Here is a 51,419-nt window from a genome sequence, read left to right on the forward strand (position 1 = left end):
CGCTGATCGAAGTGGCGCGCGGCCAAAACCCGGCGGCGCACTACCATTGGGACGCGCTGGCCGGCCTGATGCCCTGGATGTTCGCCTATTGGCGGGCCTCGGCGCCCGCCCGCATCCTCGATTATGCCCGCACCATGTCGACGCTGCTGGCCTTCAGCCTCTCCGAGCATGAGCGGCTCGCCGCGCTCGCTGGCGCGCAGCATTATTTCCGCGAGGGCGGCTGGCTGAAGCTCTACCGCACCGAGGCCGGCATCGCGCAGGAGCGCAAGGAATTCCCGCTGGCGCAGCATTACGGCCTCACCGCCCGTGAGATCGGGCTCGACGAGGCGCTGGCGCTGGAGCCGCATCTGCGCCCGGTGTTCCGCCATGCGGTGCTGTGGTCGGACCCGCATTCGGTGTCGAGCCCCGGCGGGGTGACGCAGGCCTATGCCGCGAATCTCACCGCGCTGGGCGGGCAGGTGCTGCGCGGCGACGCGGCGACGCTGACCCGCCTCGGCTCCGGCTGGTGGGTCATGACCGAGCAGGGGCCCGTCGAGGCGCCCGAAGTCGTCGTCGCGCTCGGGCCCTGGGCGCGCGACATTCTCGGCCCGTTCGGGGTGCAGGTGCCACTGGCGGTGAAGCGCGGCTATCACATGCAGTACCGCACGGAGGGCAATGCCGGCCTCTCGCGCCCGGTACTGGACGAGGAGGGCGGCTATGTCATCACGCCCATGGTCGGCGGCATCCGCCTGACCACCGGCGTGGAATTCGCCCGCCGCGACGCGCCAAAGACACCGGTGCAGCTTGAGAAGACCGAGCCGCTGGCGCGCGGGCTGTTCCCGCTCGGCGAGCGGGCGGAGGCCGAGCCATGGCTGGGCTGCCGCCCGGCCTTCCCGGACATGCTGCCGGCCATCGGGCCGATTCCGGCGCAGAAGGGCATGTGGGTGGCGATCGGCCACCAGCATCTCGGCTTCACGCTCGGCCCGGTCACCGGGCGGCTGGTCGCGGAGATGATGGGCGGCGAACCGACCTGCGTCGATCCCGCGCCGTTCTCGCCCGAGCGATTTTGAGCCGGTATCAGGGAGCGATCTCGACGCACCACCAGCGCGGGCGCCCGCCTCGGTAGGAATGGGCGAGCGGTTTCAGCGCCGCCGCGCCGGGTCGGTCGAAGGTGCCGAGCACCAGCGCCACGATCGGCGCGTCATCGATCGCGCCGAGCGTGCTGCCGCAGCGCGGACAGAACGCTCGGCTTGAGGCCGCCGAGGAGCGGTAGGTCGCGGGGGCGCCACCCGGACCGGTCCAGCAGACAGCAGCAGCGGGAAACTCGACCCAGCAAACGGTGAGCGCGCCGGAATGGCGCTGGCACATCGCGCAGGAACAGGTGTGAGGCCGTGCCGCCGGGCCGGTGGCTTCGAAGCGGATGTCGCCGCACAGGCACCCGCCGCTATGCGTCGTCGACCGAGCCATTGCCTGCGCGCCGGAGCCTCGCGCCTGTTTACATCGTCGGGTTGAAGCTGGTGGCGTTGAAGAGCTGGCCGAGCATGGACAGCTCGCTGCCGCCGGTCGGCGTCGAGCGGCTGACGAAGTCAAACACCTTGCCGTCCTTGAGGCCGTAATCGGCGATGCGCGTGACGCGCTTGTCCTTGCGGTCGAAATACACCGCCATCACGCGCTGCTCGGTGATTTCCGGCCGCAGGAACATGACCTTCTTGGTCTTCTGCGAGATGTAATAGAACACCTCGCCATCCACGGTCGCGACCGTCGAGGGCGTGCCGAGCACGAGCAGAACCTGCTCCTGGCTCGACCCGATCGGTACCTGCTCCAGCGCGCCGGGATTGGGCACATAGCCGCGCTGCTGCTCGCTGACGAAGCCGGTCGGCGTGCGCGCCAGGCCGGCCGAGGAGGCGGGCATGGACAGGTCGCCGCTGGCGCATCCCCCCAGCCCGAGCGCCGCGAGTGCGGCGAGCAGGGGGCCATGCCGGTACACGGGCCCGCGAACAGGCCGGCGGGCCGAAACAGCCGGGGACGAAACGCGCGTCACTGCCATCAACTCAACTCCATCAGCCGTGGGGCCGCAGATCCGTGTGCGCACAAAGCACAGCCAGCCGCCGTGAGGCAACCATCTGGCGCACCCCGCGGGGGTTGCCAGCGCCATTGCTGCGCGCTACCCCCCAGAACGACCAGCCACCGCGCGCCGCCCGAGCGGGGCGCCGACGAGACGGAGCCGGCCATGATTCTGCGCTTCTTCCGCCGGAACGACGGACGCGAGACCATTCAGCGGCTCTATGGCGCGATCGTGGCGCAGTCGCGTGAACCCGCGTTCTACACCGAATATGGCGTGCCAGACAGCATTGCCGGGCGGTTCGAGATGATCCTGCTGCACTGCTTCCTGCTGTTCCACCGGCTGAAGGGGGAGAGCGAGGAGCGCCGCGCGCTGGGCCAGCGCGTCTTCGATGCCTTCTGCATCGACATGGACGCCAATCTCCGCGAGATGGGCGTCGGCGACCTCACCGTGCCGAAGAAGATGAAAAAAGTGGCCGAGGCATTTTATGGCCGCGTTGCCGCGTATGATGGTGCGCTGGGTGAGGCCGGGCCGGGCGCGCTGGAGGAAGCGGTGCTGCGCAACGTCTATCAATCCGACGCCGCCTTTGCGCCACAGGCCGCCCGCCTTGCCGACTTCATCCGCCGCGCGGTCGCCGCGCTGGCGACCCTTCCCTTCGAGACCTTCGCCGGCGGCGACTTTCCGCTCCCGCCGGCCGTGGATCCGCAATCCAAGGAGCTTGCGACCCCATGACGGACAAGCTGCCGCTTAGCCGCCCCGTGCTCGTGGCGAGCCTTCCCGACACCGGCACCACCGTGAAATTCGCCCCGGACGCCGATGTGCGCGCCGCGCTGGCTGAGACCTTCGGCATTCCCGGCATTCCCAAGCTCACGGCGCAGGTCACCCTCGTGCCGCGCAGCAAGGGCCGGGTGCTCGTCACCGGCCATGTCGATGCCGTGGTGACCCAGACCTGCGTGGTGACGCTGGAGGATTTCGACGGCCCGGTGTCGGAGGACATCGAGGTCGAGTTCGCTCCGCCGGAGCAGCTTCCCGAAATCCGGCCGGGCGCGGAGATCGACGTGACCGAGCTCGACCTGCCCGATCCGCTGATCGACGGCACGGTGGATGCCGGCGCCGTGGTCGCCGAGTTCCTCGCTCTGGGCCTCGATCCCTATCCGCGCAAGCCCGGCGTCGCCTTCAAGGGCGTCGAGGAGATGACCGACGCGGAGGCCTCGCCCTTCGCCGGCCTCGCCAAGCTGCGCGGCGGCGAGGAGAAATAGCCCTCAATGTGGGATGGGACCGCACGACGCGCTTGTCATGGCCGCGCTTCTGGGGCATCCCGTGGGCGCCCTCGCGGTTCCCTCCGGGCCGCTTCCCGACCAGAGAGACCGCATAAGTAGATGTCGTCGACCGTCCGCATAGCCCTCGACGTCATGGGCGGCGACCATGGTCCGGACGTCGTCCTGCCCGGCGCCGAGATCGCTCTCATCCGTCACCCGGATATCAGCTTCCTGCTGTTCGGCGACGAGGCGCGTCTCAACGCGGTGCTGGCCCGGCTGCCCCGCCTCAAGGCGGCGAGCCGGGTGATCCACACCGATGTCGTGGTGCGGATGGACGACAAGCCGAGCCAGGCGCTGCGCCAGGGCCGCAAGGTCTCGTCCATGTGGCGGGCGATCGACGCCGTGCGCCTCGGCGAGGCCGATTGCGCCGTCTCCGCCGGCAATACCGGCGCGCTGATGGCGATGGCCAAGGTCAACCTCAAGACCATGGCCGGCATTTCCCGCCCCGCCATTGCCTGTCTCTGGCCCACCACCAAGGGCGAGAGCGTGGTGCTCGATGTCGGCGCGTCCATCGGCGCGACCGCTCAGCACCTCGTCGACATGGCGGTTATGGGCGCGGCGATGGCCCGTATCGTCTTCGACATCGAGCGCCCGACCGTCGGCCTGCTCAATGTCGGCGTCGAGGAGATCAAGGGCGTCGAAGAGGTGAAGGACGCCGCCGCGGCGCTGCGCGAGGCGAATCACGCCGGGTTCACCTATCACGGCTTCGTCGAGGGCGACGACATCGGCAAGGGAACGGTGGATGTGGTGGTGACGGAGGGCTTCTCCGGCAACATCGCGCTGAAGACCGCCGAGGGCACCGCCAAGCAGGTCGCCGACTATCTGCGCGCCGCCATCAACCGCAGCCTCATGGCGAAGATCGGCTATGTGCTGGCGCGCGGCGCCTTCAACGCCCTGCGCGAGAAGCTCGATCCCCGCAAATCCAATGGCGGCGTATTCCTCGGCCTGAACGGCATTGTCATCAAGAGCCATGGCGGCACCGACGCGGAAGGCTTCGCCTCCGCCGTCGATATCGGCTACGACATGGTCCGCAACAAGCTTCTCTCCCGCATCGAGGCGGGCATGAATGACCGCCCGAAGGTCGGCGCTGCCGCCCCGGAATCCGCCGCCCAGGACGACATACAGGTTTCATCGTGAGTGCAATTCGTTCCGTGGTGCGCGGCGTCGGCGCGTTCCTGCCCAGCCGCACACTGACCAATGCCGACCTCGCGCAGATGGTCGACACCTCGGACGAGTGGATCGTCCAGCGCACCGGCATCCGCGAGCGCCACATCGCCGCCGACCATGAGCTGACCTCCGATCTCGCCCTGCACGCCGCCCGCGCCGCGCTGACGGATGCCGGGCTCGACGCGCAGGACATCGACCTCATCGTGCTGGCGACCTCGACGCCGGACAACACCTTCCCGGCGACGGCAGTGAGCGTGCAGGCCGGGCTCGGCATCACCCATGGCGCGGCGTTCGATCTGCAGGCGGTGTGCTCGGGCTTCGTCTTCGCGCTGGCGACCGCCGACAATTTCCTGAAGTCCGGCAGCTACAGGCGCGCGCTGGTGATCGGCGCCGAGACCTTCTCGCGCATCCTCGACTGGTCGGACCGCACCACCTGCGTGCTGTTTGGCGACGGCGCCGGCGCGCTGGTGCTGGAAGGCGTCCGCGACGGCGAGGACGGGCGCGGCGTGCTCACCACCCATCTGCGCTCGGATGGCCGGCACAAGAACAAGCTTTATGTCGATGGCGGCGTCTCATCCACCAAGAGCGTCGGCTATCTGCGCATGGAAGGCCGCGAGGTTTTTCGCCACGCCGTGGGCATGATCACCGACGTGATCGAGGACGCCTTCGCGGCGACCGGCGAGAGCGCGGCGACCATCGACTGGTTCGTACCGCACCAGGCCAACCGCCGCATCATCGATGCGAGCGCGGTGAAGCTCGGCATCGCGCCGGAGAAGGTGGTCATCACGGTGGACCGCCACGGCAACACCTCGGCGGCCTCGATTCCCCTCGCTATCGCCGCGGCGCATGCCGACGGGCGGATCAAGAAGGGCGATCTGGTGCTGCTGGAAGCCATGGGCGGCGGCTTCACCTGGGGCTCGGCGCTGGTCCGCTGGTAGAACAGCGGTAGTGTGGTGCCAGATTGCGCGGAACCGTTGACCGTCAAGGGTCTGGCCGCCTAGGCTGGTAATGGTTGAAGATATGGGCGACGAGAGGAAGCGGGCCATGGCGGGGCGAACCATTACGCGCGCGGATCTGTGCGAGGCTGTGTACCAGCGCGTCGGACTGTCGCGGACCGAATCGGCCGCGCTGGTGGAGACGGTGCTGACCGAGATCGCCGATTGCGTCGCGCGCGGCGAGACGGTGAAACTGTCGTCCTTCGGCTCCTTCGTGGTGCGCCAGAAGGGCGAGCGCGTCGGCCGCAACCCGAAGACCGGCGAGGAGGTGCCGATCGCCCCCCGCCGCGTCATGGTGTTCAAGCCGTCCAATATTCTGAAGCAGCAGATCAACGCTGAGACGCCCGAATCGTGAGTTCCCCGCCGCGGGGGCTGACGGCACAGGAAAAGGAGCCGGCGAGCGTGGAGAAGGGGCCCGACGCCTTCCGCACGATCAGCGAGGTCGCGGATGATCTCGACCTGCCCCAGCATGTGCTGCGTTTCTGGGAGACGCGTTTCCCGCAGATCCGCCCGCTGAAGCGCGGCGGCGGCCGGCGCTATTACCGGCCCGACGATATCGAGCTGCTGCGCGGCATCCGGCATCTGCTCTATTCCGAGGGCTACACGATCCGCGGCGTGCAGCGCATCCTCAAGGAAGAGGGCCCGCGCTACGTGCAGGCGATCTGGCGCGACGCCGAGGCGGAGGCGCTGGAGGTCGCGGAATTCGAGGATCTGGAGCGCCGGCAGGGCGCCCGCGAGGCGGTCGATGCCGGCCATCCCGGACGTGACCGAGAGCCGGGGCGCGAGGCCGAGCCGGCCCCGCGCGGCGGCGCGCTGAGCGGTCTGCTCAATCTTCTTCCCTCCCGCCAGCGCGATGCCGGGCGCGACGGCCCCCCGCCGGAACCCGCGCCGCGCGAGCCGGATCTGCGCGAGCCCAGTTTCCGCGAGCCGTCTCTACGCGATCCCCCTCTTCGCGACAGCGAGTTCCGTGACGCCGGCCCCCGCGAGCCGGGCCCGCGCGAGCCTGTGCTCCGCGAGCCCGCGCTGTTCGACGAGCCGCCGGCCGGCCGGCGCGGCGGGCGCCGTCGCCCGGAGAACGAACCGGACTTTCTCGAATTGCCGCTGCTGCCCGACCTCGCGCCGCAGACCCGCCCGCCGCGCGGCGGCGAGCCGGTGCGGCCGGAGCCGGATGTCACCGCCCGCTATGTCGGCCCGCTCGACTCGGCCCCGGCCGATTTCGCGCCGCGCCGGAGCGAGCCGCTGATGCGCCCGGCGGAGCCGCGCGCGAGCTTCCCGTTCCGTCCCGTGGCGCCCGAGCCTGAGGCTGACGAGGTGATGCCGTTCGCCGCGCCGCCGGAGCCGCGCCCGTCCCATATCCTCGCCCGGCAGCCCACCCGGCCCATGCCGGTTGCGGTCCCGGCCACGCCGGTGGCCGCTTCGGCGGCGTCTTCCGCGCCCCGGATGGTCGAGGACACCCCGCCGCCGCGCATGGCCGAACGGGCGGTCGAGCGCGCCGCCGAGCCCGTGCCGTCGCTCACGCGCGACGACGTGCAGCGCCTTCAGGCGGCGCTCTACGAATTGCAGGAATGCCGCCGCATCCTCGACGCCGCGCGCAACTGACGGCGCGCTGACGCGTTTACCGCTGGCCGACAACAGCCAGGAGGGAGGCGCGCATGACCAGCTTTGTCATCCGAACCGAGGATGAGGAGGATCTGGGATTTCTGCTCTTTGCCGCGCATGAGGGCGACTGGCCGCCGCCCGGTGAAATCAGCTGCCTGTTCAACGGCTTTCCGCTCGATCCCGCCTTGTTGGACGACCCGCGCGGCCGTCTCATCATGGACCATAAGGGCCGCGAATGGCAGGCGCGGGTGAGCTATAGCGACACGGAAATGCGGGTCCGTCTCGATCTACCGGAGGGGTATTTCGAGCTGCGCAGCGATGCTGCCGGCAACCGGTGGACCGCCCTGCGCGAAGGCCAGGCGATGGCCGGGACCGGCGAGTTTCTCTGAACACGGGCGAGCCGCCGCCCGGATCCTGGGGGATCCGGGCGCAGCGCTCAGGCGTGTTGGTTCAGAAGGTGACGAGCGGGGCAGGGCCCTGGCTCGATCGGTTCTCAGTCGACGACCGCGATCTGCACCTTGGCAACGCCGCGCTTGCGGAATCCCAGGTCGTCGGCGGCCGCGGTCGAGACGTCGATGATGCGGCCGCGAATGAAGGGCCCGCGATCATTAATGCGAAGGACCACGGAGCGGCCATTCGCGGTGTTGGTCACCCGTACCTTCGTGCCGAAGGGCAGGGATCGGTGAGCGGCGGTCATGGCGGCGGCACTGTGCCGTTCCCCATTCGCCGTCCGGCCACCATAGCCGTAATAGGACGCCATTCCGGTCGTCGCGATGGTCTTTGGTTGTTCAGCTAGCGCAGGTTTGCCGCTGGCGGTGAAGATGATCCCCATCGCGCATGCCGCGATGGCAACCCGTCCCATTCCCCAAGCCGTCAATACCTCGTTCCTTCTCCCGTTGCATCCAGCGCAACCAAGTGGAAAGAAATTGTGGCGAGGTGATCACGATTTGATGGCCGCAAACGGGCGCGGCAAGCTGCACGGCAGCCTACAGCATAGAACAGCGCTTATGTTCAGAATGGATGAGTCTCATCTCATCTGCAAGCAGAATGGTACAATATTGTCTTGCGCGCACAGCTTATACGTATCGTGGGAAAAGTTAATGCCACGCCGGCAGGGGTTCCGCTATCGCCGCACGCTCGGCCGCACGGATGAACTTCAGCCGGCATAGGGTCGGCCGATCTCAGCGGAAAGCCGCAATGGATTTGTCGGCCCGCGGGATGCTATTCAGCCCGCCAGCGGATCATCCGGCGCGGGCCGGCAAGGGAGTGGATGGGATGGCGAGCAACAGCGCAGCAGGCGGAGCCCACAAAAGCGTGGCCGAGGAGGTCGCGGCGCTGATGAGCGCGCTCGGCGTGCCCGAGCAGAGCTGGAAGGGCGGCGCGCGCGCGAGTCGCTCGCCCATTACCGGCGAGGTGGTGGCCGATGTCGCCGAGGCCAGCCCCGCCCATGTCGCCGATGCCGTGACCCGCTCGGTCGAGGCCTATGAGGCCTGGCGCACCGTGCCGGCCCCGCGCCGCGGCGAGCTGGTGCGCCTGCTCGGCGAGGAACTGCGCGCCCACAAGGCCGAGCTCGGCCGGCTGGTGACGCTGGAAGCCGGCAAGATCCTCTCCGAGGGCCTTGGCGAGGTGCAGGAGATGATCGACATCTGCGATTTCGCGGTCGGCCTCTCCCGCCAGCTTTACGGCCTCACCATCGCCTCCGAGCGACCGGGCCATCGGATGATGGAGACCTGGCACCCGGTCGGGCCGGTGGCGATCATCACCGCCTTCAACTTCCCCGTCGCCGTGTGGTCGTGGAACGCGGCGCTGGCGCTGGTCTGCGGCGACAGCCTGCTGTGGAAGCCTTCGGAGAAGACCCCGCTGACCGCGCTCGCCGTGCACGCGCTGTTCGAGCGCGCGGCCGCCGCTTTCGGCACCGCGCCCATGGGCCTGTCGCAGCTTCTCATCGGCGGTGCCGAGGTCGGCGCGGCGCTGACCGATGATTCGCGCGTGCCCGTCGTCTCCGCCACCGGCTCCACCCGCATGGGCCGCATCGTCGGCGAGCGCGTGGCCCGTCGCTTCGGGCGTTCCATCCTCGAACTCGGCGGCAACAACGCCGCCATCGTCTGCCCCTCGGCCGATCTCGATCTCGCTTTGCGCGGCATCGCCTTCGCGGCCATGGGTACGGCGGGCCAGCGCTGCACCTCGCTGCGCCGGCTGATCGTGCATGAGAGCGTCTATGACCAGCTCGTGCCGCGCCTCGCCAAGGCCTATGCCTCGGTCAGTATCGGCGATCCCCGCGAGGCGGCGACGCTGATCGGCCCGCTGATCGACAAGGACGGGTTCGACAATATGCAGAAGGCGCTGGACGCCGCCCGCGCCGCCGGCGCCACAGTACATGGCGGCGATCGGGTGACGGTCGCTGGCGCGGCGGACGCCTATTATGTCCGCCCGGCACTGGTCGAGATCGACGAGCAGGTGGAGATCGTGCGCCACGAGACCTTCGCGCCGATCCTCTATGTGCTGCGCTGCTCCGGCCTGCCGGAAGCCATCAAGCTGCAGAACGGCGTGCCGCAGGGCCTCTCCTCCTCGATCTTCACCAATGACCTGCGCGAGGCCGAGACCTTCCTGTCGGCGGAAGGCTCGGATTGCGGCATCGCCAATGTGAATATCGGCCCCTCGGGCGCGGAAATCGGCGGCGCCTTCGGCGGCGAGAAGGAGACCGGCGGCGGCCGCGAGGCGGGTTCGGACGCCTGGAAGGCCTATATGCGGCGGGCGACCAACACCATCAACTATTCGCGCCAGCTGCCGCTGGCTCAGGGTGTGTCCTTCGATATCGAGGACTGATCGGTCCACGCACTGACCACCTCGTCGAGGGCCGGTCGCGGCCGGTCCTCGGCGATGGCGACCGGCCGGCCGATATGGATGAAGCCGGCGATCCGTTCGCCGGGCTTCGTCCCCACCAGCGCCGCCGCCTCGGGGTCGCGGCCCGGCCATTTCAGCAGCCATTGCGTGGCGAAGCCCAGCGCGCTCGCCGCCAGCGTCAGCGCCATGCCGGCGGCGCCGACCGAGAGCACCTGATTCCACTCCGGCACCTTGGCGGCCGGGTCCGGGCGGGCGACGAGCACGACCGTCACCGGCGCGCGCTTGAGATACAGCGTCCACATATCCGCCTTCGAGGCCGGCAGGTCCGGATTCTGCGCGGCATAGAGCGCATCGAGCCGCGCGCCGAGCTGCGCGCGGGCTTCTCCCGCAACCACGATGAAACGCCACGGCATCAGCCGTCCGTGATCCGGCACGCGGGCGGCGAGGCTGAGCATGTGGCGCAGTTCCTCCACCGTCGGGCCGGGCTCGACGAGGCCGCGCAACGGCGCCGAGCGTCGGCGCTGCATCAGCGCCAGCGTCTCCGTGGCGGGCGGGAGCATCAACGGCGCCTCGGTGCTCGGACCGGGCGGCGGCGCGGCGTGATGGTGAACGGGGTGATGATTCATTGGTGGGTCTCCGCCCGCGAGTATAGCGCGCCCCACGCCGCGCCGCGCGCGCGGCACGATGGGTCATCCATTACCCCTTGTCGGCGCACGCGGCCGATCTAGTTACCGCCAGTCTCCACCGGTGGTCCTGCCATGAGCCTCATCATCCGCCTCGTCTTCGCCCTTGCCGCCTGCGCCATCATGCTGGTCGCGGCCGGGCTCATGGTCTACGCGCCCTATGAGGTGATCGCCGGCCTCATCTCGGGCGAGGGGGCGACGCCGGACGCGCTGCTCGGCGCGGTCGGCTATCTCATCGTCGCCATCGCCCTGTTCGATGTCGCGAAGTATTTCTTCGAGGAGGAGGTGCCCGCCGGCCGCGAGCGCCGCACGGCGGCCGATGCCCGGCGCGGGCTGACCAAGTTCGTCTCGACCATCATCATCGCCCTGTTTCTTGAGGCGCTGGTTCTGGTGTTCGAGACCGCGCGGGAGGATCCCTCTCATGTCGTCTACCCGGCTCTGCTGGTGGTGGCCGCCTGCGCCACGCTGCTCTCGCTTGGCCTGTACCAGCGCCTCTCCGCCGCCACCGAGGAAGCCGTCGGTCCCGAGCCGGACTCGGAGGAAGAAGAGGCGGCCAGCGAGGCGGTTGCCGACGCCAGCGGCTCCACGCTGGGGCGGAGCCGGTAAAGCGACGGGGATGGCGGGCAGGGGGCGCTTGCGTCGCGCGGCGCAAATGGCTAGACAGGCGACGCCTCGCGGCAGTCGGAGCGTAGCGCAGTCCGGTTAGCGCACTAGTCTGGGGGACTAGGGGTCGTGGGTTCGAATCCCGCCGCTCCGACCATCTAACCGCTTGGCATTTCAACACAAATGCCCCCTCTGGGGGCGCCGCCGGCGGCAGCAAAAACGGAACCTATGGGCAACAAATGTCCCATAACGGCGCCGAAACTCCCGAAAAAAGTCCCGAAGTGTTCCGCGCATGGCGGCTGCCCCGGCTGAGTCCTCTCATGTCGACGACCTAGCTCGCGCGGCTATAATCCCCCATGGCCTTCAACGCCTCCACCATAGGCGCCGAGATAGACGCCGGCTTTGAGCTCTGGGCGCAGTGCTACAATCCCGCCTGCAGGCACGCGGCGCGGCTTGATATGCAGATGCTCGCGGAACGGCTCGGGCGCGAGCACAGCACGCTGCGCAAGGATCTCTGCCCCAGGCTCCGCTGCAGCGCGTGTGGGGGTAAGGACATCGGCACATGGAGCGCCGGGGGCGGGCACGCGGTCGGCAAGATCGTTTAGATGTCGCCCCAAAAGCAAAAAAGCCCCGCCCTCCCGGCGGGAGAGCGGGGCAAGGCTTGGGGTTCAATTCGAACGCGCCCGGACGGAGCGCGCACCGCAGATGCCGGGATAGGTCCCGGCGGCCATCCGCGCGATCGCGCGAATCTCAGTTGTCCTGGCGTATCCGCCGCGCCTCCCAGCATGCCGCCGTGATCTCGGCCGCCAACCGCGCCATGTCCTCGAGCGAACCCGAGGCGCATATCTCGCCGCGACTGACGATCAGGAGCCCGGTCGGGCGGTGAAGGATGGCGCGCGCGCCATCCTCAAGCGTCGGCAGGCTGACAATGGCCGCCGGGCGGTCAGCTTCGCGAGATGAGGCCACGCAGGAATGTCCAGATTTCGGTGAAATAGGTCCACACGAGGTAGGAGACGCCGCCGAACACGGTGGACACGCCGGCGGCGCCGACGGCGATGACGGCGCCGATCCGGTCGCGGAACAGCTTGTTGGCGGCAAGTTCCTTGCCGTGATCGATCAGCGTGGCGGTGTGCTGCTCGACGGCCTCGGCCACCGGCTGGATCGCGTGCTTCACATCCGCCACCCCGGCTTTCACCGTCCCGATTTCCTCCCGCACTTCGCGGCGGAAAGCTGCGCCGGTCTCGCTCTCGAAAGCCGCATCGTCCTTCAGGTTGCGCACATCCGCCCGAAGCTCGCCGAGCTTCTCCATGATCTCGAGCAGGATTGGATCCGACATCAGCGCGGCCCTCCGAAGCCGGCGGCCACGTCGTCGTAGAACGCCGCGCAGCGGACCGTGAGGGCGTCGCGGTTGTCGGCGACGATCTCCCAGCGCTTCTGCACCCAGCGCCATTTCTCGCCGGCCTTAGGCGTCACACGGGGCATCTTGTCCCGGCATTCGGCCGGGAGAGGCGGCAGGTCGATCCCCGCCGCGATCTGCCCTGACGTGCTGGCCGCCACTGTCAGGCGCTGCTCAGTGGTCGCGCAGCCAGCGCAAATCACCGTCATCGACACGAGCGCCATCGTCGCCGCTGTCCTGCGCGACCAGATCGTCATAAGCGGCTTGGGCACGGGCAGCCTCCTGCTGGGCGGTTTCGGCGCGGGTGAGGGCCGCGCGCAGCGCCTCGTCGGCCACTCCGCGCTGGCGTCGGATCTCATCGAGTTCGGCTTGGAGGGCGGTTTTTTCCGCGATCTGCACATAGCCCTCGCGCGCGGCGCGGGCGACGGCGGGGTCGTCGACCAGGCGGTCATAGGCCGTGAGTCCCGACCAGGTGAGCATTGCGCCCAGCGCGGCGCCGGCGCCGATCTTGAGGCCGTCGAGGATGCCGAACATCACGCCGCCTCCCAATCCGGCAGGTCCACCGTCCGGCCGGCGAGCGCATGCGTGCAGTCGCCGAGGAACTGAATTCGGCCACCGACGACGAGAGAATGGCAGACGATTGGGCGAGGATTGACGTGCTCGCCGGCCATTACCCGCTCGCGCTCCTCGTCGGTGAGGCGGTCGAAGCCACGAACCAGAACAGAGGGCGTGAAGGTCGGCGCGTCAGCGTCGCCGTTGTAGCCCCAGCGAGGGCCGAGGCCCTCGCCGACGCGGACCATGTGAGCGCCGTCGCAGCCGGGGCACCAGAACATCAGCCCGCCGCCCTCGACCGAGCGGAGCTTGCGCGAGATCTGGGCCATCACTCGAGCCCCGTCACGCAGAGCTCACCCTCGCCGATGCGCGTGGCGTCGCCCATCTCGCGGCGGCGCTGCAGGCCGATCAGCACCTTGCCGCCCGCGCGATTGAAAGCTGTCGCGGCCTCGCAGCTCGCGCGGTACTGGCCGGCGCGCCCCAGCCGCGCCGCGGTCGAGTTGCAGGTCGCGCCGACGCCCACATTGTAGGCGAGCGAAGTCATCATCGCCTGCCAGGACTGCGGCTTGTTCTCGAAGCCGGCGATGCAGCGGGTGAGCGGCACATAGAAATCGCGCACCAGCCGCGTGCGCAGGCGCTTGTCGCAGCCGGCCGGCGTCTCCACCATGCCAGGCCGCACATTGTCGGTATCGCCGTCGCAGATGGTCCAGACGGGGGGCTTCGCGAGGCGGTCGTGATAGGCCCGCAGCTCCCGGCCCTCCCACGGCTGCACGAGGTTCTCCATCGCTAGCGCGACGGGCGCCGGTACCTTGTCGCCGCCGGGCAGCAGCACATAACCGCCAACGGTCGCGGCGACGACAGCGGCAATCGCCGCCCCCGCCCGCTTGGTGGGGCGAAGCTTACTCGGTGCCATCTCGGCCTCCGCTGATGGATTTCTGGGGAATGAGCCGCAGCAGCGCGGCGAGAATGGCGACGGCCAGCGTCACCGAAGGCAGCCACCCCTCGGGGATGGGCAGCGCGTAGCCGATGAGCGGCAGCGCCACGTCGAGCCCCTGGATCACCGCGATGAACGCGATGCACCAGACGCTCCACGCACGCAGCAGCACCCGGCGCCAGTCAGGCACCAGAGGCATGATAGGCTCCAAGTTTCACGGGGAGGCCCGCGCGATGAGCGCCGAGCATTGGTGGATGGTGTTCTTCGCGGCGCTGGCGGCTGTCTTCGTCGTCGCGCTCAGGCTGCGCGCCCGGCGCTTTGAGCGCGAAAGGTGGCGCCCGCCGATGGACCCGGCGAACGACGATGAGGACTAGCCGCGATCAGTTTGCCAGCGCATGCAGCACAGGCCCGAGAAGGGCCTCGGCGTACTGGTGATAGCCACCACCGCCGGAGACCGGATGCACCTCGTCAGACAAGGCGCGCGTCTGCACCCCGGTGATCGTGTCGGTACTCCCGGCCGTGAAGGGGTAGAAGACCATGCCCGCCATGTGCGCCCAAGCCGGCGCGAGATAGACGCCCTCGCCCGTCCGGTTGTCGAAAAGCTCCAGCTTCTTACGGATGAGGATCGCCGTCTGGTTGATCCATTTCCAGAAACCGTCCTGCCGCCATCCGTTGGTCTCGCAGGCGACGACGATGCGACCGTTGGTGAAGGTGGCGCGAAAGTCGTTCACAATGAACGCCTGGCCGAGCGCCATGATGGTGGTATCCATCGCAGCCGTGCCGCTGGTCGCGCCGCCATCGTTCCGGCCGAGACCAAAGGTGACGATCAGCTTGTCAGTCGTTGGGATGCTCACCGACCCGTTGGCCGCCCATGTCGACCACGAGAAGATCGAATAGGTCGCCTTGACCGCACTGGCGGCAACGTCCGCTGCATAGCTGGTGCGCGCACCAGTGCCCGGTGCGTAGCTCAGTGCCGCGTCATCGTTCGCAAAGCACACATTGGGATTTGCTTCGAGGATCGCGAGGTCGGTGGGGTTGGCCACGGTGAGCGTGCGCAGGAAGGGGTTGGTGCCCGGTCGCGTCCTGCCGATATAGTCGGACGTGCTCCAGCCGGCCCGCCCTTCATGCTTGCCCGTGACCGTGCCGGCGCCATCGTCGAAGTCATTCGAGACGGTGCCATAGGTCTGCACCGTCAAGCCGAAGCCGGCCAGCCGCCAATAGAGCGCCTGTGCGATGTAGCGGCCCAGACTGTCCCCGAGGTGGGTCCATTTGATCGTGCCGGACGACGGCGCGGGCACGACGACCTTGTTGACCGTCCGCGCCCGCACGGTGTTGGGTGCGTCCGGGTCCACCTGCACAATCTCGAAGGTCGAGCCCGGCAGATCCGCCTCGTTGACGACCAGCCCATTGCGAATCTGCTGCGAATAGGGCGGCTTGGCCGTGTCGGATGCGCCGGCGCTGGTGAGCAAGTGCACGAAGCGGTCGCTGGGGTAGCGTCGCTGAACCAGCATGTTCGGCAGGTAGAAGCTGACATCGCGCCCCTGCACCATATAGGCCGTCGAGGGGTACAGGATCAGCCGGTCATCGACCGACCAATATTCGGGCTGCTCCCCCGTCACGCGCGCAATGAAGTCGAGCATCCGGGCCAAGGGTGAAGACGGCGCTGCGTCGTCCCACGAGCCGAGGATCAGCTCGTATTCGATGTCCAGATCGCCGACAGAGCTGGTGTCCCAGACCATGCGATTGGCGCCGTTGGCACCACAGGTGAGCGTGAACGCATGCCACTTGCCATCGGGCTGTAGCGTGACCTTATTGCCGGAGCCGGAGATCGAGCTATCCAGTTGCACCGCGATGCTGGCGAGGCTCGAACGGCGGATGCGATACAGAAAGGTCGCGGTGCTGCCGGCAGGAATGGACCGGATCGTCAGCAGCTTGTCGCTCGCGCTGGTCAGGGTGGCGGTGAACGCGCTGAGGGTCGCAGCCGCCACCGTCCAGCCGCCACCGGTCGTCATCAGGTTGGTGCTGAGAGACTGATTGGAAAGCGTGCCGATCTTGTCGGTCTCGTGGGAGAGGATTTCCCAGAGGCCCAGCAAGGTCGGAGTGATGGTCCCGCTTGCCGTCAAGTCAGCGATCGAGCCGGGGAACAGCACGTAGCGAAGACGCCCGGTCGAATAGGCAGAGGTAAACCCTATCTGGTTGGCCGCACGGGTGGTGACGGTGATCTCGGCGATGCGCGGCATGCCGTCGGTATTGAACACCAAATTGCTCGACGCGGACCCGGCCGCGTTGCGGTAGAGGTAGCAGCGGAAGTAGCCCCCTCCATTTATCACCGCGTCGTCGACGCGATAGATGATCGTGACCTTCGACCCGACCGCGCAGTCCTTCGTGAAGTTCTGAATGACGCTCTGCGCGCCGCCAGAGCCGTTTGAGAAGCTCAGATCTCCGATACCATTGGGCGTGAAATAGGACGAGGACGCGGCGGAAGCCGCCGCCAGATTAAGCGAGGTCAGCGCGGCCTTGTCGGCCGCTGGTGTCATCGCCTTGCCGGTATCCGTGCCGGCGACCCCTTCAGCGGACGAAGCGGTGCCGGTGACGTTGATGTCTCCATCACGCCGCCAAGCGCCAGCGGTGAGCGCATAGGCGCCGTACACGCCGGCATTGAGCGGCACAGTCACGTCGGTTTCGGGGCTTGCCGCCGTGCGTCCGGTGTGGGAGCCCGTGTCGGTGGCGCTGACCCGCGCCTGCTGCCCGATATAGGCCGGCACCAGTGTGGCAAGCTGCGCCCACGAAGCAGCCGACAGTGGCTGTGTGTCCTGAGCGACGGCGAGAGCGGCGGCGGCGGCCGTGGCGGCATTCTCCTCGGATGTGGCGGCAGCGGCCGCCGCCGGCACCACCTCATCGCGCAGGCCCTGCACGGCGGTTCGGTCAGCAGCCACAGCCTGGCGCGCGGTTTCCACCGCCTGCGCATCCCCCGCCACCTGCGCGGCCTGGGTGGCAACCGTTGCCGCCGCTCCGGTCGCCGATTCCGCCGCCGTGATCGAGGCCGACGCCGCGCCATTGGCAATCTGCGCCGAGGCGAGCGAGGCATTGGCCTCGGACGTGGCCTGCGCGGCCGCTTGGGTGGTCGTCTGCACCGCGTTTTGCACGGCGGAGAGCGCCTCGGCGGCCGCCGCCAGAGCGGCCTGCGCTGCGTCTACCGTCGCGAAACGCGTGGCATCCGCCGCCGCAGATACCCACCCGGCGGCGCCGAGATAGGCGCCGATTCCGGGCTTCGGCCCGCCGCCGCCCGTCCAGTCGGCGACGCGCAAGACGACGCCATCCTCCAGCGTCTCCGCGGCCAGCAGCGGCGACCAGCCGTCACGGCCCGGCGTCTGGATGCGGACCTCGGCCGCCTCGCGGAACTGCCCGATATCGAGCACCTCGATCTGCCCGCCGCCAATGGTCTCGCGCACGTCGCCAGACACGCGCTGCACCTCGAAATCCGAGAGCAGGCCGAGCGGCAGCGGGTCGACGATGGCGCGCCGCACCGTCCAGCGCAGTACGCGGTCGCTCTCGATCACCAGATCGGCACTCTCGGTGGTCAGCACCGCGTCCGTCGCGGCGTAGCGCACGCGCAGGCGCAACTCCACCGTCCAGCCGGTGAGGCTGATGCCGACCGGGAACACGATGCGCTGCGTCGCCTTGTCCGCCCGGCGATAGAGCGTGATCAGGGTCTGGATGGTGTCGAGGCTGGTCACGCGGGGCTCTCCAGAAACACGAAAGCCGCCCATCGGGCGGCTGGTTGGATGGGCGGGCGGGGGGCGGCGCTAGCCGGGCCAGTCGGCTGCGTCGATCTCGCTGATGGTGGTGATGGTGCCGGCCTCGATCGCCGCGCGCACGGTGGCATAAGTGGCAAATGCCGCACTGACATGGGCCTGCACCGCGTCGCTGATCACGACCATGGCTGCCGCATCGACGGGATAGCTGCCACCATCGGCACCATCCCAAACGGTGGACCAGAGAGGGTCGGCCATCGCCGCGAGGCGGGAGCCCGTGATCATGAGCTTGGCTCGGTCATCCGTCTCCACCGGCACACCCGCGGCGACGATGCCACCGTTCTCGACCCGCCAGCGCTTATCGGCGGCGTAAGCCAGCAGCCAAGAGGTATCCGGCACGGCGGTTACAGGCGGCGCGAACGTGCCTGCGGTGTACTCCCAACCGACCGCGACCTCGTCGGCACACGTCACCAGTTCGGCGACCAGGTCGGGATGGAAAGCATCCGCGAGAGCGATGCCCTCGGGAAGGGTGATGATCTCGATGACGGCCGCGCAGTCCAGGCGTGCATAGCGTGCCATTGTCAGTACCTCACGATCACGCCGCCGCGCTCGGCGTCTGCGGCATTGGGGCCAACGTCCGAGTACCAGAGGCCGCCGCCGCCGCCCGGCCAAGTCGCCTGCACGCTGACGCGGTTGCCTCCCTTGCCGCCATGCGGGCCGGCCGCATCGCCGCCGAAGCCATTGACGCGCGGCAGGTTGCCGCTCCCGTCGTAGCCGGAACCGCCTCTCAGGTTGATCTGGCCGCCCGTCCCGATGCCGCCGGTGCCGGACGCGCCCGCACTCGTGCCTCCACCGCCGCCCGTCGCGGACATGACGGAGCCGAAAGAGGATGTGCCGCCGCCCGTGCCGCTGCCGGTGCCCGACGTCACGCCGGCCGCTCCCACCGTAATTGCGATCACGTCGCCCGGCGAAACGGAAACACTGCCCCCGGCATAGCCACCGCCGCCGCCGCCCTCGCCATGAGCGGTCGAAAAGCCGGCATCCTGCGTGCCGGCGCCGCCGCCCGCACCATAGACCTCGACCCAATCGAGCCACTGGACGCCGATCGGCACCGTCCAGTTTGTCGTGCCAACCGTGTCGAAGATGAGGATCCGCTCGCCGCGCTTGATGCCGCCGGCGAGCAGGATGAAATCCGTGCCCGTGCCCATCACCTCAATGATGCCCGGGACATAGGCTTTCGCGGCCAGCGGCTCTCCGCCCGGATGGCGGATAGCGCCGGCGAAGCCGTTCACGGTGAGGGTGACCGCGCCCGTGTTGCTGGCGCTGACCAGCACGCGCAGCGGCACGCCGGTCAGAGCGGCCATGTCGGCTGGCGCGGGGTCGAGCGTCACCGTGAGCGCATTCGCCGAGCCGCCCGCGACGGCGTAATTGAGCCGCTGCGAGCGCACCGCCGTCGCCACCTGCGTGGTGTCGCTGTCCGATTCGGCGAGGCCGCTCGCCGTCGTCAGCTTCGCGAGTTCGCGCTGCAGCGTCTCGATCGCCTTCGCCGGCACCTTCGAGCCGACGACGGCGCCCGGCGTGTTGCGGTCGACATAGGGCGCATTCGGGTCGCTCGACCCGAACGGAGCATAGTATTTCATGGATGCCTCGGGAGGTTGTCGGCGGCGCCGCCGCTCACTCTTCGACCACGTAAACCGGCTGGGTCCAGCCGGGGTAAAGCTGCCGGAAAAGGCATTGCAGCCGCTCGATATCGGCGATCTGGAACAGCGGATCGAAGCCGCATTCGCTCTCGCCGCAGATGAAGTAATCGACCGCCAGTCCGTAGACGTGGACGATCCAGTAGACCTCCTGCAGCGGGTCGCCGGTCGTGTGCTCGCCGCCGCATTCCGAGAAGCCGCACTCGAAAATGTCGGGCTCCTCGATCGCGATCTCGAAGCCGCGGTCATAGGCGAGGCGCACGAAGTCCTGCGGCGTGATCACCGCATTGCCGCGCACCCGCGCCTGCACCGTGGCCTTGCGACCGGCCGTGCTCTGGTCCGCCGCCGTGCAGGCGTCCGGCAGGCCGTAATCCGCCTCCCAGGCCGGCAGACTGGCGTCCATCGTGGTTGCCGTGCTCTCCAGCACCAGCGACCAGCCGCGCACGCAGAGGTCGCGGAAGGGCGCCACCAGAACGCGGGTGAAGCGGGCGAGCACCGTGTCGGTGCCGGCCGCCATCCCGTCCGGTGTGCCCCACACCGGGCCGCGCGGCCAAAGCGCCAGCCCGGCGGGGAGCAGATCCTCAACGCTGGGGTTTGAGAGCGCATCGCCCGGGACCGGCGGTAGCGTGTCGCCGCCCGGGGTGACCGGCTCATAATAAGTCCAGGTGTTCAGCCCGGGATCACGCATCACTTGCCTCCCGCATGGCTTGCCTCAGGCATAGTTGATGGTCCCGAGCACGGGGTAGCTGGCGGTGAAGACGAGGTCGGACGCCGGCACGCTTAAGGTGTGGCTGTCCTCACCCGTCGCGGTCGAGATCGCCTCGGAGATCCAGGAGCGGTAGAGCGTGAAGGGGTCCGCCACCACGCCCGGCCGCGCCCGCTCGAAGAACATGGCAGCGAGATTAGCGGCGATGGCCGCGCGCACATCGTCCGTGTCGACCGCGAGGTCGGTGATGGTGATGTCCACCGGCTCGGCCGTCGGCGCGGCGACCACGTCGCCATCCACGCGGATCAGCCGGCGCGCGTCGATATAGGCCTGCACCACCGCGACATCCGCTTCGGTGGGGATGAGGTTCGGCCGGCCCCGGAACAGGAAGAAGACGATGATCGAGCCGACCCCGCCGGTGAAGGCATAGGCCCAGGCCTTCAGCACGCCAGGCACCTCAAGCGCCATGGCCTCATAGTCGGGCAGGGCGCCACCCTGCGGCGGGCGCCCCTTGCGCGCCAGGATGCGGGCGCGGAAGTCCTCGATATCCTCGACATCGGCGCCGCCGCCCAGCCCGTCGCTGGAAACCGCCGCCGTGTCGGACAGGGTGGGGTACAGCGCCGGGTCGGCCAGCGTCAGGCTGGCTCCGCCGTCGCGGTTGGTCACCGCGCCTGTCGCCTCGGCCTGCACGGTAACTGAGAAGCTCCCGTCGCCCGCCGCCGTGAAGGCGGCCATGGTCACATAGGTCTGCCCGGCGGAGAGGTAGCGCACCCCCGCGGGATAGGTCATACCGGCCTGGCCGGTGCCGGTGATCACCCCGCTCGCGGCGGCGGCCGCCTTGAGATAGACCCGCACATCCGCGCCATGGATGCGCAGAATGGCGAGATCGGTCGCCGTGCGGGTGAAGATCTGGCGGGAGATGTAGACCAGCCGCAGCTCGAAGGCCCGGCCGAGCAGAGCCAGCACCTTGGCCGTAACGGCCGCGAAATTCTGCTGAATCCAGGCGTCCGCCCCCGACAGATATTCCCGGAAATAGCCCCGCGCCCGCGCGCCGAGCTCGTCCAGGCCGCGCGCTTCGAACCACGCCATCTCATCCCCTCGCGTCGATCTGGTCCCACAGCACGGCGAAGCGCCGCTGATAGGTGGCCGTGCCATCGCGGCCGAACAGCCGCACCTCAAGGTCGAGCCGGTTGTCGGCTGGCCGCCGCTCGACGGTCACCTCCACCCGCACGCACACGCCCTGATCGATCAGCGTCTGCAGCGCCTCCCTGGCGTAATCCTCGGCCTCGGTGTCGATATCCTCGGTGAGCGCCCGCCGCCGCAGCAGCCAGAGCTTGGAGCCGAGGGCCGCCTCGCCCCGCTGCCGATCAAAGCCGTCGCCCGGCCAGCCCCGGTTGCTCTCGCCCTCGGGCAACTCGCTGGCATCGACCCGGCGGTCGGTCATCAGGCAGATCAGCACCGCGGTCTCGATTGCCGCGCCGCTTTGCAGGTCGGCGGTGCTCGCATTGAGGGCGAGATCGCCGATGAAGCCGAGCGGGTTCCAGATCAGATCGGGAATCCGCACAGGCTCCTGCGCCTGCGTGATCGGCACGATGCGCATGGCGGGCCTCGTTGGGGTTAGATGGACGGATCGGGGTCTGCGCCGGGGATGATCGGGCGGGAGGACAGCAACTGCCCGTCCAGCACCGCGATCCAGTCGGCGCCGAGGCGCAGCTTGATCAGGTTGTCCCGTGCCACCACGCGGGCATCGCCGGCTTCCATCCACACCTCCTGTGCGTGGACGACGCGAATCTTCGCCTCGACGATGGAGACGATGTTGCCGAGATGGTCATAGATCGCCGTGCCGCCCGGCGGCAGTTCGGGCACGAGCGCGGGCTTGGCGCCGCCCATGGCGTAAAGGCTGTCGCGATTACCGCGGGAGGCCAGCACGGTGGCGATTCCGCCGGCCACCGGGTGCGACGTGAAGCCGTGCGGCTCCACCCGATGCACCCGTGGCAACCGCTCGCCGGCATAGCCCGTGCCGGAAAGGAACTGCTGGCCCTTCCGGTAGAAAACGCCGCCATCGAGATCCACGCGCGTCACATTGGCATCGGACGCCATGGCTAGCCCTCCCGGCCGATCAGTCTTCGCGAAACGTCGGCTCGTCCTCGGGTGCGTCCCAGCCCTCGGCGCTCTCGCCGCGCGGATTGTCGCCGCCCAGCGCGCGCGGGTCTTTCACGGTCAGCACCGCCTCGGTGCCTCCGCCATTGGCGTCCTGCGTCAGGCTCACCGAGGCGATGATCATGTCTTGGCTTAGGCCGATCCACGCATCGCGCACCGGCACGAGAAAGTTCGGCGACCAGACGGTCCCGCCGGCATCGCGAAGTCCCGGCACGGTGATACTGGCCGTCTTTGCCCGCCCGGCGGCGCGCCTTGCCTCCCAGCCCGCCCGCTTCTTGGCGCGGTCGGAGGTCAGCTCACCCTCGTGATAGATGATCAGCGTGCGCTTGCGGTCGGCCGTGCCGCGCGCTTCCGCCTCCGGCCGCGTCGCCGCGCCCGTGACGCCGACGGAAGACTGCCCGCGCACCTTCACCTCGGAATAGTTGAACCGGCCGGACAGCGTGCTGCTGGCGCGCTTGATGTTCACGCCGAGTACCAGGCCGCCCTGGTGCCGCCCCTCCGGCCCTTCGATGATCTTCAGCCGCCCCTGCGGCGTGTCATAGATCAGCGCCCCGGCCGCCCGCGCATCCCGCTCCAGCGTCGAGAAGAGCGTCTCGCCGGGCACGATCTGGTGAAGGGCCTTCTTCGCCGTGTCGATCATGACATCAACGCCGATGCCCGCCGTGTCGAAGGCGCCGGCGATGTCCTTCAGCGTGCAGTCCTCGAGAAAACCCTCGGGATGGTCGATGGAGCACTCGGTCGCGTCGACCGTCCGGGAGGCGACCGCCACCGCATACATCCGGGTGCTGTCGTCATGCGAGGCGTTCACGTCGCGCACATAGCCGGTGAGCCAGAGCGCGCCGTTGATCTCGACCGTGCAGGCCTCATCCTCGCGACAGGGCAGGCCCGGCCCGTTCCATGCCACGTCGAAGCTGCCCGCGCGCACCGCCTGCTCGGCGTCCGCATCCAGCTTGCAGCTCACATGCGGCATCGGTCGCCCGCCAACGGTGAGCGTGATGATGTCCAGCATGGCGGCTCACTCAGATCAGGGCGCGAGGGCCTCAAGGATCACCGGCATCAACATCGCCGTGCCGGTGTTGTTGCGCTCGACCAGTTCCGCGTCGCGGCTGGGGTCGCCGTAAAGGTCCCAGGCCAGCAGCTGCGCAGGGAGGGAGACGCCGGTCTCCACCCGCACCAGCGGTGCCCGCGTGGCGGCAATCTGCGACAGCTGCAGCATGGCTTCGCCGACCAGATTGGACAGCCAGCCATAGAGCACATGCCCAAACGCATCGCCGGCCGTTTCCACCACCGGGCCTGCCCGGTTCGAGAGAGCGGTGCGCGCCCGCACCGCGTCCGGCCGCGCGGCATAATCGACCCGCAGCGTGGCGAAGCACGCCACGACCAGCACGCCCACCTGCGCCAGCGTGCTGGTGTCGGTCACATCGTCCAGCGTCGCCAGCAGCTCCGCGCCATCATCCGCCGCTTCGCCGAGCAGCCGGCAGGCCTCAAGATAGGCCGTGCCGCCCGCCTCGCCACCGGTCGCCATCTTCGCCACCAGCTTGGCGGCGGAGACCCGGCCGGCCTTGTCGGCGATGAATCGGTCGAGCAGATCGGTCAGCCAGTCCATCCTGCCCTCACACGCTGATCGAGGCGCTCACGCCAGCAAGGCTGGCGGACACGCCGGCGGAGATGGAAAGCCCCGCGGCGCCGAGCCCGACCGAGAAGGTCGACCGCAGCGCCGCCACGCCGGTAATGCCCGCCAGCGCGTTGACGCCGATGCCGGCGGAGAGGCCTCCAAGCGACAGGCCGCCACCCAGCGACACCCCGCCACTCAACGAGAGCCCGCCGCCGCTGAACCCGACGGAGATGCCGGCGCCGCTGACGCTGCCGGTAATGCCCCCGCCGGCAGCGCCGCCCGAGGCCTCCACGAAAAGGAGGTCATAGGCCACATAGCCCGCCTGGTCCCGCGTGCGGCTGCGCCGGCAACTCACGCAATGAGCCAGCGCCGCCGGGTCCATGGGCAGGGTCAGAAGCGAGGGGCCGGGGGCGGAGCAGGCCGCCTCCAACGCCCAGCCCTCCGCATCGGCGCTGTCGCTGGCGACATAGGCCCTCACGCGGTACTCGGTCGCGACGCGCCCGAGATCCTCGGTGACCGGTGCCTCGCCGGCGGCGATGTTGTGAACCGCCACCCGGCGCCCGCGCTCGGGGCCATCTTCCTCCACCCAGAACCGCACCCCGCGAAACGAGGCGCGCCGCAGGGCTTTCTGCCAGTTGCGCATTCCCGTTCCTCAGTTGGCGCCGGGCAGCCCGGCATTCGGCATGGACTGCCCGGTATTGGCGTTGATCGCCGGGCGGGGCGTGAAGTTCGGCACGTTGATCCGCGCCGACGATATCGCCTGCGCCGCCTGCCGCCCGCCTTCGGCGATTGCATCGCGGATGGCGTCGGCTGAGCCCTGAATGGACGTGGGATCGACGATCAGCGGCGGCACGTCGGGCACTTCCAGCACCGGCAGCGTCGTTGCTCCGGGGCCGCCCGGTAAAGTCGGGACGTCAGCCCCCGCACCTCCAGCGCCCGGAACCGGCGGCGGCGCCGCCCCCGTGGCCGCAGCACGCAGTTCCTCGCTCCACCAATTCATCCACGAATGGACATCCTCGAAAGCCGAGACTACGCGGTCGGCCACGCCGCCCTTGTCGAGCGTGATGGCGCCACCGAGATAGCTGCGAGAGATCTCTTTCGGCGGCGCCGCACTCCCGTCACCGGGAGCCCCCGCGGGTGTGTCGCCGAGCGGGTTCAGGATGAAGCGCACGCCCTTTTCAATCGACGGGATGGCACCCGCGATCTCATTCACAATCTTCGCCAGATCCCGGAAGCCAGAGGCGATCAGCGACTGGCTCGAATCGACCCCGAGCAGTTCGCCCACCGACTTCGACAGGCTGGCCAGCGACTTCTGCGCCTCGTCGATCTCCTTGACGTCGATCATCTCCGGGAACTTGGCGAATTCCTCGCTGATCTCGCGCACCGTGTCGCGCGCGGCGGTGAGCGACGATTCCAGCGCAGGCATCGAAAGCGTGCCGAGGTCGATGGCGAGTTTCGAGACTTGGTTCTTGAAGAGCTGCCAGCGCGACGACAGGGCGTCGAGCTTCATCTGGTAGGACTTATCGAGCGAGCCGAACCAGTCCGTGCTCGCGGCGATCTGGAGATTGCGATCCAACTCCTCCAGGCCGTCAACCAGGCGCATCACCTCATCAGTCCACTCCATGCCGAAGATGGAGCCGGTGATCCGCGCGCGGCGGAACTTGTCCATCTTGGAGAGCTTCTCGAGGAACTTGCGCAGCGCCCCCTGCGGGTCGGAACTCAGCTCCTTCTTGAACTGCTTGACGTTGCCGACGACCTCCTGAAGCGCCCCATAACCCTTTTTCCCGAGGTTCTCCGGAGCGATGAGCTTGGAGGTGAGCGCACTCATCATGCGCGCACTGGTCTCCGGCGCCATCTTCAGGTTCAGCAGCGTCGAACCATAGGCCGCCGCTTCCTTGGCGTTGAGGCCGAAATTCTTAAGGCCGGCTCCGGCATTGTCGAGGAACTTGATTATGTCGCTTTCATCACTGATGCCGCTGTCGGCCAGCGAGTTGATCAGGTCGAAATAGCGCTCCATCTCGGCCATGGGGATGCCGAGGCCGACCTTGAACCCCGCCGCCGCGTTGCCGACCTCCTCCGCCGCCATCCCGAAGGCATCGGCCGCCTTCGCACCGAGCTTGGCGAATTCACGCCATTCCTCCATCGGCAGTCCTGCCGCCGCCGCCCGCTCATAGGCTGCGAGGATTTCTTCCAGCGGCACCGCAACCTCGCCGCTGGTCGCAAGCGCCTTGGCTTCCTGGCCGACCTTCTGCATCTGCTCGGCGGTCAGCCCGCCCTTCTTGGCGATCTCGATCAGCGCGTCCTGATACGAGGTGAGGGTGGTGAGGCCCTCACGCGTGCCGCTCGCCGCCGCCAGCCCGCCGAGAATGGCGCCGCCGCCCATGATCAGCCCGCCGCCGCCCCGGTTCAGGGCAGCCATCTGGCGCTCCTTCCGGTTCAGTTGATGGAGCAGGCGCTCCTGACGATGGATCCGCTGTTCGATGGCCGCGAAGGCCCGCGCGGTGCGATCCTCCGCCGTGATCCTGAGTGTAGATTTGACGATGCCCATCCGTTCCCCCGCTCGCCTGGGTCATCATCCCGGCTATGTTCTGGCGCGCCGCGCTCTCTCGTCCTGATGCCAGCGCACGGCCCGGTCGAACCAGTCCGCGATCTCGCCGAGCGTCAGCCCGTCGATGTAGGCGGGGCTCCAGTGGAGTCGGAAGACGAGTTCGGAGACCGCGCGATCGACCGGCGGGCTTTGGAAAAAAAACCGAGGATATGGTCCTCAAGTGCCATCGTGTCGGCAAGGTCGAGCGCCGCCAGCGCGCCGGGCGCGGGGCTGGTCACCAGCCGGTCGACATAGGCGAAGATGGCCTCGCGATCGCGCAGCAGAATGCCGCGCTGCAGGTCATAGACCGGGCCAATTTGGCGATAGTCGGCGAACCGGGGGTCGCGCAGCTCAATGGCCGAAAAGGTCTGCTCCCCGACCGTGTAGCTTTTCGACAGGGTCAGCTTTTCCATCATGTGTCCTGATGTCGTCGGTTACGGTGTGGCCAGTTCGATCTGCGGCACCGGCAGCGGCGCGAGGTCGTAGCGAAAGCCGAGAAAGCGCGGGAAGCGGGGGCGCCCCTGCGCGCCCACACCCTCGAAGCGGAACGTCACCGTCCGCCCGAGCAGCGGGCCGGTCCACAGCCGGCGGCGGTGCCAATCCGAAAAGCCGCTGCCGAGACCGAACGTCACGTCGCGCCAGCGGCAGATCAGGGCGCCGAGGCTGCGATGATCCTCGCGCTCCGGCACCACGCCCACCACCACGGCCTCATCATCCGCCGCGCCCTTCATCTTGAGCATGAAGCCCTCGCGGGTTGAGGAGCGGCCGGCCTTGTAGATGCCCGTCGGTGCCCGCAGCATCAGCCCTTCCCAGCACTCGTCGCCCACCCACTCGGCCCAGAGCTGGCGCACCTGCTGCACCGACGTCGCCCGCACCTGCGGCACCAGCCGCACCAGGCCGGAGGGCTCGGCCGCCACCAGCGCCTCGGCCTCGCGCAGCCGCTCGGTGAACGGCGCCGATGGCGAGCGGAAGCAGTCGAACACGTTGAAGGTGAAGTCGGTTTCCAGATCGGCCGTCGCCACCTTCGCCTGCACCATGTCAAAAGGGTCGCGCAACCCGTTGGTGAAAGTGAGGATTTCCCCATCCAGCCCCGTCGGCACATGCGCCAGCGCGCGGGCGATGTGCTGGTTGCGCACCGGGTTCAGGTTGCGGGTGCAGATCGTGTCGAGCACGCCCGTCATGCCGCGCACCCCGTCGAGCTTGGGCGAGACGAAGGCAGGCAGGGCCAGCGCGTCGATATCGGCCTTGCCGGCCTCCATCGGGCGGAAGCTGGCAGGCGACGGGGAGGCGAGGTCGCTCATGCCGATCAATCCTCATCATCCGCCGGGGGCTGGGGCAAGGGCGATTTCCGCCAGAGTTCCCGCGCCCCCTCAAGTCCGTAGAGGTCGACAGCCAGAAGCAGCAGGTCGATCCACGCCACGCATTCCTCGTGCGTGATGTTGACCCGGTTCGTCCGTTTCTTCTTCGCCATGAGCCTTACTCCCCCAGCACGACGGCGAGAGGAACAAGCACGCCCCGCCGCAGCTTGCCGTTAAGCATCAGCGGCTTGGTGGTGCGGTGCGCCCCAGGCAGCAGCCGGAGGCGGTCGTTCCACGCGTAGCAGATCTCCGTCTCCTCGAAACCCTGCCGCAGGAAGATGTGGTCATCCGCGACGATCAGCGACGGGCCGTCGCGCAGATCAATGAGCATGACGCCATATTCTTCAAGATCGCGGCGCTTCTTCTTGTCCTCGACGGCGGCCTGCACGAGATCGCCGAGGGAAAGCCCATCGCCCACCCGCAGATCGAGCAGAAACTCCAGCGCGTCCTTCGCCCGCCATTTTCCGGCGGGAAGGAGCGAATGCCCGCGCGCCGTCGAACTCACCTGCGGCAACGGGCTCTGCTCGATCAGTTCCTGCGCCGCCTTCTTGCCGTAAGCCTCGTGATAGGCGCGGGAGGCGCTTGCCCATGCCCGTACCTCAGCCGGGTGAATGCCGCCCTTGAAGCGCGGGCGGAGCGGGCGGCGCGGGCGCTCCGGCAGGGAATAGGTGCCGGTCTTGCGGAGGGCAGGCAGAACCTCTGCCGTCACCCATTTGCGGAAGCGATGCGGAACCGAGCCGGGCGTCACCGCGTCCCGCGAGCGGAGGACGATGGTGTAGAGGCCAGACTCGGAGACGATTAGCAATTCTTGCTCCCCGCCAAGGGTCGGGGTTGAAGCCCGACCCTTCTCATCTTCGTCCAGCTTGCGCACGGCATCGGAAACATCCCGGAGGCCAAGCACCCGGCAGATGTCGGCGGCGACGAACCACGGCATCTCCTCCCGCAGTACGGTGCGGATGCCATGGCCCTCGAAATCGAAATTCACGATTGCATTCATGGTCAGTCTCCATCGGCATCCGGCCGGCCAAGCCTGAGATGCACAGGGTCGCTCTCGCGAACACCGGAGCCGATGAAGCTCTGGGTCGCACCTTCCCCTTAGCCTCGGGGAAACTCAAAATGTCAGGCGTTCTGCCGCAGATAGGCGGCGATGCGGACGATTAGGCCGCCCAGCGCGTCATCATCGAACCGGAAGGGGACATTGCCGGCGTTCAGATCCAGCATGTGCCTTGCATAGGCATCCATGAAGGCGGCGACATCGGCGTGCGAGCGCACCGGGGCGGCGAGCATCCGGCCCTCGATCTCGTGAGACAGGTCGCAGGCGACACAGCACTGCTCATAGGGAATATCGTAACTATCGGCCTCGTCGCGTAGCGACTGCCAGAGCCGGGCAAGATCGGCCAGCGGCAGGGGCTCGGCGGAGCCGGGGTCTAGGCGCGACACGGCGGGCCGCGCTAGGGTGTCAGCAGCTTCAATCATCGGCTTATCTCCGATGGTGGGGGTTAGGCCGCGTAGGGTGGTGGAACACTCTTCGCGGCCGTCTTGTTTATGGCCTCACGTTCTCATACAATCCCGCACATCGTCAATCACAATGTGAGAGATCGTGTGAAAGCCCCTCGTGTTGCGGCCCTAAGTTTTCGAGTTGATGCGGAGATGAAAGAGGCGCTCGAACGGGCAGCCACTGACGACAGCCGCTCGGTTTCGTCCCTCATCATCAAAATCCTCACGGACTGGCTCCGCGAGCGCGGCTACCTACCGAAGTAGTCCCAGACTCGACTCCCGCTCACCTCCTGCTACCGTTTGGTCAACCGGGGGCGGCGCGTCTATGACGGCAAGTCAAGTTTTCTTCTGGTCGTTTCTGACCATCTGCATCATTGCAGCGGCTAAGTCGTTCATCCGCCGCGCCCAGGAGAACCGGGAGAGGCTCGATCTCGCTCGCGATGATGCAATGCGACGCTGGGGAATCCAGCGTCAGATGCCTGATACACCCGCCACCAACGCACAAGTGCAGGCCCTCACTCCCTCTCCTTTCGACCCCGCCCGCCCATGGGTTGGCCGTCAACACCGCCCCACTGACGATCCCGACAGCAGGCCAGACAATGGAAAAACATGGGATGAGGTCTTCAACCGGCCGGTGACAGACCCGCTTCGCTTCGAGATTGAGTATCAGGACCGTGACGGCGTTGTAACGACCCGCACCATAAGGCCTTTGAGCATTCATCTCATTCGCTATGAGCCGTGGATTTACATCCATGCCTTCTGCGAGACCCGCCAGGAGGAGCGCTCATTCCACAGTGAACGAGTGCTTTCGGCCCGTAATCTGAGGACCAACCGTCCGATAAAGGATTTGGGCCAGTTTCTCCGCCGCACCTACTGATCACTTCCCGGTCTTCAACGCCCATTCGATCTGGTGCGCGACATCCTTCTCGAGGTCGCGCTCCACCACATCGCGCCAGCGCGCCAGCGTCTCGCCCCGCAGCATCTCGTCGGGGATGCGGACATCGGATTTGACCTTCCGGAACGCATCCTTGCCGTTCGCGGTCTTCTCCCCGGTCCGCTCGAAGACGTGGCCACCCCATTCCGGCTTATCCACCCGGTGGGGCCACCAGCCGGCGCGCATGAAGGTGCTCGGGAACACCCGCCGCCCGCCCTGCGGCGCCGCGCTGACGCCCTTGCCGGTCTCTCGCGGACGGAAATACTTCAGCGCGATGAGCCCGCCCTGCGTGACCAGGTCGTAAGACAGGTCCTCCCAACTGGGTTTGCGGAACCGCACCGCCCGCACCAGCACTTGCCGCCGAAGGCCGGTCTGTCCCGTCAGGCTGCGGATGACCTGCGTCTTCGCCTTGTTGCCGGTGCGCGCGAGGCCGCGCTGCAGGATCTTGTTCATCTCCTTCTGGCGAAGGTGGCCGAGCTGGTTGGCGAAGCGGCCGAGAACGTTGTCCAGGTTCATCCGGATTTCGATATCGGCCATGTGGCTCACCCACCCAGCCGCTGATAGTCGGACGCGGTGATCGTGGCGCCGGTCACCTCGCCATTGATCCGGTTGACGATCGGATCACCGGCGAAAAAGGCACGCACGAAGACATGCGTCACGCCGGTGAATTCCTCGGTGATGTACATGTCCTGCCGGGGCGCCTTCATCAGCGCGTCGTGATCGAGCCCCGAATCCTCGAAGTTGATCTCCGCCGTGCGGGGCTTGGGCGTGCCCACCCGGGCCAGCGAGCCATCCTGGTTGGTGACGGCCTCGATCGACGTGCCGGCCGTGCTCAGATTGAACGTGCCGCGGAGCGAGATGTTGGTGCCATCGGCGAGGCGGAACTTCATCGTGCCGCCGAAATCATTGTCGGCCATGGTCTCGTCTCCCGATCAGGCCGCCATCGAGGCGGTATACTGGCTGTAGATGCGGGCGTTCGCGGCGAGCACGTCGAGCGGGTTCACCATGTCGAGCGGCGCGTAGATGTCGACCCGGTTGGGGTTGTCGGCATTGCGCTGCACGTCGAGGTTGGCCACGAAGGCCTCCGCGTTTTCGAGCACGCCGGGCATCTCGCGATAGGTCGCCGCCATGGTGGCGCGGATGTCCGCTACCGTGGTGATCGCCAGCAGGTTGCCGGGATTGTCGTCGGCGATGGCCTTGCCGCCATGCTCCGCCTGCAGCCGCGCCCGGAAGCGGCGCAGCGCATACATGAGCTGCCCCATCTTCTGGATGTCGCGGAAGGTGGTTTCGACATTGCCCGCGCCGTCGGTGCGCTGCATGGTCACGATCTTGTCGATCGTCACCGCACCATCCGTGCGCACGCCATAGGTCGAAAGGCCCGAGCCGATGAACGCGTCACGCGTCGCGTAATCGTTCATCCACTTGGTGCGGTCCCGCGGTGCCAGCACGCCCTCGACGACGAGGCCGGTCTGGTTGCGCGAAACATTGCCGAGTGCGCCATCCGAAAGCCAGGGCACCACGCGCGCCGCCAGCGCCGCCACCCACACCCAGGGCGGGGTCGCATCCCCACCGCCGGCGATGCGCGGCAGCAGGCTGATGTGGCGCGTGTCGTAACCGAGGCCGAAGGTGGTGAGGTTGGCGCTCGTGTCGGTCAGCGTGGTGAAGACATGGCCGTAGCTCTGCCGCAGCCAGGCCCAGCGGCCGGACACATCGGACAGCGCCGTGTTGTACCGGCCCATATTCGTCGCGTCGGCGAAGGGCGTCACCCACCAGTCAAACGGATCATCGCCCAGCGCCGCCAGCGCGGCCGAAAGGTTCGGCGTGCCGCTGCCCGCCGTGGGGGTGGCGACCGTCAGCAGGCCGGACAGCACATTGCCGGAGGCGAGCGCCGGGATGTTGATGTCCACCGTGTTGAAGATCGCGCCGGTATGGCGGGCCGTCAGCGTCACCACATTGGTCGCCGCCGCCGCCGTGAAGGGCAGAGCGGATTTGGTGAGCGGGTCCTGATAGGCGTTGATCAGCGCCGCCAGCGTGGTCGCGACCGCCGCCGCCGAATCCCCGGCGCCGATCGTGATGTCGATGCCCGCGCCGGCGATCTCGATCGCGCCATAGCCGCCATTCGCCGGCACGGTGCCGACGGTGAGCGTGCGCACCTCGGCCGTGCCCGTGGCGGGCACCGCGATCAGCCAGATGTCCTGCGCCGGCGCATTGCGGCGCGCGGCGATCACCATCTCGGCCAGCATCGAGCCCTTGCCCGCCTGCGCGATGGCGTCGGTCACGCTGTTGCAGCGCGTCGGCACATTGTCCGCGAGGGGCGCGCCGCTGTTCTTGTGGCCCATGAGCACGAGCCGCGACACGCTTTCGAACTGCCCGCCCGAGTTGACCTCGAAGGCGATGATCGGCGCCCGGATATTCCCGGGAATGTAATTGAAGCCAATGGCCATCAGCTGGTCCCTTCGCGGCTGGCGGAAGCCTTGCCCGTCTTTTCGGCCACCGGGGCCGCGGGCATCTCATCGGTCACCGGCACCAGGTCGCCGTCGGCGATCAGGCGCAGGTAGTAGGGGTTCAGCTCGTTTACGCTGGTGCCCTCGCCGTCCTCGGGCACCTGCTGCCCCGGCCGGTCAGGCATGGGGATGTGAGCCCCCGTCTTGGCGCGGTAGCGCGTCATGGTCTGCCTCGTGTGGATAGGGAGTGGATCAGTCAGGCGTCGATTCGGGCGACCGGATCACCGGCACACCGTTCACGCTGGCCATCAGGTCGAGGCCCTCAAGGGCGTCCCGGCTGGTGGCGAGGAAGGCGGCACCGAGCTCGGCGAGCTTGGCCTTGGCGTAGGAGCCTTCAGGGAGATCCGCCGCGACCGAGCGCAGCGGCTCCGGCAGGCCGGGGGCGTCGGTGAACTTATCGTCGGCGATCTCGCAGGAGACCAGCATAAGATAGCGCAGCCAGCGGCGGCTCAGCTGCGGCAGCGAGAATGCCTCAAGCTCGATGCTTTGCACCGCCTTCATCACCCTGCGGACAGCCACAGCCTCGGGCCCCCGCACGATCACCTTGCGCACCTGCGCCGTCAGCGCCTCCAGCACCAGGCGCTGACGCGGGTCGCTATCGACAAGCGCCATCGTCGCCAGATTGCCGTTCTCCTGCCGGACTGCGTCTCCGTCCGGATCTCGCGCGATCTCGGCCAGTTCGGTGACAATCACCAGCGTGCAGGTCGGGTTGCCGCGCACGGAGGGCGCCGCATCGCCCCGCCGCTCCACCCGCACATCCTCGACGTAGACCGAGATGCAGGGCGTGAACGGGCGGCCGTCATCAAGTTCGTCCACCAGGATCTGCCGGCTGTCGAACACCCGGTGTTCGGCCAGCGTTGGGAAGGTGGCGCCTTCCTCGCCGCGCACAGCGGCGGTTGGGCGCAGGGCCTCGATCACGGCGAGGCGCAGGGCGGCGGCGGCGAGCATCAGGCAGATATCCTGTTGAGCCAGAGCACGGCGCGGCCGGAGCCGTCCGTCTCGGGCGCCGCGACCAGCTGATAGAGCGCCGACTCCGTCCGCAGGCGGTCATCCTGCTTCGGTGTCCACGGCCACCCGGTCGTCAGCGCCGTCACACACACACGGCTCACCTGCCGCCGGCTGCGCTCATCCGCCCCGCCCGAACGGCTGCCGGCGAAGGCATTGAGCTCCGGCGCCGTATCGAGCGAACCGTGGAAGGAAAAGCCGGGCCGCGTAGGGTCCGGCTCAAGGGCGGCGTTCACATCGAGGCCCGGCTTTCGCATGGGCACGACGGTGAACGCCACCGTGTCGAAATACGCCGCGCAGGCCGTATCCACGCGGACCAGCGCGTCATCCCAACTCATGGTCGCGCGGTCAGGTGCGCTTGCCGGGGATCAGCACCTGCGGGCGCAGGCAAAGCTGCAGAGCATTCATCTGCCCGTCCAGCTTGTAGCCCTTATTGTCCTCACTCGGCCGAGGGGTGGGCATGATGAGGCGCTGGCCCATCTGGTTCACACCGCCATCGATCTCGGGGTTGAGGTCGCTGGGGCCATAGAACGACTTGAACAGGCCCGGCACCCCGAGCGGGAGGATCTGGCACTTGTCGGTGCCGATGAAGCCGGTGGACCCAACCGACCCGCGATAATTCTCCCAGACGATGCCGCCGAACTCGAAGATCGGGTACGTGCCCCGATTCGGCGCGATGTAGCCCTCGCGCAGGATCTGCGCCTCGCTCCAGCCCTTGAAGGTCTCGCGGACCTCCGGGTGAGCCAGCAGGTCGTCAAAGAAGGCGTCGCCGCAGAAGGCGTGCGCACCGGAGAACGGGATGCCGCCGAGGGCGTCCTGCAGCTGGCGCACGACGCCCGCGCATTTCTTGCGCAGGACGCCGCCGACCGGGCTGTTGTTGTCCAGGTCGAAGTCGATCTCGGTCGCCTGCGTCACCCCGAATTCGGTGAACAGGTTGAGGTCCGCGTCGGCCGAGCCGGTCGGATAGACGACGATTCCCTTCACGGCGCCCATGCGGGCATATTCCTCGGTGACGCCGAAGCTGTTCACCATGGTCCGCTGCCGGAGGGCAATCTTGTTGGCCATCGTTTCGCGCGCACGGTCGGTGCCGAAGGCGATGACGTTCTGGATCTCCTCCGCCGTGATCTTGTCGTTGATCTCGAAATGCGGGATCGAGAAGTTGCGCTGGTTCGCCTTTTCCTTGTCGATCGTCACACCCGGCGCGCCGCGCGGCGTGGAGGGCACCAGCACAAGAATCTCGCCCTTCTTGGCGACGGCAATGGTCGTGGTGTCGACCGGCTCTGCTTCGAACAGGCCAAGCTCGCCGAGGCGGCCCGGCTTGTAGGCGACTTCGTTGATCGCATCGGTGAGCGTCGTCGCCGAGAAGGCGGGATCGCGGCCGAAAATGTCGGCGATGACCGTCATGTGTCATGCTCCTGAGAGCCCCGACCGTCCGGCGGGGTGGATGGGTGCGGCCGGACGGCCGGCGATGGGATGAAGCGTTCCGCTGGGCTCAGCGGACGATGATGCCGACAGCGGCGAGCTGCGTGGCCTTGGCCGCCTTCTTGGTGTCGTCGTTGACCGTGGAGTCGTAGGCGAGGATCTTGCCGTTGACCTCGGTGGAACGGGTGATCGCCGCCACCTTCACATCGGCCGAGGTGGCGTCGACATAGGCGACGTTGAGCGCGACAGCGGTCTGGGAGCCGTCCGAGCCCGTGGCAGGGGAGGGCACGTACTTTCCGCTGGCGGTCACCTTGCCGAGCGCGGTGCCGGGCTGAACCTTGCCGGCGCCGGAAGCGATGACGATGGTATCGCGCGAGAAATTCCCGCCGCCATTGACTTCGTTGAGGATGAATTCCCCGTCGCGACGGGGCTCGGTGAGAACAGTCATGGGGTTTCTCCGTCGAAAGGGGAGAGGTGGGGGATCAGCGGCGGGCGTTCAGCCGCTGGTGCACGGCCTTGACAGGGTTGTCGTCACGCCGGTCCTGCCCGCCGCCAGTGAGGCCGGCCGCGAGGGTGCGGGAGCGCTCGTAAGTCCGGGCGTCGGGCAGATCCTGGTCCACGGACGCAGTCGCGCCAGCGGCGAGGATCTTCTTGGCCGCCTCAGCGGTGACACCCGCCTCGCAGAGTTCGCGGGCCTGCGCCTCGCGATCCTTCGCCTCGGGCAGCGCCATGATGGCGTCGCGACGCTCGCGATCGCCCTTCTCGGCCTTCATTTGCGCAAGCTCGTCGCGCAGGCGCTGGAGTTCGGCAGCGTCAGCGCCGCCGGTCTGTTCCGTCATGGAAATCTCCTGAGGTTGACGGGGAGGGGCGGTCGGCGCCGCCGTGGCACGGGCCTCGAAAGCCCATTTCTTCCGCTTCGCCAGCGCCACCAGCTTGGCCGGGGCCTGCTTGAACCCGCGATAGTCGAAGGCGGCCACCGGCTCCGCCCGCCGTTCCGTGGTCGCGTCGGCGAAGCCCTCGGTCACCGCCTGCTCCGGCGTGAGCCAGGTCTCGCGCTTCATGATCTCGCGGCATTCAGCCTCGGTCTTGCCGGACTTGTCGGCGTAGACCCGGGCATAGGCGGTCGCGAGCGCCTCGAGCTGCTCGACCGTCTTCTGGTGCTCCGCCGAAGTGCCCCACGTCATGCCGCTGGGATCGTGGATCATCATGATGGCGCCGGCCGACATGGTGACGGTGGCGCCCGCCATGGCGATGAGCGAGGCCGCCGAGGCCGCGATGCCCTCGACGATGATGTCGGTGGTGCCCGGCCGCGCCGCGAGCAGGGCGTGGATCGCGGCCCCCTCGGTGGCGATGCCGCCCGCCGAGTTGAGATAGACCTCCAGCGGCTCATCCGGTCCGATGCCGGACAAAGCGAGCACCACGTCTCCCGAGGTAAAGCCGTCCTCGAAGTAATAGTCGCCGACATAGCCGGAAAGCCGCAGCTTCCCGCCATCCAGAATGGCCGACATGATCGATCCTCAGTAGGGGCGCGTGACGCGACCAGCCAGAGCGAAGCGCGTGCGCTTTCCGTTCCTCGCGTCGCAGGCCCGCGCCAGCGAGCGCAGCTCGGCCTCAAGCGCCGGCATGTTGCTCGGCCCGAAGCGGGTGCGTCGGTTGGTGAGCGGCGAGCGAACCTCGATTTCCTCGGTCCGCTCGCCCGAGAGCAGCTTCAGCTTCACCGCATAGAGCGCGGTGTACAGCGCGCACGGGTCATCAATATCGATGACCGCGCCGTCGATTCCGACCGTGCTCATTGTGCCGGCTCCCGCAGCCCGTCCGCCGCACCGCCATTCGGCCCGGCGCCGCCACTCATCGCCTGGTAGGGGTTGGGCAGGCCGAGATCCTTCAGGCGCTGCACCTCGCGCGCCTGCTGCTCGATCTCCTGCTCCCAATCCTTGCCGTCGGCGCCATACTCCGCCGCAAGCGTGGTGAGGCCCTTCTCCAGCTTCACCTTCGAGGTCAGCGCATCCTTGTAGGCATCGGCGCTCGGCTTCGACGGCCCCTGCCACACGGCGGCGCACACCGCCTCGCGGTTTGCCCGGAAGGCGCGATAGCCGCCTTTGAACGGTGTGAGCCCGGAGGCGATCCGCTCGTCGAGCCAGCACATGAACACGCCGCGCGCCAGAGGCAGGACGATGCGGCCGCGGCGGCGAACGGCGATGGGCCAGATGGTCGCCCCACCCATGCGCTCGGAAGTGTAGGTCGCCCCCTCGTGATCGCCGGTATAGCTCTCATAGGTCAGGCCGAGGCAGCGGGCGATTTCCATCTGCATGTTCTTGTTGAACGGCAGATAGTTGTCGCCGGGCACATCGGGCGTATGGAACTCGAATTTCTCGCCCGGCCCCAGATGACCGATCCGACTGCCATTGGTTAGACCGACACTACCTTCCTTGGCTCCCTCCATGCGTACATGCCAGATATCGACCATGTCCTGGCACAACCCGCCGAGATAATTCCGCCAATCCTCGTCCGTGCCTGGAAAGCTCGACGGCATGGGCGTTTCGCCGATCGTCTGGATGGCCTCGAAAGCCTGCAGACTCTGCTCCGGGCTGGTGATCGTCGCGGCCAGATTTTCGGCGATCAGTGCCTTGGCAAGTGTCGAGTCTGCCAGTTGGTCCCTCTGCGCGACCGTTTTCATCACCGGGGTAAGCGGGCTGATGCCGCGCGGACTATCGGGATTCACGCCGCGATCCATCACATGGATGACCTGCGGCAGGCCTGCCCCGTCGAACGCCGCGATGTCGCGCTCGCTGTCCATCCCGCGCTCGCGCTCCTTGAAGCGATAGCGGATCGGTCGGTTGTTCTCGTCGTGGAAAATGCCCTGATACAGACGGTCGAACTCATTGGTCGTGCGCACCAGGCGATGCGGCGCCACCAAGCTGAACTTCGTGCCGGTCGTGACACCATAGGCCGCGCGCTGCACCGGCGTCAGAAACGACGACACCAGCAGCGCCTCGCCACCGGAGAGGTAGTGGCGGAAGGCGCCATCCAGCATCTCCATCAGCGTGGCCTTGCCGGCGAGATCGCATTCGCGCGGGTTCCCAGCGTAGCGATAGAAATCGCCCTCGACCATGGAGCACCAGTCGGTGGCCTCCTTGTCGTCGTACCCAAACCGCGACAGGTCCGAGCGTAGATTCAGTGTCATCTCGACGCCGACCGTGTCGACGATCAGCTGGTCGACGGCACCGGCGATCCACCCGCTGTTCTGCATGAAGTCGAGCGCAAGCGCATAAGCACGCTCGCCGGCCTCATAAACGTCCCGCCACCCGTCCCGCGTCACCGCGCGGCGCATGGAGAGAACGCCCGCCCCACCGTCGCGCAGATAGCGCGCCTGCGGCCGGATGGCCGGGGCAGGGAGGGAGGTCGGGCGCGAGACGGCGGGGGAACCCCAGCCGACGGCGCGCCGAACCAGTTCCGCAACTCCGACCATGTGCAAGCCCTGTCATTCTAGCGTTTCCAGCCCGTGGGCCGGTAGCGTGCCTTCGGCGCGGCCTGGGCCAGCGGAGCAGATGCCGGGGCTGCTTCGGGTGCCGAGGGGGCTGCCCCCGCCGCCTGCCGCACCGTCTCGCCCGCGAACAGATCGGAAGTCGCCGCCACGGCATACCGGGCGCGCAGAGCCGCCCAGCCATCGCGGGTCAGCCGGGAGATGCCCAGCAGCTCCGCCATCGCCATCGCGTAGACACGCGCGTCGAGCAGATGGTTATCCTTGCGGATCTTCTTCCATTCCTCATGGAAGCGGCCCTTGACCAGCTTCTGGTCGAAATACTCTGCCGTGATCTGCTTGAAATACTCTTCGCCCAAGCCCTGATGGAAGTGGCAATAGCCCGGCGGGTCCACCTCCGCACCGCCCGCGAGGCCGACGCGGTGCAGGTTGCCGTAGAACTCACCCTTCAGCGACCAGGTGCCGACCGGCCAGACCTTGCCGCCCCGCAGTTTCTGCGGCTTGCCGTTCTTCTTGACCGACTTGTTCGTCGGCTGCCCGATCGCCGGCACGCCGCGCCCGGTCTGTCCTTTGATCGCGTAGGCATTGGGGTGGCGCCGGCACCATTCGATCACCTGCGTGGTGCGGTTGCCGTCGCCGGCATCCACCCCCATCGCCTCGACCCGGCGCATATTGCAATGCGCATCCGGCCAGAGCTTCTGGTGCAGATCGTCGAGCGCCGCCCAGGCGCCAGTTTTCGGGTCGTCGGTTGAGCCTGCGAGAAACCCGGCCTCGACGTCCCAGCTTTGCCGGTCCTCCCCAAACGCGACGAACTCGTACCAGAGGCCATCGCCCTGCACGTCAACGCCCGCCACGAAGATGAGCCCATCCGCCGGGATCACCCCCGGCGCATAGGCTTCACGGCGTTCCATCAGCCGCTGGTGGTCGGGCGCGTTGCCGCGCATCGCGAAGGGCAGGGCGAGGGTCAGGTTGGTGTAGCCCTTGACGCCCGGCTCGCCCTTCTTCTCGGCCTCCAGCTTGTCGTTGGCGATGGCCTCATAGCTCATCATCAGCGAGATAAACGCGTCGATGTGAAAGCCGGGGTGAAGGTCCGGCCCCTCGCGCGTGGCGATGTAGCGTCCCCCGCGAACAGCCGCGACTCGCTCCATTTCGCTAATCGGGTGCCCGCAGTTGGGGCACACATAGTAGCTCTTGTGCGGGTGCTTCCGGTCGATATGGAAGCCGCCCTCATGCTGCACGAACTCGAAGTTATCCTCCGGCGGGCATTCCGGGCAGCGAATGTGCCAGAACCGCTGGTCTGAGCGGCGGAAGCTGCGGTCAATCCGGCAATGCCCGGGGGCTTCGCCGAGCTCGTCGCCACTGTCGATTTCCGGCGTCGAGATTTCGAGGATCTTGTAGGATTTCTGCCGGCGGAAAGCCGTGAAGCGGCCGAAAAACAGGCTTTCGGGGTCGTCGCCGTTCGCCGTCTCGCTCCACTTCGACAGTTCATCCTTCACGCCATAGCGGCAGGTGTGCATCGACAGCGCCATCGCCACATTCGCATTGGCGAGGGTGATATAGCCGCCGGCGAACCGCTTCTCGTAGACCGTGGAGCCCGCCCCCGAGCGGGCAACCGACGGCAAGATGATCCGCTTTTCCGTCTTCTTCTGCCAGGCGTCGATCAGCGGCTGCAGCTTCTTGCCGTTGATGTCCTGCAGGGCGTCGATGCCCGGCACGCCATAGATGATGTTGTCCGGCGCCACGTCGGCGAGATAGAGGCACCAGGCGAGGCCGAGGATCGAGGCGCCGGTCTGCTGTCCCTTGCGGATCGTGATGAGATTGCACGGGTGCTCAATGGAGAGGCATTGCGCCGGCTCGACCAGATAAGGCGCATCCGCCGCCGACCAGAGTTCGCCCTTCTTCTCACCGTCGACCAGCACGATGTTCCGCGCCAGCCACTGCACGAACGGCACCGGCGGCTGCGGCCGTATCGCAGCCGCCAGCCGGCTGGCGACCAGATGCAGCGCGCCCGCATGGACCGTCATGTCGCGTCATCCATCTGTGCCGCGTCAGCCGCTGGGGCCACCTTGGCGATGTTGGATAGGGCGTCCGCGATGGCGGTGTTGATCTCATTGGCGGCGGCCCGAAGCGCGATCCGCACACCGTGAACACCTTCCTTGGCGCCGGCCAGGGCGAGGTCATCCGCCTTATTCGGCAGGCGGGCGACAAGGCTCTGGATCTCGCGCCCGACCCGCTCCAGGGCCTCGGTCAGGAGGTCCGCCCGCACCAGCTGCTTTCGCTCTTGGGCCTGCGCCAGCTTCTCCCGCTCGACCTTGAGCCACTCATTCTGCCGCCGGGCCTCGTCGAAGGAGTCGCCGCGCGTGTCCGCCAGCGGGCCATGTGTCGAGGGGCGCGCCGCCGCCACCTTGGCGGGGTTCGCGAATTGCCCGCGATGATGATCGTAATGGGCGAGGGAAACCCGCGCCACGCGGCCCCTGCTGTCCCGTTCGACCGGGATATCGTGCCCGGCGATCAGCGACTGCACCACCTTGGACACAGCCTGCTTCGAGATGCCGTCGCGTTCCGCGATCTGGGAGACCGACCACATGACGCGTGGCCCGCTGTCAACTGGGCTCGCCATGCTGTCAACCCTGTCAACCCAAGCTAAATCACTGTTTCACTGGCAGAAACCCACGCTCCGCCGGGACCGCAGGGCTTTGGAAAGGGGGTACGGTCCCTGAACCGGGGGGCGGGGTGTGGCCCGCCGGCCACGGGGGCCGAGGGGTCAGCCGCGCCGGGAGAGCAGGAAGGCGATCTGCTGGAGGATGACCGACGTGAACTCGCCGCGCGCGATCTCGCTCAGCAGATCCTCGTAGACCTTCGGCGTGCGCGCGACGGCGTTCGCCGGGTTCGGCCCGAACAGCATGTTCGTCGGCAGGCGATCCGCGCCGATGCGCTTGAGCACCAGACCGGCGGCAGCCGCTGCCCCCGTCTTGGGAATGAAGGCACCCTCATATCGGCCGCGCCCCCGGACGTGGACGCCGTACCCACGCTGACTTGCGCCGAGTTCGTTCAACGGGATGTTGGCCGACTTCACCGTGAGCGTCACGCCTTCGGCGTCGAGAGCGGACCGCATGCGCGCCTTGATATGCTTCTGCGCCACCTCAATGTGCCGCGAGGCGAAGCGCGCATAGTGGCGCTCGACCACGGAACGGGTCCGGCCCGCCGCGCGGCGGAAGGCAATGGCCTGCATGTCGCGGGGCAGGCGGCCGAACAGATCGGCCACCCGCTGGAAGTCCGAAGCGTCGAAGTGGATGTCGGGGGTCACATGACTGCCTCCCCTTGCCCAAGCGGGTCGCCAAAACAGAAGCGCCCCGGGCGGGTGATCTACCCGGCCGAGGCGCAATTCTATGTACGCATGATGCCAAAGGGGTGGTGGCCCGTCAACTCGGCAATTTCCTGCGTCGTTTCATGGGCTTAGGCGCCCTTTTATTTTTCGGTTTTTGCGCCTCCAGCACGCGGCGGGCCGGCTGCAGCCAAGGTGCTTCGTCGGCTTTCGGGCCGGTCACGTCCCATTTTGCCAGCCGACCCGCCAGATCGGCGGCAAGAATACCGAGCGCGGCGTGCCAGACCGAATAGACCGCCCGGTGGTGCTGCACATCGTCGAAGGTGATCCCGTCGGCGATTTCACCATCCTTGCGCGGGCGCCCCCGGCGGCGGGTGACATCGGAATAGCAGTCAGGGCGCGAACCCTGCCGGGCGTGCAGCACGAGGTAAACCGATATCACCACGCGATCGAGCGGCAGAAGCTCGCCGCCCGGCTGGCGCAGTTGCGGGCGGCTTTGCCGTTCCTCCACGAGGTCGCAGCCCTCCGCCTGAATCAACGCGCGGTCCCACACGCTCACCCCCTGCTCGGTGCAGGACAGGAAGGCATCGTCGAGGCCGAGCACGGCTCGGTGGATCAGCGCCGCGTCGTCGCGGTCGCCCGGCTCGGGCTCATAGTCCGACGCCTGCACGAAGGTGCCATAGGTGCCGAAGTGCTCGACAGCCGCCCAGGAGCACGGCGCCTTGAGCTTCACGGCGAAGCCGCCGCCATCGCCCAGGCGGTCAGCCTGCATATCCCGGTAAGCCCAAATCAGCAGATCCTCGATATCGATTGCCTGTTTCACCCTATTTCCCCTCATCTGGGAGGCTAGGGAGGATAGGGAGGGAAGCTGTTTCATCAGTGCCCCCTATTCTCGCTTTGCCAAGCCTTTGAATTCTCTAGAACATCCTGAATTGATGGGAGGATAGGGAGGGAAGGGAGGATAAAAGCACCCGCTACATAGAGAACCGATCCAATCGAGAACCGCAGAACTCTCGCGATCACCAGATCATCGCTCACGTGTACCCGCGCGCTACGCTCCCTAGGCTCCCTTGCCTCCCAAAAACCCGCCCAAACCGTTGCCCCCGCTACCCCCGGGAGAACCGCCCCACCGGAACGGCTAGCCTCCCTTGCCTCCCTAGGCTCCCAACCGGCGTACAGACGTGCGCCAGCCTCCCCAGCCGCGGGCTAGGCAAACGGGGTGCGTGAGGGATCGCGCCGCTCGAATTCGGGTTTGACCCTGATGCCGAGGTAGACCGACAGCGAGCTCTTGCCCTTCTCGAAGCCGAAGTCGTGCGCGGTCTTGGGCATGCGCCGCGCGAAGGTGGTGGCGGCAAGGGGCGTCTTGCCCTCCCGGTCGCACCAGACCTTGAAGGCCTCGTAGAGCAGCCCTTGCTCCACCACGTCGTGGGGCATCTGCGTGATCTCGATGGCCGAGCGGACGAACGCGCCCAGCGGGTCGCTTTCCTCGCGATATTCGCGCGTGGCGGCCATCACCGCCTCGGGTGGGGCAAGCTGGCCACGGTTGAGATAGTCGAGCGCGCCCTCGATCATCCAGTTGAGGATGCCCGGCAGTTCGGCCTTCAGCTTCTCCGGGAGCCGCTTGTCGCGTTCCTCTTTCGGGATCTGCACCTCGAACGGCACCAGCGAGACGCGCCGCCAGATGCCGTCGTCATTGCCCCGGATCACCGGTTTGCGGTTGCACGAGATCGCCAGCTTGAAGAGCGGGTAGACCTCAATGAACTCGTGATTCAGCCGCCGCACATTGATCGGCTCACCGCCGGTCAAATCCTTGATCAGGCTCTCGTCGAGCGGCAGGCCCTCTTTCGGCTCGGCCGAACGCACGAAGCGCGCCGCCGGCAGGCGGATGAGGTCGGGCGTCGCTTCCGAGCCCTTGCGGTTGCCGTCGGTCACCAGGCTCATCACCGGCACGCTGGTGGCATAGTCGCCCATCAGATGGGCGATGACGTCCACCACGGTCGATTTGCCGTTCGAGCCCTCGCCGAAGAAGATGCAGAACATCTGCTCCGTGGTGAGCGCGGTCAGGCAATAGCCGAAAAACCGCTGCAGATAGTCCCGCACCGTCGTGTCCGGCAGGATGCGGTTCAGCATAGCGTGGAAGACGGGTGCTTCCGCTTCCGGGCAATGGAACACGGGCGCCAGCTTGGTCATCAGACGCCGCCGTTCATGCGGCAGGATGGCAAACCGCCAGACCTTGCGGGTGCGCACTTCGTCCGGGTCCGGGCACTCCGGGTCCGGCTCCTCCACTTGGCGGAAGACGAGAGTGCCGTTCAGCACGTTGAAGGCGAGCGGGTCCGCATCGAGATCCTTCAGCGACCGCACCAGATAGGGCCTCGCCTCGCCGAGCATCCCGTCGAGCTTGCCGGCGTTGCCGGATGCCGTGGCGAAGCGGCGGCGCTGCGCCTTGCGCGTGGCCCAGGCCTTCGCCGCCATCTGCCCGCGCGCGACAATGGTCTTCGCCGCCGCCATCTCGCGTTTCAGTTGGAAGCTGCGCCGCCCCTTTTCCCGCTTCGGCAGTTCCTGGTCGTCGAGATCGTTGATCTCGTGCGGAATCTCCTCCACCCGCAACGCGGCTTCCTGCGCGCGCGTGATCGCCTCGGCTTCGGCCGGCGTCGGCGCCATGACGAAGGCCTCGAGCATGATGGCCTCGGAGGCCTTGTGCGCGAGGGCGCGCACATCGTCCTCGTCATCCTCGGCGCGGAACCAGCGCCGGCCGTCCCAACGGTGCCAGCCGAGATTGGGGACATAAGCGAGATCCGCACCGTGACGATGGCGCAGCCGCCGCCCGTTGCCGATGTCGTTCTGCGGCTCGCCGGCACAGGCCAAAAGCGCCGGGTCCTGCGGCGAGAAGCCGGGCGGCGGCGCGTCATCGCCATCAAAAGGCGGGTCGCCGCCGTCCTCACCGTCCTCATCGTCATACGGGTTGTCGGCAGGCTCCGGCCGCTCCGGCGCGTTGTCCCACCCGTCCGCCTGGCTCCCCAGCCGCGGATCGTCGCTCGCGGGGGAAGCCGGGGGCGCGCCAGCCTCCTCCGGGAACACGGCGGCGAGGATGGCGTCATCGGGGTTGATGCTCGGCTTGTCGTCCATCATGCCACCTCCGCCGGCTGGCCGGCGTTTCGCGCCGCGCGGCGCATATCGTCGAAGTCGAGGCCAGGCTCCGGCCACGCCACGCTGATGCGCCGGCCCTCCCGGGCGTGGCGCGCAACCGCGCGGTCCATCACCAGCCGAGTCGAGAACTGGTCGCTGTCGCCATCGGCCAGAAGGCGCAGGTCGCCCACGCCGTCGGGCACCACCATAGCCGGCCGGTCGAAGTCGGGAATGGCGCCGGGCACGCGCCGCGTGCGGCCGGCGGCATCCTTCAGGTCGGGGTGGCGCTCCGAGCAGCCGATTGCCGCAGCCCCCGCCAGATTGCCAAGGTCGCCCGCCGCCCACATGGCGATGCCGTCCATCGACAGCCCACGCCGCAGCCGGGCGGTGTAGACCGAGAGCACGGTCTCGATGCCTTCTCCCGCCACCAGCATGTGAGGGCTGGCGCAGCGCAGCAACTCGATCACGCAGCCCTGCTTGGTGCCGCGCATCTTCTTGGCCGGCTGCACCTCGCCCGTGTTCGGGTCGACGATCACCGCCTTGCCCTTCGGCTGGTCGAGATCCAGCCAGGTGATATGCAGACCAGAGAACCGCCCGTCCGGCGCCGTGATCGCGCCCAGCATGGCCGGGCCGCGATGGATCACGCGATACTGCACGGCGCCGCGTTCATCCTTCCCGTCGACCACGGTGAAGGGCGCGTCGTAGCGGTAGCGCAGCCGTGCCGTGGCGGGGATGTCCACGCCCCGCAGATCGCGCAGATAGGTCTCCACCGGCGTGCCGCGCCAGTGCTGGCCGTGCTTCCACCAGCGGTGCAGCCGCTCGCGCTCTTCCTCGCGGTAGCGCGCGCTTGCCGCCTCCTGCTGGCGTTTTTTCTCAGCCGCCGCGAGCGCCCGCCGGGCCTCCTCCGCTGGGTCGACATCCTGGACGCCACCGAGCCATTCGACGGCCTCGGGAAAACTCTTGTGCTCACGCTCCATCACCAGCGCGATGACGTCCCCGGCCTTGCCGCAGGAGGCGCACACCCAGCGCTCCGCATCGCATTCAAAGGCGGTCGAATCCTTCGCGTGCGGCTTGGGCGAGTGGATGGGGCACGGCCCCACCATCTGCCATTTGGGCGAGGAGGAACGGCGCAGGCTCACCCATTTGCCGGCCACCTCGGTGACCGGGTTGCGGCGGCGCAGATCCGCAAGGGCAGCTTCGGAGATCATGACCGCGCCATCCCCACAAGTGCCACCAGCAGGGGCAGGGTGATGGCTCCGCCGATCATGCCCGCCATGGTTCCGGCGAGGCCCGGAAAGAGGGCCTGCACGATGAGACCCATCCCGATGGAAAGCGGGGCCGCCACCGAGCCGAGGACAAGGGCGAAGATGGGGCGCATCATTCCGCCGCCTCCCGAAACTCGATTGGCCGCGTCCGGCGCCGGGGCGCCGCATCCGCCATGATCGCGCCGACACACGCCTTCATCTTCGCCACGCTCACGGCGTTGCCGATCTGCTTGATCTGCTCCGTCTTCGTGCCAGCGAACTCATAGGCCTGGTCTTCGGTGTTGAAGCCCATGGCGGCGGCGAGCTCGTGCGGCTCCAGCATGCGGAACAGGATGTCGTACTGCCGCCCGTCCACCTCACCGGAAACGAGGTTCACCCGGCCGCTGGCGCAGAGGGTCGGCGCCGGATCGTCGATGTCATGCACGCGCGGCGCCTGCCCCTCGCGCTCGCCGAACTGCGCGGCGATGAAGGCCAGTTCACCCCGATTGGCGCCGGTGATGGTCGGCAGCGGCTCCGAGGTGTCGCGCACGCGGTCGCTGCCATCTTGGTGCGTCACCGGCATGACCACGGCGAACTCACCGCCCTTGGCCGTGGTGAGCGTTGGAATCGGCTGCGCAACGTCGCGCGCCGTGGCTCCGCCGCCCGATTGGGTGACGGGGACGACAAGCCCGAAGCGCCCCTTGGCCGTTACCGTCGGCAGCGGCTCCTCTGCGCCAGTGCACGTCTCCCCCGAGCCGGAGCCGTAATAGGGGGAGATCAGCGCGTGGGCGCCGCCAGCCCCGCCTGTCGTCTGGGTCGGCATCGGATCGTCGACCGAGCGCGGCGCGCCGCCCGAGGCCTGCGACAGGATGAAGGGCTCCACCAGCATCGGCCGGGCGCAGCCGGGATGCTCGCTTGCCGCCGCCCCGCCGGTCGTGATGGTCGGCAAGGGTTCATCGGCTGAACGCGCGGCGCCGCTATTGTGCTGCGACAGCACCAGCGGCTCGGCCAGCCAAACGCCGCCCTTGGTGTCGAGCGTCGGGATCGGTTCCTCGGAGACCGCCTTCGCCTGGTTGCCCTTCCGGCCATTGATGATCACTGGTTCGGCCAGCCCGATATGGGTGCCGTTCGCGGCAATGGTGGGGATTGGCCTGCCAAGATCGCCACCGTTCGCATTGCGGCGAAGGGTGATCAGCATCGGCTCGGCGGTGCGCCCGCCTTTCGCAAACTCGTCGGGCGCCAGACGGAAATGCCGAAGCCGTGCGATGAGGTCGCGAACCAGCCGCCGCCGCCCCAGCCGCTTGGTCGCCGTCCCGGCCCGTCGAGCTGAGAACGCCCACCCGATATGGAAGGCCAGAGATCGCTCGATTTCCTGCATCAGCAAGGCGATGAACGGCGCGGGCCACCCGTACTTGACCGCACCAGCGAAGATGCGGGCGAGCGTCTTCGGTGCCAAAGGTTTGGCCCGGCCCAGAATCGAGCGGCCCTTGATCGACCAGTCGATGATGTCGCGCGCCGGCCGCCAGGGCTTGCGGGTGTCCATCGCCGCGAATAGGCCCTCGGCCGCCTCATTCCGGCGCTTGTGCGTTGGCGCCGGCCACTGGATCGGCCTCCCGTCCGAGCGCCCCATCAGGATGAAGCGCGAGCGCGTGGTGGCGTCGCCATAGTCGGCGGCGTTCAGCTTTCGCCACTCCACCTCGAAGCCGAGCGCCTTCAGGGCATTGATCCACGCCCAGAAATACTCGCCCTTGCGCGCGGCGATGGGCTTGCCCGTCTTCGGATCGACCGGACCCCAGCCGGTGAACTCCCACACATTCTCAATGATGATGCGGGTCACCCGCAGCTCGGTGAGCCAGGTGATGATGTGCCACGGGTCGCTGCGCTGCTGATCGCTGGTCGGCTTGCCGCCGCGCGCCACCGAATGGTGGGTGCAGGTCGGGGAAGCCATCAGCAGGTCGAGATAGCCTTCCGGCACCAGCAGATGCGGGCGCACGGTCGCGATATCCTGCACGAAGTGCCGGGCGCGGGGGTGGTTGAGCTCGTGCGTCTTGATCGCCGTCGGCCAGTGGTTGACGCATACAAGCTCCATCTCCAGCCCGAGAGCGGCCAGGGCGCGCTCCGCCCCGGTCGATGAGCCGCCGGCACCGCAAAGAAGGTCGGCCACAAGAATCTTGCGGGTCATTCCGCCGCCTCCCCGGCCGCGAAGAGCGGGCCGAAATCGACCGATGCCGGCGCCTGAAGCACCTTCCAGTCGCGCTCGATCCGGCGGCGCGCGATCTCGGCATAATCGGGGTTGAGTTCGATCAGCACCGCCCGGCGCCCGTGGCGGGCAGCCACAAGGCCCGTGGTGCCGGCGCCGCCGAACGGGTCGAGCACCAGCCCATCCTTCGGACAGCCGGCGAGGATGCACCGCTCTGCCAGCTCCGGCGGAAAGGTTGCGAAATGGGCATCGGAGAAGGGCTGCGGCGCCACGGGCCAAACTCCGACTGGGGCCGCCTCGTAATTGCGCAGGTTGCGGCCAAGGCCGCGTGGCGTGGCCTCTATGCCGGTGTGGTTGATGTGCCCGGCATGACGCGGAGACGCGACGGCAGAGGCGCGCCGCTTCTCAGTTTCGGGGATCGCGTCGCCGAGCGTGTGGCGGCCGTAAGTAGAGCGGCCGCGCGGGCCACCGACAGCCTTCATGGCTGCGGTGCGTCGCGCCCCGGCGTTCGCGCGCTCCGAGCCGGCCTGGGCGTCAACGTCCTGCGCCCAGCGTGCGAGCGAGGCAGGCGCTGCACCCTGCCGAACCGCCTTTGCGTCATAGAAATAGCGTTCCGCCTTGGAGAGCAGGAACACCTTCTCATGCGCGGTCGCAGGCCGGTCGCGGGCGCTCTCCGGCATCGGGTTGGGCTTGCCCCAGATGATCTCCGAGCGCACCCACCAGCCATCTTCCTGCAGGGCGATGGCAAGCCGGTTCGGCACCATGCAGAGGTCTTTCGGCTTGAGGACGCCGCCAGCCACGACCCGCCCGCCATGAGCGGCGGCCGTCGAGCCGAGATTCTCGCTGGCGCCGACGCGGGGCGTTTTCTCGTAGCCCGACTGGTAGATCGGCCCGATGGTGGAGAACGGCTTGTCCCGGAACGTGCGGTCATCCTTACCCGCGGCCTTCGTGGCCGCCGCCGAGCGCCCGTTCGGGCTGGTGGCGTAGCAGTCGCCATAGTTGAGCCAGAGCGTGCCTGATGGCTTCAGCACCCGCCGCACGAGCCGGAACACATCGAGCATGACGTCGATATGCTCGCCGAGCGTCCGCTCCAGCCCGATCTGGCCGTCGACGCCGTAATCGCGCAGCCCCCAATAGGGCGGGCTGGTGACGACGCAATCCACGCTGTCCGGCTCCATCGCGGCCAGCCGTGCGCGCACATCGCCGAGGTGGATCATCACCCGGCCGTCGAGAATGCAGATGTCGCTCACCGCACCGCCTCCACCCGCTCGCCGCGGCGGCCGATATGGGCCGGCATGCGGAAGCCCCGGCGCATGCCACCGAGATCGAGATGGACCTGCCGTTCCTTCACGATGGTGCCGAGATCCGCGTCACCACGTTGATGACCCTCGATCCAGATCCAGTAAGGCGCGATCACCCCATCGATCAGCCGCCAGTGGCCGATGACCTGGTGCAGCCGCAGGCCGGCGAGGCTTTCGGCCGTGCGCATCTCGCCGCGATAAAGGGCCGTCTGCGGGCGGATGAGATCGACCTTGTTGTATGAAAACACCGGCAGGCCGCGCTGCGCGCGGCGCAGCGCAAAGGCCTTCTGACCTCGGTCAAGCCCGGCACCGGGGAGCACCCGTCGTGAGGTCGCCGCCCGTGGTGAAGCCAGGGCGAGGAGGAGAGGCAGCACCAGCGCGGCGCATCGATGAGCCCCGCTCCGGGCACGAAGGCCGGCGTCGCTATGTGGATCGAAGGCGGCGAGCACCACGTCCGAGAGAACTGTGTGGTATTTGCCGTCCGCTGCGGCCCGCAAGTCGACGGTCGCGGCATGGTGGATGCCCAAGTAGTCGTGATCCAAGAACGCGTAGGCCGTTTCGCCGGAGATCAGCCACCCCTGACCGCCGTACGCCTCGATCCAAGCAAGTTTTGCCGGCGGCGGGATAAGGCGATTTGGCATGGCATGGCCAAAATCAAAGCCGGAACCGGCAAGAGCCTGTATGGCCGCCGCGTCGAAGACAAAGCGGTCGCAAAGGGCGACAGGTTCGGGCGACGGCGAATGGTTGATGGCGGGCATCTTCAGCGTGGTGAGTGCCAACGCCGCCACGTCACCCCTCGGTCGAGCCGTTATCATCTTGTCAGCAAGCAACTTCACCGCCGCATCTCCGCTCTGTGCGCGGCGGTCAGCCGCTCCCACTCCGCCGGCCTCCACACACCGCCGCCCGCCGTGAGGGCGCGGGCGACATACCGGTCGGAAATCCGCAGGCGCCGGGCGATCTCGCGCCGCCACATGCCGCGCGCCGCCAGCGCGCGCACCACGGGCACGATGCGGCGCCACGGGCGGCGGCGGATGATGAGGATGGGGCGCGGCGTGCGGGCGAGCATGCTCACCACCCCTTCGCCATCTGACCGCCCTCGGCGCAGAGCGCGCCCGGGCTGCCGGCGCCGCCGCTGACCGGCACGAGAAGCCGCCCATTCACCGGCACGCTTGTCGTCGCCACCGGCACGTCGGCGGGGGGCGCATCATGCGCACGCGCCAGCGCGGCAAGCAGCGGGTCCGCCCCGCTGCGCCGGCAATCGAGCGGGCCTTCCGTCAGGCCATCGGTCGCCACCAGATCCAGCCGCTTGGCGCGCTCGCGCACCGCATCGGCCGACCGGTCCCCGAAGCCATTGGTGCGCATCAACTCG

General features: G+C 67.9%; 62 protein-coding genes, 1 tRNA gene and 1 pseudogene (2 of these 64 cut by a window edge). 14 read left to right on the top strand and 50 right to left on the bottom strand.

The window, feature by feature from the left end:
- Nucleotides 1–1,049 carry the 3' portion of an FAD-binding oxidoreductase gene (locus tag AncyloWKF20_RS04930; RefSeq protein WP_279316786.1) on the top strand. 190 nt of this gene lie to the left of the window's left edge, so 1,049 of the gene's 1,239 nt are visible here — the last part of the coding sequence; its start codon lies beyond the left edge, outside the window; it ends in the stop codon at nt 1,047–1,049.
- Between the two features lie 7 nt (nt 1,050–1,056).
- Here the strand turns inward: AncyloWKF20_RS04930 and AncyloWKF20_RS04935 are convergent, their stop codons facing one another.
- Together AncyloWKF20_RS04935 and AncyloWKF20_RS04940 are read right to left on the bottom strand one after the other, a co-directional pair.
- Nucleotides 1,057–1,446, bottom strand: coding sequence for a GFA family protein (locus AncyloWKF20_RS04935; protein ID WP_279316787.1), 390 nt, complete (start codon nt 1,444–1,446; stop codon nt 1,057–1,059).
- Between the two features lie 28 nt (nt 1,447–1,474).
- Entirely contained in the window at nt 1,475–1,891 is a 417-nt protein-coding gene (locus AncyloWKF20_RS04940) for an outer membrane protein assembly factor BamE (protein WP_279317891.1), read from the bottom strand.
- A gap of 318 nt (nt 1,892–2,209) precedes the next feature.
- Between AncyloWKF20_RS04940 and AncyloWKF20_RS04945 the strand changes: the two genes are divergently transcribed.
- The 7 genes and pseudogenes from AncyloWKF20_RS04945 (at nt 2,210) to AncyloWKF20_RS04975 (ending at nt 7,510) form a co-directional block, all read left to right on the top strand.
- Nucleotides 2,210–2,773 (top strand): ubiquinol-cytochrome C chaperone family protein, encoded by a 564-nt coding sequence (locus tag AncyloWKF20_RS04945; protein WP_279316788.1) that lies wholly within the window; start codon nt 2,210–2,212, stop codon nt 2,771–2,773.
- A complete protein-coding gene (locus AncyloWKF20_RS04950; protein WP_279316789.1) occupies nt 2,770–3,300 on the top strand; it encodes a DUF177 domain-containing protein in 531 nt (176 codons plus the stop codon). Before AncyloWKF20_RS04945 ends, AncyloWKF20_RS04950 begins: the two co-directional genes overlap by 4 nt.
- Before the next feature lie 120 nt (nt 3,301–3,420).
- Nucleotides 3,421–4,497: a phosphate acyltransferase PlsX gene (gene plsX, locus AncyloWKF20_RS04955; protein ID WP_279316790.1), complete on the top strand. Its 1,077-nt coding sequence runs from the start codon at nt 3,421–3,423 to the stop codon at nt 4,495–4,497.
- Nucleotides 4,494–5,465 carry a ketoacyl-ACP synthase III gene (locus AncyloWKF20_RS04960; protein ID WP_279316791.1) on the top strand — a complete coding sequence of 324 codons (972 nt, stop codon included), beginning with the start codon at nt 4,494–4,496 and terminating at the stop codon, nt 5,463–5,465. The genes plsX and AncyloWKF20_RS04960 overlap by 4 nt, the downstream gene beginning before the upstream one ends.
- A gap of 106 nt (nt 5,466–5,571) precedes the next feature.
- A complete protein-coding gene (locus AncyloWKF20_RS04965; protein ID WP_267582555.1) occupies nt 5,572–5,877 on the top strand; it encodes an integration host factor subunit alpha in 306 nt (101 codons plus the stop codon).
- 47 nt (nt 5,878–5,924) lie between these two features.
- A pseudogene (locus tag AncyloWKF20_RS04970) lies at nt 5,925–6,194 on the top strand (MerR family transcriptional regulator); the annotation flags it as partial.
- A gap of 980 nt (nt 6,195–7,174) precedes the next feature.
- Nucleotides 7,175–7,510, top strand: coding sequence for a hypothetical protein (locus AncyloWKF20_RS04975; protein WP_279316792.1), 336 nt, complete (start codon nt 7,175–7,177; stop codon nt 7,508–7,510).
- Nucleotides 7,511–7,614: 104 nt separating this feature from the next.
- On the opposite strand, the gene AncyloWKF20_RS04980 is transcribed toward AncyloWKF20_RS04975, so the two are convergent.
- Nucleotides 7,615–7,983 carry a septal ring lytic transglycosylase RlpA family protein gene (locus AncyloWKF20_RS04980; RefSeq protein ID WP_279316793.1) on the bottom strand — a complete coding sequence of 123 codons (369 nt, stop codon included), beginning with the start codon at nt 7,981–7,983 and terminating at the stop codon, nt 7,615–7,617.
- A 413-nt stretch (nt 7,984–8,396) separates the two neighbouring features.
- Between AncyloWKF20_RS04980 and AncyloWKF20_RS04985 the strand changes: the two genes are divergently transcribed.
- On the top strand, nt 8,397–9,947 hold the full coding sequence (locus AncyloWKF20_RS04985; protein WP_279316794.1) for an aldehyde dehydrogenase family protein: 1,551 nt from the start codon (nt 8,397–8,399) through the stop codon (nt 9,945–9,947).
- Here the strand turns inward: AncyloWKF20_RS04985 and AncyloWKF20_RS04990 are convergent.
- Entirely contained in the window at nt 9,917–10,591 is a 675-nt protein-coding gene (locus AncyloWKF20_RS04990) for a nitroreductase (protein ID WP_279316795.1), read from the bottom strand. The genes AncyloWKF20_RS04985 and AncyloWKF20_RS04990 overlap by 31 nt on opposite strands.
- Nucleotides 10,592–10,723: 132 nt before the next feature.
- Here AncyloWKF20_RS04990 and AncyloWKF20_RS04995 point away from each other — a divergent pair, with 132 nt between their 5' ends.
- The 3 genes from AncyloWKF20_RS04995 to AncyloWKF20_RS05005 all read left to right on the top strand — a co-directional run bounded on the left by AncyloWKF20_RS04995 (nt 10,724) and on the right by AncyloWKF20_RS05005 (nt 11,856).
- Nucleotides 10,724–11,254, top strand: coding sequence for a GNAT family acetyltransferase (locus tag AncyloWKF20_RS04995; protein ID WP_279316796.1), 531 nt, complete (start codon nt 10,724–10,726; stop codon nt 11,252–11,254).
- Nucleotides 11,255–11,330: 76 nt separating this feature from the next.
- A tRNA-Pro gene (locus AncyloWKF20_RS05000) sits at nt 11,331–11,408 on the top strand.
- Between the two features lie 199 nt (nt 11,409–11,607).
- On the top strand, nt 11,608–11,856 hold the full coding sequence (locus tag AncyloWKF20_RS05005) for a hypothetical protein (protein WP_279316797.1): 249 nt from the start codon (nt 11,608–11,610) through the stop codon (nt 11,854–11,856).
- 145 nt (nt 11,857–12,001) lie between these two features.
- Here the strand turns inward: AncyloWKF20_RS05005 and AncyloWKF20_RS05010 are convergent, their stop codons facing one another.
- Genes AncyloWKF20_RS05010 through AncyloWKF20_RS05040 form a run of 7 tightly spaced genes read right to left on the bottom strand, consistent with a single transcriptional unit; the run spans nt 12,002 to nt 14,332 of the window.
- The gene (locus tag AncyloWKF20_RS05010) at nt 12,002–12,217 is read right to left on the bottom strand and encodes a hypothetical protein (protein ID WP_279316798.1); all 216 of its coding nucleotides are present in this window, start codon (nt 12,215–12,217) and stop codon (nt 12,002–12,004) included.
- Nucleotides 12,195–12,587 (bottom strand): hypothetical protein, encoded by a 393-nt coding sequence (locus tag AncyloWKF20_RS05015; protein ID WP_279316799.1) that lies wholly within the window; start codon nt 12,585–12,587, stop codon nt 12,195–12,197. Before AncyloWKF20_RS05015 ends, AncyloWKF20_RS05010 begins: the two co-directional genes overlap by 23 nt.
- Nucleotides 12,587–12,871 carry a hypothetical protein gene (locus AncyloWKF20_RS05020; protein ID WP_279316800.1) on the bottom strand — a complete coding sequence of 95 codons (285 nt, stop codon included), beginning with the start codon at nt 12,869–12,871 and terminating at the stop codon, nt 12,587–12,589. Before AncyloWKF20_RS05020 ends, AncyloWKF20_RS05015 begins: the two co-directional genes overlap by 1 nt.
- On the bottom strand, nt 12,822–13,181 hold the full coding sequence (locus AncyloWKF20_RS05025; protein ID WP_279316801.1) for a hypothetical protein: 360 nt from the start codon (nt 13,179–13,181) through the stop codon (nt 12,822–12,824). The genes AncyloWKF20_RS05020 and AncyloWKF20_RS05025 overlap by 50 nt, the downstream gene beginning before the upstream one ends.
- Nucleotides 13,181–13,528, bottom strand: a complete 348-nt coding sequence (locus AncyloWKF20_RS05030) for a DUF6527 family protein (protein WP_279316802.1) — start codon at nt 13,526–13,528, stop codon at nt 13,181–13,183. The genes AncyloWKF20_RS05025 and AncyloWKF20_RS05030 overlap by 1 nt, the downstream gene beginning before the upstream one ends.
- A complete protein-coding gene (locus AncyloWKF20_RS05035; RefSeq protein WP_279316803.1) occupies nt 13,528–14,112 on the bottom strand; it encodes a lysozyme in 585 nt (194 codons plus the stop codon). The genes AncyloWKF20_RS05030 and AncyloWKF20_RS05035 overlap by 1 nt, the downstream gene beginning before the upstream one ends.
- Nucleotides 14,099–14,332 (bottom strand): hypothetical protein, encoded by a 234-nt coding sequence (locus tag AncyloWKF20_RS05040; protein WP_279316804.1) that lies wholly within the window; start codon nt 14,330–14,332, stop codon nt 14,099–14,101. Before AncyloWKF20_RS05040 ends, AncyloWKF20_RS05035 begins: the two co-directional genes overlap by 14 nt.
- Before the next feature lie 34 nt (nt 14,333–14,366).
- Here AncyloWKF20_RS05040 and AncyloWKF20_RS05045 point away from each other — a divergent pair, with 34 nt between their 5' ends.
- The gene (locus AncyloWKF20_RS05045) at nt 14,367–14,507 is read left to right on the top strand and encodes a hypothetical protein (protein ID WP_279316805.1); all 141 of its coding nucleotides are present in this window, start codon (nt 14,367–14,369) and stop codon (nt 14,505–14,507) included.
- Between the two features lie 6 nt (nt 14,508–14,513).
- Here the strand turns inward: AncyloWKF20_RS05045 and AncyloWKF20_RS05050 are convergent, their stop codons facing one another.
- The 16 genes from AncyloWKF20_RS05050 to AncyloWKF20_RS05125 form a co-directional block, all read right to left on the bottom strand.
- Entirely contained in the window at nt 14,514–17,870 is a 3,357-nt protein-coding gene (locus AncyloWKF20_RS05050) for a hypothetical protein (RefSeq protein WP_279316806.1), read from the bottom strand.
- A 69-nt stretch (nt 17,871–17,939) separates the two neighbouring features.
- Nucleotides 17,940–18,467, bottom strand: coding sequence for a DUF4376 domain-containing protein (locus AncyloWKF20_RS05055; protein WP_279316807.1), 528 nt, complete (start codon nt 18,465–18,467; stop codon nt 17,940–17,942).
- A gap of 2 nt (nt 18,468–18,469) precedes the next feature.
- Entirely contained in the window at nt 18,470–19,528 is a 1,059-nt protein-coding gene (locus AncyloWKF20_RS05060; protein ID WP_279316808.1) for a hypothetical protein, read from the bottom strand.
- Between the two features lie 34 nt (nt 19,529–19,562).
- A complete protein-coding gene (locus tag AncyloWKF20_RS05065) occupies nt 19,563–20,273 on the bottom strand; it encodes a putative phage tail protein (protein ID WP_279316809.1) in 711 nt (236 codons plus the stop codon).
- Nucleotides 20,274–20,297: 24 nt separating this feature from the next.
- Nucleotides 20,298–21,380 (bottom strand): baseplate J/gp47 family protein, encoded by a 1,083-nt coding sequence (locus AncyloWKF20_RS05070; RefSeq protein ID WP_279316810.1) that lies wholly within the window; start codon nt 21,378–21,380, stop codon nt 20,298–20,300.
- 1 nt (nt 21,381) lies between these two features.
- Complete coding sequence (locus tag AncyloWKF20_RS05075) at nt 21,382–21,891, bottom strand: phage GP46 family protein (RefSeq protein WP_279316811.1); 510 nt, start codon at nt 21,889–21,891, stop codon at nt 21,382–21,384.
- A gap of 17 nt (nt 21,892–21,908) precedes the next feature.
- Nucleotides 21,909–22,391 carry a phage baseplate assembly protein gene (locus tag AncyloWKF20_RS05080; protein ID WP_279316812.1) on the bottom strand — a complete coding sequence of 161 codons (483 nt, stop codon included), beginning with the start codon at nt 22,389–22,391 and terminating at the stop codon, nt 21,909–21,911.
- Between the two features lie 19 nt (nt 22,392–22,410).
- Nucleotides 22,411–23,460 (bottom strand): hypothetical protein, encoded by a 1,050-nt coding sequence (locus AncyloWKF20_RS05085; protein WP_279316813.1) that lies wholly within the window; start codon nt 23,458–23,460, stop codon nt 22,411–22,413.
- A gap of 15 nt (nt 23,461–23,475) precedes the next feature.
- Nucleotides 23,476–24,057 (bottom strand): hypothetical protein, encoded by a 582-nt coding sequence (locus AncyloWKF20_RS05090; protein ID WP_279316814.1) that lies wholly within the window; start codon nt 24,055–24,057, stop codon nt 23,476–23,478.
- A gap of 7 nt (nt 24,058–24,064) precedes the next feature.
- The gene (locus AncyloWKF20_RS05095) at nt 24,065–24,709 is read right to left on the bottom strand and encodes a DNA circularization N-terminal domain-containing protein (protein WP_279316815.1); all 645 of its coding nucleotides are present in this window, start codon (nt 24,707–24,709) and stop codon (nt 24,065–24,067) included.
- A gap of 9 nt (nt 24,710–24,718) precedes the next feature.
- Nucleotides 24,719–26,614: a phage tail tape measure protein gene (locus AncyloWKF20_RS05100; protein ID WP_279316816.1), complete on the bottom strand. Its 1,896-nt coding sequence runs from the start codon at nt 26,612–26,614 to the stop codon at nt 24,719–24,721.
- A gap of 113 nt (nt 26,615–26,727) precedes the next feature.
- The gene (locus tag AncyloWKF20_RS05105) at nt 26,728–27,069 is read right to left on the bottom strand and encodes a phage tail assembly protein (protein WP_279316817.1); all 342 of its coding nucleotides are present in this window, start codon (nt 27,067–27,069) and stop codon (nt 26,728–26,730) included.
- An 18-nt stretch (nt 27,070–27,087) separates the two neighbouring features.
- Entirely contained in the window at nt 27,088–27,954 is an 867-nt protein-coding gene (locus AncyloWKF20_RS05110) for a hypothetical protein (protein WP_279316818.1), read from the bottom strand.
- 5 nt (nt 27,955–27,959) lie between these two features.
- Nucleotides 27,960–28,124 carry a hypothetical protein gene (locus AncyloWKF20_RS05115; protein ID WP_279316819.1) on the bottom strand — a complete coding sequence of 55 codons (165 nt, stop codon included), beginning with the start codon at nt 28,122–28,124 and terminating at the stop codon, nt 27,960–27,962.
- 5 nt (nt 28,125–28,129) lie between these two features.
- Nucleotides 28,130–29,008, bottom strand: coding sequence for a Bro-N domain-containing protein (locus AncyloWKF20_RS05120; protein ID WP_279316820.1), 879 nt, complete (start codon nt 29,006–29,008; stop codon nt 28,130–28,132).
- A gap of 122 nt (nt 29,009–29,130) precedes the next feature.
- The gene (locus tag AncyloWKF20_RS05125) at nt 29,131–29,487 is read right to left on the bottom strand and encodes a hypothetical protein (RefSeq protein WP_279316821.1); all 357 of its coding nucleotides are present in this window, start codon (nt 29,485–29,487) and stop codon (nt 29,131–29,133) included.
- A gap of 346 nt (nt 29,488–29,833) precedes the next feature.
- Here AncyloWKF20_RS05125 and AncyloWKF20_RS05130 point away from each other — a divergent pair, with 346 nt between their 5' ends.
- Nucleotides 29,834–30,385 (top strand): WYL domain-containing protein, encoded by a 552-nt coding sequence (locus AncyloWKF20_RS05130; RefSeq protein WP_279316822.1) that lies wholly within the window; start codon nt 29,834–29,836, stop codon nt 30,383–30,385.
- On the opposite strand, the gene AncyloWKF20_RS05135 is transcribed toward AncyloWKF20_RS05130, so the two are convergent.
- From AncyloWKF20_RS05135 to AncyloWKF20_RS05245, 23 genes are all read right to left on the bottom strand, one after another.
- The gene (locus AncyloWKF20_RS05135) at nt 30,386–30,979 is read right to left on the bottom strand and encodes a hypothetical protein (protein WP_279316823.1); all 594 of its coding nucleotides are present in this window, start codon (nt 30,977–30,979) and stop codon (nt 30,386–30,388) included.
- A gap of 5 nt (nt 30,980–30,984) precedes the next feature.
- Entirely contained in the window at nt 30,985–31,359 is a 375-nt protein-coding gene (locus AncyloWKF20_RS05140; protein ID WP_279316824.1) for a hypothetical protein, read from the bottom strand.
- 15 nt (nt 31,360–31,374) lie between these two features.
- Nucleotides 31,375–32,886 carry a hypothetical protein gene (locus AncyloWKF20_RS05145; RefSeq protein WP_279316825.1) on the bottom strand — a complete coding sequence of 504 codons (1,512 nt, stop codon included), beginning with the start codon at nt 32,884–32,886 and terminating at the stop codon, nt 31,375–31,377.
- Complete coding sequence (locus AncyloWKF20_RS05150) at nt 32,886–33,110, bottom strand: hypothetical protein (RefSeq protein ID WP_279316826.1); 225 nt, start codon at nt 33,108–33,110, stop codon at nt 32,886–32,888. Before AncyloWKF20_RS05150 ends, AncyloWKF20_RS05145 begins: the two co-directional genes overlap by 1 nt.
- 28 nt (nt 33,111–33,138) lie before the next feature.
- Nucleotides 33,139–33,894 (bottom strand): hypothetical protein, encoded by a 756-nt coding sequence (locus tag AncyloWKF20_RS05155; protein WP_279316828.1) that lies wholly within the window; start codon nt 33,892–33,894, stop codon nt 33,139–33,141.
- Nucleotides 33,894–34,289 carry a hypothetical protein gene (locus AncyloWKF20_RS05160; RefSeq protein ID WP_279316829.1) on the bottom strand — a complete coding sequence of 132 codons (396 nt, stop codon included), beginning with the start codon at nt 34,287–34,289 and terminating at the stop codon, nt 33,894–33,896. The genes AncyloWKF20_RS05155 and AncyloWKF20_RS05160 overlap by 1 nt, the downstream gene beginning before the upstream one ends.
- Before the next feature lie 10 nt (nt 34,290–34,299).
- Nucleotides 34,300–35,355 (bottom strand): major capsid protein, encoded by a 1,056-nt coding sequence (locus tag AncyloWKF20_RS05165; RefSeq protein WP_279316830.1) that lies wholly within the window; start codon nt 35,353–35,355, stop codon nt 34,300–34,302.
- 88 nt (nt 35,356–35,443) lie between these two features.
- Entirely contained in the window at nt 35,444–35,821 is a 378-nt protein-coding gene (locus AncyloWKF20_RS05170; RefSeq protein ID WP_279316831.1) for a head decoration protein, read from the bottom strand.
- 34 nt (nt 35,822–35,855) lie between these two features.
- On the bottom strand, nt 35,856–36,881 hold the full coding sequence (locus tag AncyloWKF20_RS05175; RefSeq protein WP_279316832.1) for a head maturation protease, ClpP-related: 1,026 nt from the start codon (nt 36,879–36,881) through the stop codon (nt 35,856–35,858).
- A 9-nt stretch (nt 36,882–36,890) separates the two neighbouring features.
- Nucleotides 36,891–37,166: a hypothetical protein gene (locus AncyloWKF20_RS05180; RefSeq protein WP_279316834.1), complete on the bottom strand. Its 276-nt coding sequence runs from the start codon at nt 37,164–37,166 to the stop codon at nt 36,891–36,893.
- Entirely contained in the window at nt 37,163–38,704 is a 1,542-nt protein-coding gene (locus AncyloWKF20_RS05185) for a phage portal protein (RefSeq protein ID WP_279316835.1), read from the bottom strand. Before AncyloWKF20_RS05185 ends, AncyloWKF20_RS05180 begins: the two co-directional genes overlap by 4 nt.
- 155 nt (nt 38,705–38,859) lie before the next feature.
- The gene (locus tag AncyloWKF20_RS05190; RefSeq protein WP_279316836.1) at nt 38,860–40,878 is read right to left on the bottom strand and encodes a terminase gpA endonuclease subunit; all 2,019 of its coding nucleotides are present in this window, start codon (nt 40,876–40,878) and stop codon (nt 38,860–38,862) included.
- Nucleotides 40,875–41,474: a hypothetical protein gene (locus AncyloWKF20_RS05195; protein ID WP_279316837.1), complete on the bottom strand. Its 600-nt coding sequence runs from the start codon at nt 41,472–41,474 to the stop codon at nt 40,875–40,877. Before AncyloWKF20_RS05195 ends, AncyloWKF20_RS05190 begins: the two co-directional genes overlap by 4 nt.
- Nucleotides 41,475–41,618: 144 nt before the next feature.
- On the bottom strand, nt 41,619–42,119 hold the full coding sequence (locus tag AncyloWKF20_RS05200; protein WP_279316838.1) for a hypothetical protein: 501 nt from the start codon (nt 42,117–42,119) through the stop codon (nt 41,619–41,621).
- Nucleotides 42,120–42,276: 157 nt separating this feature from the next.
- Nucleotides 42,277–43,002: a hypothetical protein gene (locus tag AncyloWKF20_RS05205; protein WP_279316839.1), complete on the bottom strand. Its 726-nt coding sequence runs from the start codon at nt 43,000–43,002 to the stop codon at nt 42,277–42,279.
- A 383-nt stretch (nt 43,003–43,385) separates the two neighbouring features.
- A complete protein-coding gene (locus tag AncyloWKF20_RS05210) occupies nt 43,386–45,308 on the bottom strand; it encodes a phage/plasmid primase, P4 family (protein ID WP_279316840.1) in 1,923 nt (640 codons plus the stop codon).
- Nucleotides 45,305–46,513: a CHC2 zinc finger domain-containing protein gene (locus tag AncyloWKF20_RS05215; RefSeq protein ID WP_279316841.1), complete on the bottom strand. Its 1,209-nt coding sequence runs from the start codon at nt 46,511–46,513 to the stop codon at nt 45,305–45,307. Before AncyloWKF20_RS05215 ends, AncyloWKF20_RS05210 begins: the two co-directional genes overlap by 4 nt.
- Complete coding sequence (locus tag AncyloWKF20_RS05220; protein WP_267582506.1) at nt 46,510–46,686, bottom strand: hypothetical protein; 177 nt, start codon at nt 46,684–46,686, stop codon at nt 46,510–46,512. The genes AncyloWKF20_RS05215 and AncyloWKF20_RS05220 overlap by 4 nt, the downstream gene beginning before the upstream one ends.
- A complete protein-coding gene (locus AncyloWKF20_RS05225; protein ID WP_279316842.1) occupies nt 46,683–48,731 on the bottom strand; it encodes a DNA cytosine methyltransferase in 2,049 nt (682 codons plus the stop codon). Before AncyloWKF20_RS05225 ends, AncyloWKF20_RS05220 begins: the two co-directional genes overlap by 4 nt.
- The gene (locus tag AncyloWKF20_RS05230; RefSeq protein ID WP_279316843.1) at nt 48,728–49,999 is read right to left on the bottom strand and encodes a site-specific DNA-methyltransferase; all 1,272 of its coding nucleotides are present in this window, start codon (nt 49,997–49,999) and stop codon (nt 48,728–48,730) included. Before AncyloWKF20_RS05230 ends, AncyloWKF20_RS05225 begins: the two co-directional genes overlap by 4 nt.
- A complete protein-coding gene (locus AncyloWKF20_RS05235) occupies nt 49,996–50,886 on the bottom strand; it encodes a hypothetical protein (protein ID WP_279316844.1) in 891 nt (296 codons plus the stop codon). The genes AncyloWKF20_RS05230 and AncyloWKF20_RS05235 overlap by 4 nt, the downstream gene beginning before the upstream one ends.
- Nucleotides 50,883–51,122, bottom strand: coding sequence for a hypothetical protein (locus AncyloWKF20_RS05240; RefSeq protein WP_279316845.1), 240 nt, complete (start codon nt 51,120–51,122; stop codon nt 50,883–50,885). Before AncyloWKF20_RS05240 ends, AncyloWKF20_RS05235 begins: the two co-directional genes overlap by 4 nt.
- Nucleotides 51,119–51,419, bottom strand: partial view of a hypothetical protein gene (locus tag AncyloWKF20_RS05245; protein WP_279316846.1) — the 3' portion only. It continues 116 nt past the right edge of the window; 301 of the gene's 417 nt are visible here — the last part of the coding sequence; its start codon lies beyond the right edge, outside the window; its stop codon occupies nt 51,119–51,121. Before AncyloWKF20_RS05245 ends, AncyloWKF20_RS05240 begins: the two co-directional genes overlap by 4 nt.

The organism is Ancylobacter sp. WKF20 (assembly GCF_029760895.1).
Classification (GTDB): Bacteria; Pseudomonadota; Alphaproteobacteria; order Rhizobiales; family Xanthobacteraceae; genus Ancylobacter.

What these genes read in the sequence shown, in the direction of transcription:
- AncyloWKF20_RS05195 (WP_279316837.1), bottom strand. Translation starts at nt 41,474, where the DNA reads ATGGCGAGCCCAGTTGACAGCGGGCCACGCGTCATGTGGTCGGTCTCC.
- AncyloWKF20_RS05150 (WP_279316826.1), bottom strand. Translation starts at nt 33,110, where the DNA reads ATGACGCGCTACCGCGCCAAGACGGGGGCTCACATCCCCATGCCTGAC.
- AncyloWKF20_RS05165 (WP_279316830.1), bottom strand. Translation starts at nt 35,355, where the DNA reads ATGACGGTCATCGCCGACATTTTCGGCCGCGATCCCGCCTTCTCGGCG.
- AncyloWKF20_RS05080 (WP_279316812.1), bottom strand. Translation starts at nt 22,391, where the DNA reads ATGGCGTCCGATGCCAATGTGACGCGCGTGGATCTCGATGGCGGCGTT.
- AncyloWKF20_RS04945 (WP_279316788.1), top strand. Translation starts at nt 2,210, where the DNA reads ATGATTCTGCGCTTCTTCCGCCGGAACGACGGACGCGAGACCATTCAG.
- AncyloWKF20_RS05145 (WP_279316825.1), bottom strand. Translation starts at nt 32,886, where the DNA reads ATGGCCATTGGCTTCAATTACATTCCCGGGAATATCCGGGCGCCGATC.
- AncyloWKF20_RS05135 (WP_279316823.1), bottom strand. Translation starts at nt 30,979, where the DNA reads ATGGCCGATATCGAAATCCGGATGAACCTGGACAACGTTCTCGGCCGC.
- plsX (WP_279316790.1), top strand. Translation starts at nt 3,421, where the DNA reads ATGTCGTCGACCGTCCGCATAGCCCTCGACGTCATGGGCGGCGACCAT.
- AncyloWKF20_RS05215 (WP_279316841.1), bottom strand. Translation starts at nt 46,513, where the DNA reads ATGATCTCCGAAGCTGCCCTTGCGGATCTGCGCCGCCGCAACCCGGTC.
- AncyloWKF20_RS05040 (WP_279316804.1), bottom strand. Translation starts at nt 14,332, where the DNA reads ATGCCTCTGGTGCCTGACTGGCGCCGGGTGCTGCTGCGTGCGTGGAGC.
- AncyloWKF20_RS04980 (WP_279316793.1), bottom strand. Translation starts at nt 7,983, where the DNA reads ATGGGACGGGTTGCCATCGCGGCATGCGCGATGGGGATCATCTTCACC.
- AncyloWKF20_RS05065 (WP_279316809.1), bottom strand. Translation starts at nt 20,273, where the DNA reads ATGCGTGATCCCGGGCTGAACACCTGGACTTATTATGAGCCGGTCACC.
- AncyloWKF20_RS05225 (WP_279316842.1), bottom strand. Translation starts at nt 48,731, where the DNA reads ATGACCCGCAAGATTCTTGTGGCCGACCTTCTTTGCGGTGCCGGCGGC.
- AncyloWKF20_RS05020 (WP_279316800.1), bottom strand. Translation starts at nt 12,871, where the DNA reads ATGGCGCTCGTGTCGATGACGGTGATTTGCGCTGGCTGCGCGACCACT.
- AncyloWKF20_RS05160 (WP_279316829.1), bottom strand. Translation starts at nt 34,289, where the DNA reads ATGAGTTGGGATGACGCGCTGGTCCGCGTGGATACGGCCTGCGCGGCG.
- AncyloWKF20_RS05105 (WP_279316817.1), bottom strand. Translation starts at nt 27,069, where the DNA reads ATGATGGAAAAGCTGACCCTGTCGAAAAGCTACACGGTCGGGGAGCAG.
- AncyloWKF20_RS05110 (WP_279316818.1), bottom strand. Translation starts at nt 27,954, where the DNA reads ATGAGCGACCTCGCCTCCCCGTCGCCTGCCAGCTTCCGCCCGATGGAG.
- AncyloWKF20_RS05130 (WP_279316822.1), top strand. Translation starts at nt 29,834, where the DNA reads ATGACGGCAAGTCAAGTTTTCTTCTGGTCGTTTCTGACCATCTGCATC.
- AncyloWKF20_RS05095 (WP_279316815.1), bottom strand. Translation starts at nt 24,709, where the DNA reads ATGCGCAACTGGCAGAAAGCCCTGCGGCGCGCCTCGTTTCGCGGGGTG.
- AncyloWKF20_RS05075 (WP_279316811.1), bottom strand. Translation starts at nt 21,891, where the DNA reads ATGCGCATCGTGCCGATCACGCAGGCGCAGGAGCCTGTGCGGATTCCC.
- AncyloWKF20_RS05140 (WP_279316824.1), bottom strand. Translation starts at nt 31,359, where the DNA reads ATGGCCGACAATGATTTCGGCGGCACGATGAAGTTCCGCCTCGCCGAT.
- AncyloWKF20_RS05045 (WP_279316805.1), top strand. Translation starts at nt 14,367, where the DNA reads ATGAGCGCCGAGCATTGGTGGATGGTGTTCTTCGCGGCGCTGGCGGCT.
- AncyloWKF20_RS04995 (WP_279316796.1), top strand. Translation starts at nt 10,724, where the DNA reads ATGAGCCTCATCATCCGCCTCGTCTTCGCCCTTGCCGCCTGCGCCATC.
- AncyloWKF20_RS05170 (WP_279316831.1), bottom strand. Translation starts at nt 35,821, where the DNA reads ATGACTGTTCTCACCGAGCCCCGTCGCGACGGGGAATTCATCCTCAAC.
- AncyloWKF20_RS04935 (WP_279316787.1), bottom strand. Translation starts at nt 1,446, where the DNA reads ATGGCTCGGTCGACGACGCATAGCGGCGGGTGCCTGTGCGGCGACATC.
- AncyloWKF20_RS05175 (WP_279316832.1), bottom strand. Translation starts at nt 36,881, where the DNA reads ATGTCGGCCATTCTGGATGGCGGGAAGCTGCGGCTTTCCGGCTATGTC.
- AncyloWKF20_RS04990 (WP_279316795.1), bottom strand. Translation starts at nt 10,591, where the DNA reads ATGAATCATCACCCCGTTCACCATCACGCCGCGCCGCCGCCCGGTCCG.
- AncyloWKF20_RS05115 (WP_279316819.1), bottom strand. Translation starts at nt 28,124, where the DNA reads ATGGCGAAGAAGAAACGGACGAACCGGGTCAACATCACGCACGAGGAA.
- AncyloWKF20_RS05090 (WP_279316814.1), bottom strand. Translation starts at nt 24,057, where the DNA reads ATGGACTGGCTGACCGATCTGCTCGACCGATTCATCGCCGACAAGGCC.
- AncyloWKF20_RS05220 (WP_267582506.1), bottom strand. Translation starts at nt 46,686, where the DNA reads ATGATGCGCCCCATCTTCGCCCTTGTCCTCGGCTCGGTGGCGGCCCCG.
- AncyloWKF20_RS05100 (WP_279316816.1), bottom strand. Translation starts at nt 26,614, where the DNA reads ATGGGCATCGTCAAATCTACACTCAGGATCACGGCGGAGGATCGCACC.
- AncyloWKF20_RS05185 (WP_279316835.1), bottom strand. Translation starts at nt 38,704, where the DNA reads ATGCGCCGCGCGGTGACGCGGGACGGGTGGCGGGACGTTTATGAGGCC.
- AncyloWKF20_RS05125 (WP_279316821.1), bottom strand. Translation starts at nt 29,487, where the DNA reads ATGATTGAAGCTGCTGACACCCTAGCGCGGCCCGCCGTGTCGCGCCTA.
- AncyloWKF20_RS04965 (WP_267582555.1), top strand. Translation starts at nt 5,572, where the DNA reads ATGGCGGGGCGAACCATTACGCGCGCGGATCTGTGCGAGGCTGTGTAC.
- AncyloWKF20_RS05055 (WP_279316807.1), bottom strand. Translation starts at nt 18,467, where the DNA reads ATGGCACGCTATGCACGCCTGGACTGCGCGGCCGTCATCGAGATCATC.
- AncyloWKF20_RS04975 (WP_279316792.1), top strand. Translation starts at nt 7,175, where the DNA reads ATGACCAGCTTTGTCATCCGAACCGAGGATGAGGAGGATCTGGGATTT.
- AncyloWKF20_RS05120 (WP_279316820.1), bottom strand. Translation starts at nt 29,008, where the DNA reads ATGAATGCAATCGTGAATTTCGATTTCGAGGGCCATGGCATCCGCACC.
- AncyloWKF20_RS05180 (WP_279316834.1), bottom strand. Translation starts at nt 37,166, where the DNA reads ATGAGCACGGTCGGAATCGACGGCGCGGTCATCGATATTGATGACCCG.
- AncyloWKF20_RS05190 (WP_279316836.1), bottom strand. Translation starts at nt 40,878, where the DNA reads ATGACGGTCCATGCGGGCGCGCTGCATCTGGTCGCCAGCCGGCTGGCG.
- AncyloWKF20_RS05060 (WP_279316808.1), bottom strand. Translation starts at nt 19,528, where the DNA reads ATGAAATACTATGCTCCGTTCGGGTCGAGCGACCCGAATGCGCCCTAT.
- AncyloWKF20_RS05025 (WP_279316801.1), bottom strand. Translation starts at nt 13,181, where the DNA reads ATGTTCGGCATCCTCGACGGCCTCAAGATCGGCGCCGGCGCCGCGCTG.
- AncyloWKF20_RS04985 (WP_279316794.1), top strand. Translation starts at nt 8,397, where the DNA reads ATGGCGAGCAACAGCGCAGCAGGCGGAGCCCACAAAAGCGTGGCCGAG.
- AncyloWKF20_RS04950 (WP_279316789.1), top strand. Translation starts at nt 2,770, where the DNA reads ATGACGGACAAGCTGCCGCTTAGCCGCCCCGTGCTCGTGGCGAGCCTT.
- AncyloWKF20_RS05070 (WP_279316810.1), bottom strand. Translation starts at nt 21,380, where the DNA reads ATGGCGTGGTTCGAAGCGCGCGGCCTGGACGAGCTCGGCGCGCGGGCG.
- AncyloWKF20_RS04940 (WP_279317891.1), bottom strand. Translation starts at nt 1,891, where the DNA reads ATGCCCGCCTCCTCGGCCGGCCTGGCGCGCACGCCGACCGGCTTCGTC.
- AncyloWKF20_RS05210 (WP_279316840.1), bottom strand. Translation starts at nt 45,308, where the DNA reads ATGATGGACGACAAGCCGAGCATCAACCCCGATGACGCCATCCTCGCC.
- AncyloWKF20_RS05085 (WP_279316813.1), bottom strand. Translation starts at nt 23,460, where the DNA reads ATGCTGGACATCATCACGCTCACCGTTGGCGGGCGACCGATGCCGCAT.
- AncyloWKF20_RS05015 (WP_279316799.1), bottom strand. Translation starts at nt 12,587, where the DNA reads ATGTCGGATCCAATCCTGCTCGAGATCATGGAGAAGCTCGGCGAGCTT.
- AncyloWKF20_RS05030 (WP_279316802.1), bottom strand. Translation starts at nt 13,528, where the DNA reads ATGGCCCAGATCTCGCGCAAGCTCCGCTCGGTCGAGGGCGGCGGGCTG.
- AncyloWKF20_RS05005 (WP_279316797.1), top strand. Translation starts at nt 11,608, where the DNA reads ATGGCCTTCAACGCCTCCACCATAGGCGCCGAGATAGACGCCGGCTTT.
- AncyloWKF20_RS05035 (WP_279316803.1), bottom strand. Translation starts at nt 14,112, where the DNA reads ATGGCACCGAGTAAGCTTCGCCCCACCAAGCGGGCGGGGGCGGCGATT.
- AncyloWKF20_RS05155 (WP_279316828.1), bottom strand. Translation starts at nt 33,894, where the DNA reads ATGCTCGCCGCCGCCGCCCTGCGCCTCGCCGTGATCGAGGCCCTGCGC.